The sequence below is a fragment of the Nitrosospira lacus genome (assembly GCF_000355765.4).
In the GTDB taxonomy this organism is placed as follows: domain Bacteria; phylum Pseudomonadota; class Gammaproteobacteria; order Burkholderiales; family Nitrosomonadaceae; genus Nitrosospira; species Nitrosospira lacus.
Window position 1 is genome coordinate 3,110,595 of record NZ_CP021106.3, and the last position, 57,671, is coordinate 3,168,265.

The window sequence follows — 57,671 nt, forward strand, 5'->3', positions numbered from 1 at the left end:
GCCAGTTTTTCTTTTTCTTGCTCATACCGGAAACTACGCGTTGGACTTTTCTATTAGCGCGCGAATGTCTTCAACGCGCCAAGCCGTAACTCGCTTACCGAGGGTGCGAACTGGCTGTGGGTATCGGCCTGATTTTACGCCAGCCCACCAATGAGATTTTGATACTGGAATTATTGCCGGAACCGGCGGGACAGCCTTAAGGTTGCCGATGATTTGCGAGAGCCGGATATAGCCGGTTGATGGGAGCTGCATTTTTGATCCTCCAAAATCGTCCGCCGCGATACGCATTGGTACGAGAGGCGAATTTTGAAGAAATCACTTGAATTACATAAGTTGGGAAATATTAAAATTAACTATCCCTTGTAAATCCCCTGTTCATAAGGGTTTTGAACCAGTGTTCATTTTTTTGTGCGACTCTGCTTACCTTTAGCAAGAGCACGCAATAAACTCTCACTCTTATGATTTTTCATAACCTCACGGCTATCTAAAAAGGCTCGTTGCCTTTTCGGATCAGCTTCAGATGTCACTTTCCCATCTTCATCCACATGTTGGAATAGAAGGGGCTCACCTGAATCTAGCATTTCTTTTAATGCGCCAGCCAATTCTTCTGACACCTCTTGGCTGGACTTAATCCAGCTACGCATACCTATTCCTGACTTATTTTGCGCTTCACTAAACCCCTTTTGTAACAGGCGTTCTTGGGTCTTCGGACCCAGTGGTTTTCTTCCGGGATGCGCTTTGGAGTGTAAAATGCGGGGAATAGGACATATTTTTAGATTGTCAATCGCATAAGAAGTCGTTAATCCATTTAATCTATCTAGTATCGATTGGAGCCAAAGTGAACTAGCTGTTATTTGTTGAAGTCTTCCTTGAAACTCATTCGCAGATACAGGTCTTCCAGTATGCGAGATCGACTTAGGAATGTCCATTGGCATGTATCCACATTCTTTTCTTCTCTTTGCATCAAAAGAAAGCACTTTCTTCTTTAATGCTTGCAAATCTTTACGCATCCGGTTGTAATACTCTCGCTCGCTCATAACGTACCTTCTAAAAAGCTTTCAATTCGGAGTTTCTTAAGGCGGGGAAAGTGTCGACGTTTAGCCACGGGAATGAGCCTCGAACTCGCCACCCAAACCGTCATGCAGCGGCCCACTTGATCGACGTTACCTTGTTTTCACCCTTCGCCATTTGGTCAATCAGGTCTGCCCAAGCCTGCATCATGCGCTTGCGCTCAGATAGATACTCAGCGCGGTTGTAAGCACCTCGCACTTCGTTGCGTTCGCAATGAGCAAGCTGGCGTTCGATCACGTCTGGATTGAAGCCGGTCTCGTTGAGGATGGTGGAAGCGACCGCACGGAAGCCATGGCCGGTCATCTTGCCTTTGTAGCCCAAGCGGTACAGGGCAAACAGCATGGTATTGTTGCTGATGGGCTTATCCCGGTTGCGGCCAGGGAACACGAGGCGGCTGCCGCCCGATATTTCCTTGAGTTCCACCAGCATGGCGAGTGCCTGCCCTGACAGCGGGACGATATGCTCGGCTTTCATCTTCATGCGCCCGGCAGGGATAATCCACAAGGCGTTATTCAGATCAAATTCTGCCCATTCTGCACCTATCAATTCATTGGTACGTACGAAGGTTTGCGCCAGCAGTTGCAAGGCAAGGCGGGTTTGTTTGTCGCCGGTTTCGTCATACCTGGCAATCGCCCGTAATAGTTCCGGCAATTCCTCGGGACGGACCGCGGCTTGATGCTGTTTCTTGTGTGGGGTCAGTGCGCCGCGTAGATCGGTAGAGAGATTGCGGGTACAGCGTCCGGTGGCAATGCCATAACGAAACACCTGCCCGCATACTTGCAGGACACGGTGGGCCAGATCGTAGGCCCCACGGGCTTCTATCTTGCGGATGGTTTGAAGCAGCTCGGGGGCTTCGATCTGGTCGATGGGGCGTTTGCCAATGGTCGGGAAAATATTGCTCTCAAGGCGGCGTTTTACATCGCTGGCATGATGCGGCACCCAGGTATGCAGTTGCTTGTTGTACCACTCCATTGCCACCGCCTCGAAGGAATTTGCATGGGCGAGCTTCTTACGCAGGTTGGCGGCCTTGCGCTCGGCTGAGGGGTCGAGGTCGGCATCCAGTACTTTACGCTGCTCATCGCGCTTAGCACGCGCTTCCTTGAGGGAAACTTGAGGATAGGAGCCGAAGGATAATGATTTCTCCTTACCACCTAACCGGTAACGCAAACGCCAGAACTTACCACCCTCCGCATAGACCCAGAGATACAGACCGCCTCCATCGTGCAGCTTTCGGATTGCCTTACCCTCGCTTGTGGCGTTGTTGCACTTGGATGCAGACAGCAAATTGGTTTTCGCGGCCATGATTACTCCTGGTCAACAGCCAACAAAAAGGCCCTCAAGGCATCCGTCTGAGGAAGTGTAAGCTTTACAGTGCGTGCTGGCGTTTCGATAGTCAAAGCGCCGGCATCCGAAAGCGCTAGTCTGAACTGGTTATGATAGTGGGCTGACTTGTTAGCCTCCCTTTGCACAATTTTGCGTTGCTCTGAAGGGTCTAGGCCACTCTTTAGTTGCTCACGGATGTTGTCACACGATGCGCGCGCTTCTCCGATCGATATATCAGGATAAGCTCCTAGAGAAAGAGACTTTTCTTTACCACTTAACCAATATCTGAAGCGCCAGAACTTTCGGCTATCCTCGTAAACCCACAGGTAGAGTCCACCGCCATCATGGAGCTTACGCAGTTTCCTTCCGCCGCTTTCAGCGCCATCACAGGCAGATTCAGAGAGCAGATTCAGCTTTTTGGGCATGAGGTGGTAAGTGGAGGCAATTAAAAATATTTAATACCACACAATCTACCACCTATCATGGCCGGATGCAATCGGATGTTACCACACCACCTTGGACTATCAGATTATGCCATGATGGCGTATTTACTTGACTTTCTGGATACTACTGGACGAATTAGGATGTTATATTGGCGGAGGCGGTGAGATTCGAACTCACGGTAGAGTTGCCCCTACGGCAGTTTTCAAGACTGCTGCCTTAAACCGCTCGGCCACGCCTCCCAAATTTGTCGCACGAATCATACCGTTTTGGGACTCATTTTGCCAGTAAGACCCCTGCAACCATAATGATATTGCAACTTTCCATAAACATGCGTAGTCTTATGCATGTATAAGTTCGTCAACCAAGGAGACGTCATGCAATCTGAACTGAGATATTCCGGCTCGACCGCGCAAACCGGGCTTGCTGTTGTCCGCAACAAGGTCCTGCGCAACACTTACTGGATGCTCGGCTTGACCATGATTCCGACGATGTTCGGCGCAATGATCGGGATGAGCACCAATTTCTCATTCCTCGCGCAAGCGCCAATCATGGGTCCGCTGGTGATGCTGGCTGTGATGATGGGCCTGCTGTTTGGCGTGAGCGCAACGCGTAATAGCATGATGGGAATCGTGTTGTTGTTCCTGTTTACATTTGTTGCCGGCTGGTGGCTGGGGCCGATGCTGCAATATGCGCTTCATTTCAAGAATGGCGCGCAACTGGTGGGAACCGCCGCCGCTGGAACGGGGATGATTTTCTTCACCCTGGCAGGGATTGCGACAGTGACCAAAAAGGATTTCGGCTTCATGCAGAACTTCCTGTTCGTGGGACTGGTGTTGCTGATCATCGCATCCATCGCCAACCTGTTTTTCGCCATGCCGGCGGCTTCACTCGCCATCTCGGCTGTTGCGGTGCTGCTGTTTTCCGGCTTCATTCTGTTTGATGTAAGCCGTATCGTTAACGGTGGAGAAACCAACTACGTGATGGCGACGATGGGTATTTACCTTAGCCTCTATAATCTGTTCACCAGCCTGCTGCATCTGTTGTTGGCATTCTCGGGTGAACGAGATTGACGGTCTGAGTAATCTCTAATGAAAAAGGGCGGCTTTTAACAGCCGCCCTTTTTTTGGGCCCTGCCATCTCTCCCATCATCTTTCTAAACGGCGGCTTTCTCAAACAATGCAATGGATTCGACATGTGCGGTGTGCGGAAACATATTCACCACGCCTGCAGCCTTCAACAGGTATCCCTTCCCCTGCACCAGCACGCCCGCATCACGGGCCAGCGTAGCTGGATTGCAGGATACATACACGATGCGCGGGGGCGCTGTTCGTCCTTCTCCCAAGGAATTAACTACGGCAATTGCACCCTCGCGCGGTGGATCGATCAGCATTTTGTCGAAATACCCCTGCCCTTGCATCCAGGCTTCGTTGATTTCAAACAGGTTGGCTTCAACGAATTGCGTATTACGCGCAAGCCCATTGCGTTTCGCATTCTCCCCCGCTCGCCTCACCATGGCCGCGCTGCCTTCGTAACCCGCCACATACGCGCCACGCCGCGCGATTGGCAGGGTGAAATTTCCCAATCCACAGAATAAATCCGCAATACGCTCCCCTGGCTGCGGGTCGAGCAAATTCAGCGCACGCCTTACTAGTATCCGGTTCATGGCGGGATTGACCTGGGTAAATTCAGTCGGGTGAAACGGCATGACGATATCGAATTCCGGCAGAGTGTAATTCAACTCCGGCGCGTCCTTGGGGTAAAACGGATAAGCCGTCTGCGGGCTGCCTTCAGGTTGCAGGAAAAACTGGATGTGATGCCGATCGGCGAAGGCCGTGAGTAATACTTCGTCCTGCGAGGTAAGTGGTTCCAGGATGCGCAATACCAGCACATCCACCTCCTCGCCCAACGATACTTCGATCTGCGGGATACGGTCTAGGATCGATAGACTTCCCACCAGTTCCCGCAACGGCAGGATGAGCCTGGAAATGTGCAAGGGCATGACCTCGCAAGCCTGCATGTCGGCGACAAAGCTGCTGCGCTTCTCGTGAAAGCCGACCAGAACTCCGCCCTTCTTGGCAACATAGCGTACTGACAGCCGGGCGCGATAGCGATAACCCCAGGCTGCCCCGTATACCGCAGGCAGGATTAATTCAGACTCGACCTTTCCGATATGCTTGAGGTTGTCTTCCAGAATGCGCTGTTTCGCCGCCACCTGGGCGCGCGCATCCATATGTTGCAGACTGCATCCGCCGCATGTTCCGAAGTGTCTGCATTGCGGTGTTACTCGCGCATATGCAGGCTTGAGAACCTGCCCCACCTGCGCCATCTCGAAATTTGACTTCTTGCGATAGGGATTGTAGGTAACCACTTCACCGGGCAGCGCACCTTCAATGAAGATGACTTTACCTTGCGCGTGCGCGACTCCCCGGCCTTCCTGATCCAGGGATTCGATGGTAACGGGAGCAATCATCCTGAATCCGGCAGTTGGACAGGGCAAGGTAACGGAATAAGCGCCGTCGTTGCCGCTACGGCCACTGACCGAGAAATTCCTGCCAGTGGAGCTCGGCAGACTTGCCCAGGGTGAGACGCACCAGCTCGCATTCGCGTTGATACTGTTCATCGTCGAAAATACCGCGCATGAGCTGGAAACGTAAAAAGACCAGATAGGTATTCACCACATCGGTCTCACAGTAGTTGCGGATTGCGGCGATCTCCCCATTCTGGAAGGCGGTCCAGACTTGGGAGCCATCCATGCCGAACTTTCCGGGAAACCCCATCAGCTTGGCGAGTTCGTCCAGCGGCGCATTGGCGCGCGGCTGGTACAACGCCAGCAAGTCCATTAAATCGAGATGGCGCGTATGGTAGCGGCTGAGATAGTTGTTCCATTTGAATTCGCGGTCGTCATCACCCATCTCCCAGTAACGGCGTGCCTGTAGCCCATGAATCAGGCTACGGTAGTGCAGTACCGGGAGGTCGAAACCACCCCCATTCCAGGAAACCAGTTGCGGGCTGTATTTATCGATGCCTTCGAAGAATCGGCGGATGAGTTCCGCTTCGGAGTCTGCCGCATTTCCTAGCGACCATATGCGGAAATCATTCTTGTCGCGCAGTGCGCACGAGATTGCGACTATCTTCTGTATGTGCAGTTGCAGGAAATCACTGCCCACAGCCTGGCGGCGCGACTGAAACGCCATCTCGGCAATATCGGCGGCCGCGAGTTGCGGGCCAAGATCATGAAGCTTGCGCAATCCCTCTATATCAGGAACCGTCTCGATATCGAAAACCAGTACCGGTGTCACGTCAAGGGGATCTCAGTCGAATAGTGAATTTGAGGATCTACAAGGTGATGAGTTTGAGGCTTTATTTTCTAACCCAGGAACCGCTCGCCGCCTGATACCACCATCCCGCTCTGGCCAGTTCGATCCAGCGTTGACCAAAAGTGGAACGAATGTCCCCTTCCCATTCGGGATGCCCATTGGCACGGGCTATTTCGCGATAAAGCGCATTTCTGTCCTGATTCTCGGACGCAATCAAGGCATTGACCGGCTGGCGTGCCGACAATGGCAACGCATTCGCGTCGCGCATGGCAATAAACCCGTCGCGCGTAAGCCCCACCGCACCCCTGGCGTAGTATGGCTCCAGTTGGCTATGCCGTTGCTGCATGCTTTGCTTGAGGCTCGCAATCGCCGGCGTATTGATCTCGATGTCCGCCGCCGTGTAGCCGGCGAACGATGCCGAGAGTAGTATCATCAGCAATATCAAACGGGAAACTGGATTGCGCATGGTATTCACCTTTAATGTTCCGGTTGCAGCGATTGCTATGGTTGCACGGGAGGCTCGGAAGGAGCGGGTTTATCCGCACCCTGTCCGCCCTCTTCGGGCTTCTTGAGCTGCCACACTTCTTCGATGATCTTGTCCGCCGCTTTTTCAGCCGCGGCGGCAGGGAAATAAATATTAATGGTGACACATCCTGACAGAAATGTACCCGTTAATGTCATCAAGCCTGCGCGAAAGAAAAAGTTTTTCATATCGTCCCTACTGAAAAATAGGTTTAACATTTGCTTGAGTGATCCGCTGCAGGCGGTTAATCAGCTCCCACCAATCCACGTTGCGATTATAGCCTATCACCGTGATCGCCGGAATTCCGCCACCCTTGACGATGACATAACCTTTCGCTGGATGCTCGGACGCTATCCCGCCCATATGGCAAACACCGTTGCGCAATGAACAGCTCCAGCCGATCTTTGAATAGCCGAATTCCTCAAAAATATGCAGGAAACTACGCTGAATCGCGGCTGCCGCCCCCGACCCCCCCAGAGAGGAAATATTCTGCACAGCGGCCTGGCTGATACGGCGCGGATAGTTTCCAGGGCTACTCATGATGCTGGCGTCAAACTTTATCGGTTTCCAGTCAAAAAGTTCAAGGCCATGCACCGCCACATCAATGCGACCTTGCATATTACCGAATGAAAACACGCCGGTCAGCAGATTGAGATCCAGATTGCGCATATCCAGATCCGCCACCAGCGACGGTGCCCGGCCCATGGGGTCCAGCACCATCATGTTTCTCAATTCCACCCTACCGTCGAATACCTTGAAAAGCAGGGCACCATCCATTTCCAGAGTATGGCCCGTGTAGCTCACTTTGGGGATCGTGCCGGACAGCGTACCGTACATTGGGCGGCTTCCCAGCGCTTCCGTCAGCCTTCGCATGGATACGGGCGAAAGCCCGCCGCTGAATTGCCAGTGCCAGTCCTGGGCCTGCCGCGATGCACGGAATTTCTCCAGCGTAAACTCGCCGTCCAGTACCGGTATGGTCATCCGCGGGATGGCGAGATCTTGTCCGTTAATTTCCAGCGGGACACGAAATTCTCCCAGCGGTATCCGCGATAACTGGCTGCTCTGGATGCTTATATCGGCTATCGACACCCCTTGCGCCTGCCAGGGAATGTTGGCGTTCACACCGCGAAATGCAAAGCGCTCATGTTCGTCTTCCACCGAGACGTCACGCAAATTGAGGTTAAGCAACTCGCTGGCACCATTGCGGTAGCGCAATCGAATTCCGGCATGCCCTGCAGCTTTTAACCCCGTAAAGGAGGTATCCGCCAGAAAAGGTTTGAGCACTTGACTGAACAACGCGGACAATTCCAGATTGCCGGCATGCAAATCAAGATCGCGCAGCGTGTTGGTGGACCGGTCAGCCACACCTGATAAATCCGCCTCGCCGATACCTGCGAGCACGAGATTTCCCTTGAGCAGCCGAATGATATCGTCATCCAGGTTGCCGCTGACATGCAAACGATGACCCTGGCCCGTAAAATAAAGCGGCTGCCAAAACACTTCTCCCTGCGGCCAAGTTACATCGGCCTGCCATTCCCAGGCATTCCTGCGCTGACTCGCCTGGCGGCCATCCTGGCGCTCAGCTTTAGCGATGATTTCCCCACTGATATTCTCACCCGCATGCAAACCGCTGACATCGCTGAACGCCAACCCATCCACCGCGAGATTCGCCTCTACATTAGCTAGCCCGCCGGCATTACCGCGCAATCTGGCCGTCCCATTGAGTTTCCCCTTGGCGGGCGCGAGCATTTCTTTTTCTCTATCAGGCAGCAATTCGGCAATGCGTGCTACCTGTCCGTTGGTAACTGTCAGCACGCCTTCCCATGCCGCGCTTCCCCAACGGGCGGAAAGCCGCCAGCCTTCGCTGGCTTTATCGGAAGTCATCTGGATTTTTACATCCAGCATCTTATCGCGAGAAGAGTAATGAAAGGTTGCGGGTATCGGCGCTGACTTGGATAGCCGCAATACTCCATCATCACAGCTGATCAGATCCTGGGAAAACCGAAATGTATGGCAGGAAAAACGTAAATTACGCCAGATTTTTCCCTGCACCGCGACTTCACCCAGCTTTATTTCCAGCGATGATGCCTGCGAGCCGGTTAGACTGGCTTGTATCCCCCTTGCGCTTAAAAGGGGGCTGTGAATATCATCGACGGAAAGGGTAATGAGAGGCGCAGCGCAGGCAGAGAAAACAATAGCAAACCACGCCGGCAATATTGTAACGAGTAGCTTAACCATTGTTGACTCGCCCAAACACAATTCGCGGACTCTTAAAGCACTCCTGTATAACGCCATATAAATGACGTCATGCTACCTATGGTCATTACTTATCCGGCAGGAAAATACAATGAATTCGTCATTCTGCACTTGACCCGGATCCAGCCCAAACCGCAACGATGCGCTCTGAACGCCACTGGATACCGGTTTCCGCCGGTATGACGCTTATCCGCTTACTCGCTGAATATATGATATTGACACATAGGCTTTACCCACTCAGGCCGGGAAAACCCCCGTGGAAAGGTAGCGATCCCCGCGATCGCAAACGATGGAAACGATCACCGCGTTGTGCAATTCCGCGGAAATCTTGAGTGCCGCCGCCAAAGCACCTCCCGACGAAATTCCGGCAAAAATCCCTTCCTCGCGCGCCAGCCGCCGAGTCATATCCTCGGCTTCGGCCTGGGAAACCAGGATAATGCAATCCACCCGGCTGGCATCATAGATTCTTGGCAAGTAGGCTTCCGGCCATTTGCGGATACCCGGAATCTGCGCACCGTCTTCCGGCTGTACGCCGATGATCTGAATCTCCGGATTCTTTTCCTTGAAATATTCGGAGCAACCCATAATCGTACCGGTGGTCCCCATGCTGCTCACCAGATGAGTAATTTGCCCTCCGGTATCGCGCCAGATCTCGGGAGCGGTCCCTTCGTAGTGTGCTCTTGGATTATCGGGATTGGCAAACTGATCCAGGATGATTCCGCGCCCCTCGTCACGCATTCGCTCAGCCACATCCCGTGCTTCTTCCATGCTGCCCTCTTTCGAGGTCAATATGATTTCCGCCCCGAATGCCTTCATGGATTGCCGCCGCTCCACGCTCAGGTGCTCCGGCATCACCAGTATCAGGGGATAACCCATGATCGCCGCCGCCATCGCCAAAGCAATGCCGGTGTTGCCGCTGGTGGCTTCTATCAGCGTATCTCCGGGCCTGATCTCCCCACGCGCCTGCGCATGCCTGATCATCGATAACGCTGGACGATCTTTCACCGAGCCTGCGGGATTGTTGCCTTCCAGCTTGGCGAGAATGACGTTACTGGTTTTCCCGGGCAAACGTTTAAGTTTTACCAGGGGCGTGTTACCGATAAAATCTTCTATGGTTTTGTACATATCCAATTCGCAGAGAATTCGTAAAGATCGTGCCGGATTATCGCATACGCGCCGCTAGAAGACCCATTACAAAACGCACAAGGGTGGCTGCCAAGAACATCGTCGAATTACTCGTTTGTGACGGGATGGGTGGAGAAAGCACAACCCATTGGCAATTGACGGGTTATGGCGTACCACCTCCCCCATCCTGACAATGCCAGGTTTTTATTGCCTGACAGCTGGTTTATTTTCCGTCTTGGCCGTGGTGCCGCCGCCCACCGTAATATCCTTACGTAGTTTCTTCATGGTGGCGGGACCAATGCCATTGACCTTTTCCAGATCGCCCGGCAATTTGAAGGGACCATTCTTCTTACGATAATCGACGATAGCCTTGGCTTTGGCCGGACCGATTCCCTGAAGGGTTTCCAGCTCCCCCTGAGTAGCGGTATTGATGTTGACAGCCGCGTAGACCGGACCGGCAAGCGCGAACAACATGACAATAAGAAACAACAGTTTTTTCATAACCCTATTACACTGCGCGCGATTGCAGCCATCAAAACGGAATATCGTCATCCATGTCATCGAACCCCGTGCTGCTTCTTGGGGCAGGTTTATTGCTGCCGGAGGTACTCGGCGCGAAACTGCTCTCGTCCCTATCACCCCCCTCGTAGCTGCCGCTTCCCGGTTTGCTGCCCAGCATTTTCATGTCGCTGGCGATGATCTCGGTGGTATAGCGTTCGGCACCTGACTTGTCGGTCCATTTCCGGGTTTCCAGCCGTCCTTCGACATATACCGGACGACCCTTCTTCAGGTATTCACCGGCGATTTCGGCCAGTTTGCGGTAAAACGTGACGCGATGCCATTCGGTTTTCTCCTGCTTTTCACCGTTTTTGTCTTTCCATGTTTCCGTGGTTGCCAAAGTGATGTTGGTCACCGCGTCGCCATTTGGCATGTAGCGGGTCTCGGGGTCTTTACCGAGATTGCCGATGAGTATGACTTTGTTGACTGATGCCATTTACGCTTCTCCCCCAAGTAGTTGAACAACTCCTTCTTCGTCAAAGCCTCGCATATCCACTTTCAGGTAAGCCACGCCTTCACTTGCCAGCACCAGTGCTTCATGCACACCGGGTAGCGCCGCCAATTGACGCGATAGCCCGCTGGCCTTGCCCGTATCCATTTCCTCCACATGGTACATTCTGGTACGCACCGCGGCAGGCGCTTTCATGGTGGCGGCAAACAGCAGCCATAATGCCAGCAGGATGCCGCAAAATGCAAACAGCGCGGAGCTGCCATGATGTTCAAATAAATAGCCGCCAGCGGTGGCGCCGGTAAATGCGCCGAGAAATTGAACGCTGCTATAGACGCCTATGGCTGTGCCCTTTGCGCCGACCGGCGCTATCTTGGAAATAAGCGAGGGCAAGGTTGCTTCCAGCAGATTGAACGCGGCAAAGAAAACCAGCAGCGCCGCCGTCGTCCCCCATAGGGATTCGAACGTATACGCCAGCAATACCTGGCTTGCCAGCAATACAGCCACTGCAATGACAAAAACCGGTTTGAGTTTTGCTTTCTTTTCCGCATAGATGATCGCGGGAACAATCAGAACCATGGAAAAGAGCAATACCGGAAGATATACCTGCCAGTGGGAATCTACCGCCAGACCCGACTTGCGCAATGACAACGGCACCACCAGCCATAGCGCCATCAGAACTGCATGTAACGCAAACACACCGAAATCCAGGCGTAGCAATTCGGGATTATGCAACACGTTACCAAAGCGTCCTGATGATGCCTCGGTATCGGAATGGAAACGGCTGATCAATGGATTGGGAATAATCTTATAAACTACCGCCATCGCCAACAGGGCCAGTACTCCGGTCATGGCGAAAATTCCAGGGACGCCAATCAAGCGATTGAGTGCCGGCGCGACAATCAGTGAGAGCGCAAAGGTGGCACCGATGGTCATGCCAATCGTGGCCATCGCTTTGGTGCGATGCTCTTCACGGGTGAGATCGGCGGCAAGCGCCATTACCGCGGCGGAAATCGCCCCCGCGCCTTGAATGATGCGGCCAAAGATTACCCAATAAATATCCGTGGCGGACGCGGCCACGAAACTGCCCGCGGCGAACAGAATCAAGCCTATGTAGATAACGGGCTTGCGCCCGATCCGGTCGGACAACCAGCCGAAAGGTATTTGCAGTATCGCCTGGGTCAGCCCATAGGCGCCAAGGGCAATGCCGACCAGCGTATAGTTGCTTCCGCCCGGCAAATGCTCGGCATAAAACGCGAACACGGGCAGAATGATAAACATGCCAAACATGCGCAACCCATAGATACCGGCCAAACCCGCGGTAGCGCGCAACTCAATCGGCGACATTTTCTCGGGGGGTGATGAGACGGACATGAATCAGATTGGGAAAATGCGGAGAAGTTGAGTATATTAACAGGTTTGACCGGCACTCAGATAGCCCAAGGTTGTCATGGGTGACCAATGGAAGCGTCGATGGAACTCATAAAAATTCGCGGTGCGCGCACGCACAACCTCAAAAACATCAATCTTGATCTGCCGCGAAACAAGCTGATCGTCATCACCGGTTTGTCCGGTTCCGGCAAATCCTCGCTCGCGTTTGACACGCTTTATGCGGAAGGTCAGCGGCGCTATGTGGAATCGCTCTCGGCGTATGCGCGGCAATTTCTGCAATTGATGGAAAAGCCCGATGTCGATCTGATCGAAGGCCTTTCTCCCGCTATCGCCATAGAGCAGAAAGCGACATCGCATAATCCGCGTTCGACCGTCGGCACCGTCACGGAAATACACGATTACATGCGCCTGCTATTTGCGCGCGTGGGCGATCCGCAGTGCCCCGACCACGGCATCACGCTGATCGCGCAAAGCGTTTCGCAAATGGTCGATCATGTATTGAAGCTGCCGCCCGATACCCGGCTGATGATACTGGCGCCGCTGGTGGTGGGGCGCAAAGGCGAGCAGCTGGATTTGATCGATGAACTGCGTGCACAGGGTTTCGTGCGGCTGCGGGTAGACAGCAAGGTGCATGAAATCGACGTGCTGCCAAAACTGCATAAGAATAAAAAGCACACGATTGAAGTGGTGGTGGATAGACTCAAAGTTATGCCCGATGCCAAGCAGCGGCTGGCGGAGTCATTTGAAACCGCGCTGCGCCATGCTGACGGACGCGCTTTGGCGGTGGAAATGGATTCCGGCCACGAGCATCTTTTTTCCGCCAAGTTCAGCTGCCCGGTGTGCAGCTATTCGTTGCCCGAACTTGAGCCGCGCTTGTTCTCCTTCAATAACCCGATGGGCGCCTGTCCCAAGTGTGACGGTCTGGGGAAAATTACATTCTTCGATCCCAAGCGTATTGTCGCTTTTCCTCATTTGTCATTGGCTTCCGGCACAATCAAGGGCTGGGATCGGCGCAATCAGTTTTATTACCAGTTGCTGGCGAGCCTGGCCAAGCATTATGATTTTGACCTGGAGATTCCTTTCGAACAACTGCCTGAAAACATTCAGGACATCATTCTCAAAGGATCAGGCAAGGAAAAAATAGCGTTTTCGTACTTGAATGAAACTGGCGCCCGAACCCAGCGGACACATACCTTCGAGGGTATTATTCCCAACCTGGAGCGACGCTATAAGGAGACAGAGTCGCAGGCCGTGCGCGAGGAGCTGGCAAAATACCTGAATTCGCAGACCTGCCCCGAATGCGCGGGCACCCGCCTACGGCGCGAGGCCCGCCATGTGCGGGTGGGAGGGCGGGCCATTTTCGAAATCAACGCGCTACCCCTGAAACAGGCCATGGTTTTTTTCGATCAGATGGAACTGACGGGGCAAAAGCATGCCATTGCGGAAAGAATCGTCAGGGAAATTTCCAGCCGCATGTTATTCCTCAACAACGTGGGCCTGGATTACTTGTCGCTGGATCGCTCCGCCGACACCTTGTCCGGCGGGGAGTCCCAGCGTATTCGGCTCGCCAGCCAGATCGGTTCCGGGCTGACCGGCGTGATGTATGTGCTGGATGAGCCTTCCATTGGTCTGCACCAGCGCGATAATAGCCGGTTGTTGGAAACACTCAAGAATCTGCGCGATCTCGGCAATAGCGTAATCGTGGTGGAACACGACCAGGATGCCATACTGTCCGCCGATCATGTGGTGGACATGGGTCCCGGCGCAGGCGAACATGGGGGAGCGATCATCGCGCAAGGAACCCCGGAAGCCATTCGGAAAAGCGCCAGCTCCTTGACCGGCAAATATCTTTCTGGCCAATTGGTCATCGCGCTGCCGGAAAAGCGCACCCAACCAAAAAGTGATCGCTGGCTCCGGATCGAAGGCGCTTCCGGCAATAATCTGAAAAACGTCAACCTCAACCTGCCGGTGGGATTGTTCGTTTGTATCACCGGCGTCTCCGGCTCAGGGAAGTCCACCCTTATCAATGAAACGCTTTATCTTGCAACGGCGCGCTACCTCTACGGCAGCAGCACGGAGCCTGCGCCGCATCAGAGCCTGGATGGCCTGGCGTTCTTCGACAAGGTCATCAACATGGACCAGAGCCCCATCGGGCGCACGCCGCGCTCCAACCCGGCCACATATACCGGCTTGTTCACACCCATCCGCGAACTGTTCGCGGGCGTACCCCAGGCGCGCGAACGCGGCTATGGTCCCGGACGATTTTCGTTTAACGTCAAGGGCGGACGCTGCGAAGCCTGTCAGGGCGACGGCATGATCAAGGTTGAGATGCATTTCCTCCCCGATATATACGTGTCGTGCGACGTCTGCCACGGCAAGCGTTATAACCGCGAGACCCTGGAGATTCAATACAAGGGAAAAAATATCAACGAAATCCTGCAGCTGACAGTGGAGCAGGCACACGAATTTTTTAGCGCCGTGCCGGTTGTAGCGCGAAAGCTCCAGACGCTGCTGGATGTGGGTCTGGGCTACATCACCTTGGGACAATCCGCCACTACGCTTTCCGGCGGAGAAGCCCAGCGGGTGAAACTTTCGCTGGAGCTCTCCAAGCGCGATACCGGCCGCACGCTCTACATCCTGGACGAACCCACCACCGGCCTTCATTTCCAGGATATCGACATGCTGCTGAAAGTATTGCATCGGCTACGTGACCATGGCAACACCGTGGTGGTGATCGAGCACAACCTGGACGTGATCAAGACCGCTGACTGGATCGTCGACCTCGGCCCCGAGGGCGGCGAGGGCGGCGGACAAATTATCGCTGAAGGCTCACCGGAGGAGATAGCGGCGAGCGAGAACAGCTTTACCGGTCATTATTTGCGAAGCGTGCTCGGTCCCTGATCGAGGACGCAAGCTGCGAATGGATCACCGTAAGTCTTTATGCAACAGCTTCAATGCCGCGATCGCCGCAGCCGATCCCCTGTGTATCGTACCGCGGCACTTACCTATACCACCCAGGCTACCCAAGGGACGCACTCTGGTGATCGGTGCGGGTAAGGCTGCGGCGGCAATGGCACTGGCAGTGGAAAACCATTGGCAAAAAGATGCGCTACTGAATGGTATTGTCCTCACTCGCTATGGCCACGGCTTGCCACTGGAACGCATCACGGTGATTGAAGCCGGGCATCCCCTTCCGGACAAACGGGGTGAGCAGGCAGCGCAAGACATTCTGGCGGAAGTTAAAAAACTCGGTGCGGACGATTTACTGCTCTGCCTGGTGAGCGGCGGCGGTTCAAGCTTGCTTTCGTTACCGGTGGCGGGCCTATCGCTGAATGACCTCAGAAACGTCACCCGGGAATTGCTGCTGTGCGGTGCGGCAATTCAGGAAATCAATACCGTGCGCAAGCATCTCTCCGCCATTCAAGGAGGGAAGCTTGCCGCGTCATGCCGTGCCCCGGTATTGGCATTGATCATATCGGATGTAACCGGGGATGCCCCCACTCATGTCGCCTCCGGCCCGTGCGCGCCAGACCCGTCAACCTATCTGGACGCGCTGGAGATACTCGAACGCTACCGGATCGATGCACCCGCTGCGGTGCTGGAAATATTGCTGGCGGGTGCCGAAGGAAAGCGCGACGAAACCCCCAAGCCGGGTGACGCCGTCTTCAGGAACGTGGACAACCGCGTGATCGCCACCGCCCGGGATTCGCTGCTGGCGGCGGCAAAATATTTTCATGATCAAGGTATTCCCGCCGCTATACTGGGTGACGGCATAACCGGTGAATCACGCGATGTAGCCAAGGTCTTCGCCGCGCTGGCACGGCAAATCCGTCAATATGGCCAGCCATGGAAGCCGCCGGTGGCGCTGATCTCAGGAGGAGAGACAACAGTTTCGTTACGTGAAAATGGCTGCGGCGAACAGCGCGGCACCAGTGGAACGAAATCTGGTGGACGAGGCGGACGCAACACGGAATTCCTTCTGTCGCTTGCCATTGAACTCAACGATGTAACGGGAATCCACGCTCTGGCCTGCGATACTGACGGCATAGACGGTTCGGAAAACAACGCCGGCGCAATCATGGCGCCAGACTCGATCCACCGTGCAAAGCAAATGGGCATCGACGCCCGCGCCTTGCTTGCCAGTCACGACTCGTATACTTTCTTTGGGCAACTTGACGATCTGATACTTACCGGCCCAACCCGAACCAATGTCAATGATTACCGGGTAATTCTGGTGCTATAGAACTAACGTCCCGAAAATGAGCCATAAGGCCGCACGGACTATTATGATGGGAAGAATCGCCCATTGATCTGGAGATATGTCACGAAACCGCAATATTGCTTACATATCATCGCAATATCGAAGAGAATATTACCGACAGGGGAAAACATATGGCAGCAACCATACTGGTGGTGGAAGATGAACCCGCGATTCAGGAGTTGATCTCGTATAGCCTGAGGCAGGCCCGCCATGTCGTTTTTGGTGCAAGAAGCGCGGAACAGGCCATGGAGATAGTGAATGATGCATTACCGGACCTGGTGCTGCTTGACTGGATGCTGCCGGGAATGAGCGGCGTAGAATTTGCACGCATGTTGCGTCGCGTAACGCGTACCAAGACCATCCCCATCATCATGCTTACCGCTCGTGCCGAAGAAAGCGACAAGGTAGCGGGATTGGAGATTGGCGCCGATGACTACATCACCAAGCCCTTTTCGCCACGTGAATTGCTCGCGCGGATTAAAGCAGTGCTCCGACGGCGTTCACCGGAGGCGGCTGATGATCTGGTGGAAATCGGCGGACTGCGCCTTGACTCCGCAACACATCGCGTAACCGCGGGTGATAAGGAAGTGGTGCTCGGGCCCACCGAGTTTCGTTTGTTGCATTTCCTTATGACGCACTCCGAACGGGTGCATACACGCTCGCAACTGCTCGATCAGGTATGGGGAGACCATGTATTTGTGGAGGACCGTACCGTGGACGTGCATATTCGCAGATTGCGCAAAGCGCTGGAAAATGTCAGCAAGGATGGTTTGGTGCAGACCGTGAGAGGATCGGGCTATCGCCTGTCAGCGGGACCGGCGGCAAGCATTGGTATCGTATGAGTATAATGGGTCATCTTCACTCTTCGAAATAACATACGTGCCTGCTTTCTGGGAGCGCCTTACTCTCATCCTGACAATTGTTGTGGCCGGCATACTCTGGACTACGCTCGGCGCGCTCGTAACATTGGTCTTTTGCAGCATTGCCCTGCTGCTGCTGGTCATCCACCACTGGCGTCATCTGATAATGCTGGACAGATGGCTTCACGCCGAAGAATTGACATCTGTCGCATTGCCTGATGCCCCCGGAAAATGGGGAGATGTATTTGCCCGCCTGGCGCGACTCATGCGCGAACAGCGCAGAAATCATCAGCAACTCAGTTCCGCGCTGGAGCGCCTGCGGCGCGCCACTTCCGCCATGCCGGAAGGCGTGGTAATTCTGGATGACGTCGACCGTATCGAATGGTGCAATCCGGTAGCCGAAAAGCATTTGGGCATAGATATCAGCCTCGATGCCGGTCAGCATCTTACTCATTTGGTGCGCCAGACCCAATTCACCGACTACCTGAACGCTCACAATTACAGTGAGCCGCTGATAATCAAACCCTCCCGAAACCAGAGCCTGACCCTTTCGCTACAGTTCGTGCCTTATGGCGACAAGCAGAAACTGCTTGTCAGCCGTGATATTACCCGCCTTGAGAGAGTCCATACCATGCGGCGGGATTTCGTCGCCAATGTCTCGCATGAGTTGCGTACACCGTTGACAGTCATTGGTGGATTCCTTGAAACGCTGGCGGAAGAAGGCGCTCCCGACCCCGAAACCCATAAATGGGCGCTCACGCTGATGACCGATCAGACCCGGCGCATGCAGCGCCTAGTGGAAGACCTGTTGACGCTGTCGCGACTGGAGGATTCAGAAAACCTGGTACGGGAAGATACCGTCAATATCCCGAAAATGTTGCGTGAACTCTGTCATGAAGCGGAATCCTTGAGCGCGGGACGTCACCGTATCCATCTCAAGCTTGATACCAAAGCCAAGCTGCTGGGAAACATGGACGAGTTACGCAGCGCTTTCAGCAATCTCGTCAGCAATGCTATCCGCTACACCCCCGATGGGGGGACTATTACATTGAACTGGGCAATTCGTGACGAGCAAGGCGTATTCTCTGTTCAAGACAGCGGCATTGGCATCGAGCCCGAGCATATCCCTCGCCTGACAGAACGCTTCTATCGGGTGGATCGTGGACGCTCGCGTGAAACCGGGGGCACCGGCCTGGGGCTAGCCATTGTCAAGCACGTCCTGACCTGCCACCAAGCGAAGCTGGAAATTGTCAGCGAACTGGGCAAAGGCAGTTGCTTCAGCGCATGGCTCCCTGCGGCACGGCTGATAACGCACAAAAGCGAGTGAATCTAATTACTTACAGATTCTTACCAGAAAATATCACGCATCTCGTGCCGGACTGGGTCCGGAATCCATTCCAAATTTGCAATAGTGCCGCTGGATACCGGCTTTCGCCGATATGAAGTCTGTACTGTTATTCGCCGGCCAGTGGGCGGCTGTATAATCTCGGCTAACAGCGCGATGATAGTGTTTTAGACGAGCCGGCTTCCTCTTTGCATCCCGGCGTAATATGAGTCGCTTATACGATTCATTCTCGGAGTATTCCTTACCTCATGTCCAACCCGCCCCTGGATCTCACTGAAACGCCGGTCAACAGCCGGAAGGTGTTCGATGGCAACCTTTTGCACGTATATCAGGACCAAGCTCGCCTGCCTGACGGCAAGGTGAAAGTACGCGAATACATCATCCATCCCGGCGCGGTAGTAATCATTCCACTGCTCGACAATGGTGAGCTGGTGCTGGAACGTCAGCACCGCTATCCGTTGCATAGGGATTTTTTCGAACTGCCTGCTGGAAAAATTGATCCCGGCGAGGATCCACTGTTATGTGCGCAACGCGAGTTGCTGGAAGAAACGGGCTATACGGCGGCAAGCTGGCGGTATCTCGCCACCTTGCATCCGTGTATTGGCTATTCCAACGAGAAGCTGGTTTATTATCTTGCGAAGGGACTCAACTTCCAAGGTGCAAGCCTTGACGATGGCGAGCATCTGGAAGTGTTTACCCTGACGTTGCCAATGGCATTGGAATGGATTAAAACGGGGAAAATCACGGACAACAAAAGCGTTTCTGGTCTATTCTGGGCAGAGAAAGTATTGCGTGGCGAGTGGTAGCAGTGAACCAAATAACCTGAGTTCTACACTTAATAAGAGAATGCCCCCTAACGAAGCCCCGATAGGTATCTTTGACTCCCGCGTACGAGGCCTCTCCGTTCTTCGGAGCATTCGGCGTGAACTTCCGCCAGAGCATTTGTCGTATGTGGCAGATTCTGGCAATGCGCCATACGGCGCTATGGAGCAGACCTGTGACAGTTCATGCTCTCGTGCCGCCCTCACTTGCATAATGAGGCTGACGAACTCTAATTGGCTGTCGAATTTCCTTCCCGCATAAACATCGCTTACAAGTGGCCGCTGTGGATACGATGTTCATTTTGTTTAGTCTTACTGAGTCATTACATCCACTGAAGCAGATTATTCCGCAAAGAACTCGCGCACCTTGTCCATCCAGGACTTGGCACGGGGACTGTGACGGGAGTCATCTTCCTGGTTAAGCGATTCCAGTTCCTGCAACAGTTCCTTTTGACGGGCGGTAAGCTTGACCGGCGTCTCCACCACCACGTGACACAATAAATCCCCTTGGGTATTGCTGCGCACGCCTTTGATCCCTTTGCCACGCAGACGGAAAATTTTCCCGCTTTGGGTTTCTGCTGGCACCTTGATTTTGGCATGCCCATCGAGGGTAGGAATTTCAATTTCTCCACCCAGTGCAGCTGTGGTAAAGCTTATCGGCATTTCGCAATGCAAGTCGTTATGGTCGCGCTGAAAAACGGAATGCTGCAATAGATGAATAACCACATACAAATCTCCTGCCGGACCATTGTTGACCCCTGCTTCGCCTTCCCCGGATAGACGTATGCGGTCGCCTTCATCCACCCCGGCCGGGATTTTTACCGACAATGTTTTGTGTTGCTTAACGCGTCCTGCGCCGTTGCATGTAGCGCAAGGGCTGGAAATAAATTTGCCGCTGCCATGGCATTTGGGGCATGTTTGCTGGATCGAGAAAAACCCCTGTTGCATTCTTACCTGACCATGCCCATTACAGGTTGGGCATGTGGTGGGAGAAGTGCCAGGCTTGGCACCGTTGCCATGGCAGCTTCCACAAATTTCCATGGTGGGAATGCGGATTTTGGTTTCTGTTCCGCGCGCCGCCTGTTCAAGCGAGACTTCCAGGTTGTAGCGCAGATCGGCACCGCGATAGACGTTGGCATGCCCGCCGCGACCGCCGAAGATATCGCCGAAGATATCGCCGAATGCATCGGCAAATCCTTGAGCCCCGCCACCCGCCATGCTCGGATCTACGCCGGCATGACCATGCTGGTCATATGCCGCACGCTTATGGGGATCGGAAAGGATTTCGTAAGCTTCTTTGGCCTCCTTGAAGTGTTCCTCCGACTTTGGACTATCCGGATTACGGTCCGGATGATACTTCATCGCCAGCTTGCGATAAGCTTTCTTTATCTCATCTTCGCCGGAGTCACGGTTAAGGCCCAGCACTTCATAGTAGTCGCGTTTGCTCATATGGATTTTCTTAAAAATGGAAGCGCAGGAAATTCATTTCTACTGCTTTCTTCCGATGAATGCCAAGCACAGGCGCGCGGAAGAATGACAACTCATCTCTCCGCGACTCCTGCGTCTGGATGTATCAGTATCTCGTTATTTCTTGTTTTTCACTTCCTCAAATTCGGCATCCACCACTTCGCCTTCCACGGGCTTCTCGCCGCCGCCATGGGACGCGGATTCCGCTCCAGGCTGGGCTTGCTGGGCCTGCTCTTGGGAATACATCTTCTCCGCAAGTTTATGCGAGACCTCGGCCAGCGCCTGGGTCTTGGCCTCAATGGCATCCTTGCTGTCGGATTTTAATGCCTCTTCCGCATCTTTCAGCGCATCTTCTATTTTGGATTTCTCCTCGCCATCCAGTTTGTCGCCATGTTCTTTCAATGTCTTTTTCACCGAATGGATCATCGCGTCACACTGGTTGCGGGCGGTAACGAGTTCGAGCACCTTGTGATCCTCCGCGGCGTGCGCTTCGGCATCCTTGACCATGCGCTGTACCTCGTCATCCGACAGACCGGAGCTTGCCTGGATCTTGATCTTGTTTTCCTTGCCGGTGGCCTTGTCCTTGGCCGATACATGGAGTATGCCATTCGAGTCAATATCAAAAGTCACCTCGATTTGCGGCATACCGCGCGGTGCGGGAGGAATGTCGCTCAAATTGAATTGTCCCAGACTCTTATTTCCGGACGCCAGTTCACGCTCACCCTGTAGCACATGGATGGTCACCGCAGTCTGATTTTCGTCGGCGGTGGAAAACACCTGCTGCGCCTTGGTCGGAATAGTGGTATTTTTCTGAATCAGCTTGGTCATTACGCCACCGAGGGTTTCAATCCCCAACGATAATGGCGTAACGTCCAGCAGCAGCACGTCCTTCACCTCGCCCTGCAGCACGCCACCCTGAATGGCTGCGCCCACAGCAACCGCTTCATCCGGATTCACATCCTTGCGCGGTTCCTTGCCGAAAATTTCCCTGACTTTATCCTGCACCTTGGGCATGCGGGTTTGTCCGCCCACCAAGATAATGTCCTCGATGTCGGAAACCTTCACGCCGGCATCCTTGATGGCGATGCGGCAAGGCTCTACGGTGCGCTCGATCAATTCTTCCACCAGGCTTTCCAGCTTGGCCCGGGTGATTCTCACCGCCAGGTGTTTGGGACCGGACGCATCCGCCGTGATATAGGGCAAGTTGACCTCGGTCTGCTGGCTGGACGAAAGCTCAATTTTTGCCTTCTCTGCCGAATCTTTCAGGCGCTGCAGGGCGAGCATATCTTTTTTCAGGTCTATGCCGCTTTCCTTCTTGAACTCATCCACAAGGTATTCGATGATACGCGAGTCGAAATCCTCGCCGCCGAGGAAGGTATCACCATTGGTGGCCAGCACCTCGAACTGGTGCTCGCCCTCCACTTCCGCGATCTCGATAATGGAAATATCGAACGTGCCGCCACCCAGGTCATATACCGCCACCTTGCGATCACCTTCTTTTTTATCCATCCCGAAAGCCAGTGCGGCCGCGGTTGGCTCATTGATGATGCGCTTGACCTCGAGTCCGGCGATGCGCCCGGCGTCCTTGGTCGCTTGGCGCTGCGAGTCGTTGAAATAGGCGGGAACGGTAATGACCGCTTCGCTTACCGTCTCACCCAGATAATCCTCGGCGGTCTTTTTCATTTTCTTCAGCACTTGCGCGGAAATTTCCGGCGGCGCGACCTTCTTGCCGCGCACTTCCACCCAAGCGTCATTGTTGTCGGCCTTGATGATGCTGTAGGGCACCATCTTGATGTCTCGCTGCACCATGTCCTCGTTAAAACGGCGCCCGATCAGCCGCTTGACTGCAAATAATGTATTTTTTGGATTGGTGACCGCCTGACGCTTGGCGGAAGCACCCACCAGAATCTCGCCGTCCTCCGTATAGGCAACAATTGAAGGCGTAGTACGCGCACCTTCCGAGTTCTCTATCACCTTGGGCTTGCCATTCTCCATGACAGCCACACATGAATTGGTGGTGCCGAGATCAATGCCGATAATTTTTGCCATGATTTGATCCTTGTAGTAGTTTGTGCCGAATAATCGCTAATGCGTGAAATGGGGGTTCAGACCGGGATTTCAAGTCTAAAGTCTATTTGGCCTTCGAAACCGATACCAGCGCCGGCCGGATTACCCGGTCATTCAAAATGTAGCCTTTTTGCATCACTTGCACGACGGTATTGGGAGCAAGGCTGGAATCCACCATACACATGGCCTGATGCAAATGCGGATCAAATTTCTCTCCCGCCGGATTGATCAGCTTGATATTAAATCTTTCGAAAACGGTGGTGAGTTGCTTGAGCGTCAATTCCATGCCGCTTTTGAAATTCTCAACCGTTGCATTTTCCACTGCAAGCGCCGCCTCCAGGCTATCCATTACCGGCAGCAGTTCAGTGGAAAAATTTTCAATGGCGTATTTGTGAGCATTGGTAACGTCGACCTGGGCGCGTTTCCGTATATTCTCGGCATCCGCCTTGGCACGCAGCCAAGCATCATGATGTTCCTGCGCGTCAAGCTCGGCTTTCTTCAGTAATTGTTCCAGCCCCGGCATGGTTTCCACCGCCGGTTCCGCTGTTGTGTTTTCATTAACCTCCCCCGCGCTCGCCTGGCCCGTGGTTACAGTCAATTCGGGCTGATCTGGATTGGGCTGTTGTGTATCTGCCATAGTCTCTCCTCCTTTTAATTTAAGCTATATCGGGATGGTTTTTCCGATTTCAAGATCATGCCTGCAGTTCGGCAGCCAACCCTGGTTGTACGGCAATGCTGGCGCAATACGGATAGTGTAAGACACTCGAAGAGAAATGAGCGGGACATGACAATGGCGCAGAAACCCCTAATTCCCGATTCTTCGGGCCAGCACGGCTGCGTTACCGATATAGTTCTGCGGCGTCATTTCCCGCAGGCGGTTTTTTTCGGCTTCAGGAATGTCGAGACCTTCAATGAATTTGTGCAAAGTATTCTTGTTGATGCCATCCTTGCCACGTGTCAATTCTTTCAACTGCTCATAAGAATTGTGCACCCCATGACGGCGCATTACCGTCTGGATCGGCTCCGCCAACACCTCCCAGGCATCCTCCAGATCTTTCATCAAGCGTTCGCGATTGACTTCCAGCTTGCCCAGGCCTTTGCTGCAGGAGTCGTAGGCCAGCAACGCATGTCCCAAGGCCACACCCATGTTGCGAAGCACGGTGGAGTCGGTCAAATCCCGCTGCCAGCGAGACACGGGCAGCTTCTCGCTCAAATGCCGCAGTAGCGCATTGGCGATACCCAGGTTGCCTTCCGAGTTTTCAAAATCGATCGGGTTGACCTTATGCGGCATGGTGGATGAGCCCACTTCGCCATTCCGGGTCTTCTGCTTGAAGTAGCCTAATGAAATATACCCCCACACATCGCGGTTGAAGTCCAGCAATATGGTGTTAATTCGGGCATAGGCGTCGAATAACTCAGCCATTGCGTCATGTGGTTCAATCTGGGTGGTGTAGGGATTGAATTCCAGACCCAGTTTCTCTACAAAATCCTGTGCAAATCTTTCCCAGTCAAAATTCGGGTAAGCGGCCAAGTGGGCGTTGTAATTACCCACCGCACCATTAATTTTTCCAGGAATGGCTACCCTGGCAAGTCGTTCTTGCCCCCGCCGCAGCCGATGAGCAGCATTGGCAAGCTCCTTGCCTGCCGTTGTGGGCGTGGCGGGTTGACCATGCGTACGGGAAAGCATGGGCGTATCAGAGAGTTCATGCGCCATCCGGATAAGTTGGATAATGATTTTTTCCAGTGCTGGAAGCATCACCCGGTCACGGCTGTGGGCCAGCATCAATCCATGGGAGAGGTTGTTGATGTCCTCCGAAGTACAGGCGAAATGGATGAATTCCGCAACCCGCACGACTTCGGCATTCTCGGCCAGGCGCTCCCTGAGCCAGTATTCCACGGCTTTTACGTCGTGATTGGTACGTGCCTCGATAAGCTTGACCGCCTCCCCGTCGGCCTCGCAGAAATTTGCCGCGATACTGTCAAGCTGCGCGATCGTACCGGCAGAAAAAGGCGGCGCCTCCGCAATGGCGGGAGTATGGCTTAATGCTTTGAGCCATTCGATTTCCAACTGAACGCGGTAACGAATCAGGGCAAGTTCACTGAAATAAGGCCGCAGACCGGCAACTTTGCTGTGATAGCGTCCGTCAAGGGGGGAAATTGCGGTAAGAAAAGACGAGTTCATATTATCCTGAGTCCGGCGGCTGACTGCTCATTTCCCGGTTTAGTATTATGATATATAAATACTATCAGTCTCTTGAATTTCACCGGCTGCTGCATTTTAACATAGCGCCGAGGCTACGCCATGCGGGATGGAAAGCCGATATAATACGCACACCTGAATAAAATTGCCGCCAAGGGATGTCATGAAACTTATAGGATCACTTACCAGCCCTTACGTGCGCAAGGTGCGCATCGTTCTGGCGGAAAAACGCATAGGTTATGATTTTGAGGTGGATAGCCCATGGAACGTGGAGAGTCACGTGTCGGATCACAATCCCCTGGGAAAGATACCGGTCCTCATTCTTGACGATGGCTCCTCCTTATTCGATTCACGTGTGATTGTCGAATATCTCGACAGTGTCAATCCCGTATCCCGCCTGATTCCCGAACCCAACCGGCATCGCATTATCGTAAAGCGCTGGGAAGCCCTGGCGGACGGTATCAGCGACGCCGCCGCCACCGTGTTCCTTGAACGCAAACGGCCGCGCACCGAACAAAGCGTGGAATGGATCTCGCGCCAACTGACGAAGGTTACCCACGGACTGGAAGCGGCCGCCCGCGACCTGGGTGAAAAAAAATGGTGTGATGGGAATACCTACACCCTGGCCGACATCGCACTGGGCTGCACACTGGGATATCTGGCTTTTCGCTTTCCGGAAATCGAATGGCGCAACACGTCGCCCAATCTTGCGGAACTCTCCGGCAGGCTGGAAAAACGGACTCCATTCATGGAAACTGCGCCAATAGGATGAGAAGCAGGATCGAAAACGTATTATTCAGCCGTAATCACCCCTCCTCCAAGACATACCCTGCTCTCGTAAACGACGACTGATTGCCCCGGCGTCACCGCCCACTGAGGCTGGGCAAATTCGATTTTGCATCGGTCCTGCCCGATATGCGCAATAGCACAGGGTGCATCAGGTTGACGATAACGGGTCTTGGCGGCATAAACCCAGTTGCAGTGTGGCTCGCGGCCGCTTATCCATGTCAGGTCAATAGCATCGAGCACGGGCAGGAATAAATCAGGGTGATCGTGGCCCTGTACCACCGTCAGGATATTCCGTGCCATATCCTTGGCTGAAACAAACCAGGGCTCGCCATCACCGTTCCTTATCCCGCCGATGCCCAATCCCTGGCGCTGGCCGATAGTGTAGTACATCAGCCCGACATGTTTCCCCATGACCGTACCGTCCGGCGCCTGTATTTCTCCCGGCTCATGCGGCACGTAACGGTTGAGGAATTCCCGGAACGGCCTTTCCCCGATAAAACAGATCCCGGTGCTGTCTTTCTTGGAAAAATTCGGTAATCCATAATTCCTGGCGATTTTACGTACATCGCGTTTATAAAGATGCCCAATCGGAAATAACGTTCTGGAGAGTTGCCGCTGGTTCAGGCGATAGAGAAAATAGCTCTGATCCTTCGTTCCATCCTCGCCTTTCAGCAACTGGAACAAACCGTCTATTTCGCGTACCTGTGCATAATGGCCGGTAGCGATATGGTCGGCGCCGAGCCCGACCGCGTGGTCGAGAAACGCCTTGAACTTGATTTCGGCGTTACACAGAACATCCGGGTTGGGCGTGCGCCCGGCCTTGTACTCGGCAAGAAACTGATTGAAGACACGTTCCTTGTATTCCGCCGAGAAATTCACCGCTTCCAGGGGAATTCCGATGATATCCGCCACCGAGGCGGCATCGATCAAGTCCTGCCGAGATGAGCAATACTCGCTGGTGTCATCGTCTTCCCAGTTTTTCATGAAAAGACCGATGACGTCGTAGCCTTGCTGTTTTAACAGCAGCGCGGCGACGGATGAATCCACCCCGCCCGACATGCCGACCACCACACGTTGTTTACCCATCGCTTCCAGTGAATTCAGGCTTAATCGTAATGAGTAAGGATATCCAGAGAGTAGCGCTTACCCGCCAAATGATCTTCGACACACCTCATCACCAGCGGACTGCGGTGACGGTTGGTCATTTCGCGAATTTCATCGACGCAAAACCATCCTGCGCGCAAGATTCCCGCATCCAGCGGGCGATCGGGATCATGACCGGTGACGCAACCGGCAAAAGCAAAGCGCAGATAGGTAACGTTGTCGGCACAGGAGTGCCAGCGGTAAATACCCAGCACCCATTGCGGAGCAAAAGTATAACCGGTTTCTTCCAGGGTCTCCCGAACCGCCCCCTGAATGATGGATTCATCTGGTTCAAGATGTCCTGCTGGCTGATTGAACAATACGCCGCTGCTGGTTTGCTCCTCGACCAGCAAGTATTTCCCATCCTGCTCCACGACCGCCGCAACGGTGACATTGGGCTTCCAGATCATAATCTCCTGGTCATCTTCAAATATTGTAAAAAAGAAGAAAGCGTGCTTCCCAACCCGCATTCTATCGTCATCGCCCGGCGGACAGAAATAATGATGAAGCGCAGCCGAAAAAATTTGGGTGCCGCGTCATGCACTTTGCCGTATCCCGGTTATGGATGACATCCATCTTCAAACGGCAGGCTTCAATGTATAACACACGTTGGTGCTTCTCTCCAAAACACGAGTAAAATAGGCAAGTTTGCATGCTTTGCTCGCGCGAGCATGCACCATTCATCATTAATTATCGGGAGATACCATGTACCAGCACATCAGGACGCCGGCCGAAGGCGAAAAAATCCGGGTCAACGCAGATTTTTCCTTGAGTGTGCCGGACAACCCCGTTATTCCGTTCATCGAAGGTGACGGGATTGGTGTAGATATTACACCCGTGATGAAAAAAGTCGTGGATTCAGCAGTAAGCAGGGCTTACAACGGTAAGCGCAAGATTTCGTGGATGGAAATTTATGCCGGCGAGAAATCGAACCGGATATACGGTGAAAACGTGTGGCTGCCCGCAGAGACATTGGAGGCCGCACGGGAGTATGTGGTTTCCATCAAGGGACCGTTGACCACGCCGGTCGGTGGCGGCATTCGTTCCATTAATGTGGCCTTGCGCCAACAACTTGATCTCTATGTGTGCCTGCGTCCGGTGCGGTATTTTCAGGGCGTGCCAAGCCCGCTAAAAAATCCGGAAAAAACCGATATGGTAATTTTCCGCGAGAATTCCGAGGACATTTACGCCGGGATTGAATGGGAAGCCCAATCGGAAGATGCGAAAAAGATCATCAATTTTTTGATAGATGACATGGGCGTCACCAAGATACGCTTTCCACAAACGTCGGGGATCGGCATCAAGCCTGTATCCAGCGAAGGGACTGAACGCCTGGTGCGCAAAGCCATACAGTATGCGATAGATAACCAGCGCCGCTCGGTCACATTGGTGCATAAGGGCAATATCATGAAGTTCACCGAAGGCGCATTCAAGAACTGGGGCTATGCGCTGGCGGAAAGGGAATTCGGAGCGAGCCTGCTAGACGGCGGGCCATGGATGAAGTTGCCCGAAAACAAGGGCGGTATCGTTATCAAGGATGTGATCGCCGATGCTTTTCTGCAACAGATTTTATTGCGCCCTGAGGAATATGACGTGATTGCCACATTGAATCTGAACGGTGACTACGTTTCCGATGCTTTGGCGGCCCAGGTGGGAGGCATCGGCATAGCACCCGGTGCCAATCTCAGCGACTCGATTGCGATATTCGAGGCAACTCATGGCACCGCGCCAAAATATGCCGGAAAGGATCAGGTTAATCCTGGATCACTCGTCCTGTCGGCGGAAATGATGCTGCGGCACATGGGTTGGGGCGAGGCTGCTGATCTGATAGTTCGTGCGATGGAAAAAACCATCCAGGATAAAATTGTGACTTATGACTTTGCACGCCAAATGCCCGATGCTCGGAAAGTCTCATGTTCGGCATTCGGCGAGGCACTGATCGACAGAATGACTTGATATCTTCTTCGTGATTGCATGTTTGAAAAAAACCCCTTGCCGCTTTAACCGGCAAGGGGCTTGATAATCCTGTAATTACAAGCTGATCGCCATTTTACGGCGTCAGCAGTGGGATCACTAGGCAGACTGAATATTTGAGGCTTGTTTGCCCTTCGGACCCTGTGTGACTTCAAAGCTCACTTTCTGGCCTTCCTTGAGAGTTTTGAACCCGGACATATTGATTGCGGAGAAATGAGCAAATAAATCTTCGCTGCCATCATCCGGGGTGATAAAGCCAAAACCCTTGGAGTCGTTGAACCATTTCACTGTACCTGTTGCCATTATTGCTTCCTATAAAAAAACCGGGCCGGAAACCCGAACACTGTTTGAGTTTCAAGACCGCAAAACGGCTGTAACCGGTACTGCAGAGAGCTTGAAGCCAAACGCCAAGAGCCGTTTTACGCAAATCCGTTGTTCAAGTCAAGTAGTCCATGCACTTATTTTATAGAATTGCAATAGAATAATTTTATCAAGGTACTTGAATATTTCAGTGTAATCATCAAATATATGAATGAAAGCTCATCCAGTTGTGGCTACGTTCCGACTGGCGAGCAAACAAGATAGGAATCATGTATGGCAATGAGAGATCATGGGGATGTTGTACTGGAGGTTGAAAAGAGTAAACTCAAGCCACCACCAATGTTTAAAGTGATATTGCTGAATGATGATTTCACACCGATGGATTTTGTGGTGACCGTGTTGCAGACATTTTTTTCCATGAACCGAGAACAGGCAACGCAAATTATGCTCAAAGTTCATATAGACGGTGCGGGAGTCTGCGGAGTTTATCCCAATGATGTCGCTATTACCAAGGTTGAGCAGGTGGTCACATTTGCAAGGCAGCATCAACATCCGCTTAGATGCGTGATGGAGGAGACATGAAATGATTGCTCAAGAGCTGGAAGTCAGTTTACATATGGCATTTGTCGAGTCGCGGCAGAAGCGCCACGAATTCATCACGGTGGAGCATCTGTTGCTGGCTATGCTTGACAATCCTACCGCCGCCGAGGTGCTGCGTGCTTGTTCGGTTGACATAGACGATTTGCGCAGACTGCTGGCGGAACATGTTACCGAGAATACGCCGACAGTGGGCGGCAGTGGTGAAGTTGACACCCAGCCTACGCTCGGTTTTCAGCGCGTCATCCAGCGTGCGATTCTGCATGTCCAGTCTTCTGGAAAGAAAGAAGTCACCGGCGCCAATGTACTGGTGGCCATATTCGGCGAAAAGGATTCTCACGCGGTTTATTTTCTGCACCAGAAGGGAGTAACGCGGCTCGACGTGGTGAATTATATTTCGCATGGCATTAGCAAGGTGCCGCAAGGTAGTAGCGCCAAAACCGAAAGTGAAGGCGATACCGAGCAGGAATTGGGCGCAGGCGGCGCACTCGAAAGCTACGCTGTGAATTTGAATACCCAGGCTCTCGCGGGAAAGATCGATCCCTTGATCGGACGTGAGAAAGAATTGGAACGTCTGATACAGACGCTATGCCGTCGTCGCAAGAACAATCCCCTGTTGGTGGGTGAAGCGGGAGTGGGCAAAACGGCCATTGCCGAGGGGCTGGCGCGCCGGATCATAGAGAATGACGTTCCCGATGTACTTGCGCACCACCAAGTGTACGCCCTGGATATGGGCGCCCTGCTGGCCGGCACCAAATACCGCGGCGATTTCGAGCAGCGTTTGAAGGCAGTGTTGAAACAGTTGCTCGACAGCTCCAATGCCATTCTTTTCATTGATGAAATTCACACGCTGATCGGCGCGGGCGCGGCTTCTGGAGGAACGCTCGACGCCTCCAATCTCCTCAAGCCGATACTGAATACGGGCCAGCTGAAATGCATCGGCGCCACCACTTACAGTGAATACCGAGGAATTTTTGAAAAGGATCACGCTTTGTCACGCCGTTTTCAGAAAATCGACGTGCCTGAGCCGAGCGTGGAAGAGACGGTGGCCATCCTGCGGGGCCTGAAAGCCCGCTACGAGGCCCATCACGGCGTCAAATACACTGCGATCGCGCTCACCACAGCCGCGGAACTGGCAGCACGCTTCATCAATGACCGCCATTTGCCGGATAAGGCAATAGATGTCATCGATGAAGCCGGCGCGGCACAACGTATCCTGCCCAAATCAAAACAACGCAAGGTGATCAGCAAGCACGAGATCGAAGATATTATTGCCAAGATCGCGCGCATTCCGGCACAAAATGTCTCCAGCGACGACCGCACGACCCTGAAGACGCTGGATCGCGACTTGAAAGCTGTCGTGTTTGGCCAGGACAAGGCCATTAATGCATTGACGACGGCAATCAAAATGGCGAGGAGTGGTTTGGGCAACCCGCAAAAACCGGTCGGCTCGTTCCTTTTCTCCGGCCCCACCGGCGTCGGCAAGACCGAGGTGGCGCGGCAGCTGGCCTACGCATTAGGTATTCACCTGCATCGTTTCGACATGTCTGAGTACATGGAGCGGCATGCGGTGTCACGCCTGATTGGTGCGCCACCAGGATACGTCGGGTTTGACCAGGGTGGTCTGCTGACCGAGGCCATCATCAAGCAACCCTATTCGGTATTGCTGCTGGATGAAATTGAAAAGGCTCACCCGGATATTTTTAATATCCTGCTGCAAGTGATGGATCACGGCACCTTGACGGATAACAACGGCCGCAAGGCGGATTTCCGCAACGTAGTCATTGTCATGACCACCAACGCGGGGGCCGAATCGCTTAGTAAAGCCTCTATAGGCTTCACCAAGTCGGCGCAGGCGGGTGACGAAATGGCGGATATCAAACGCATGTTTACACCTGAGTTCCGCAACCGGCTGGATGCGATCATTTCCTTCGCTGCTCTGGACCGGGATGTGATTCTGCGCGTAGTAGACAAGTTCCTAATGCAGCTTGAAACGCAGTTGCATGAAAAGAAGGTGGAGGCGATATTCACTGATGCGCTAAGAGAATATCTCGCCAGGAATGGTGTTGATCCTCTCATGGGCGCCCGCCCCATGGCACGGCTCATTCAGGACACCATACGCAGCGCCCTGGCGGATGAATTGCTGTTTGGACGTCTCGCCAATGGCGGCAGGGTGACGGTGGATATAGACACAGATAATAAGGTGAAACTTCAGTTTGAGGAAGAAACCGCTGCTGCTGTGTAAAGACAGGAGTGAAGTAGGGACAAAAAAGGCGCGGATTTCGCGCCTTTTTTACTGAACCTGACTATTTGTCAGACTTTTTGGTACTGGTTTCATACTTGAAAGACAGATTCACTCGCGCGCGATATGCGGTCACCTTGCCATTCTCGATGACCATATCAAGCTTGATTATTTCGGCAACCCGCAAATCTCTCAAGGTTTTTGACGCCACCTTGACAGCATTCTTGGCGGCATCCTCCCAGGATATCTTGCTGGTTCCGACGATCTCTGTTATTCGATAAATGCTATCTCCGGCCATGACCTTTCTCCTTTTTCCGTTAGCCCATCACGCCAGGCACGACGACATATGCTCGGCACACCAACCCGCCTACTTACGTAAGTTTATGTTTAACCCTGGTAAATTGCAATCAAGATTACCGTTAGATTTGTGGGGTCGAGAGGGCGCGGTGCGGGGAGTGGCAACAGCAGTGTCTAACCTGCGAAAACCCGCTTGGTAATGTACCCAAGCGCTTCCTCCACCTGATCAACAAGAATGAGGCATAGCTCGCCCGCTTTCAGGCTGGCAAAGGCGGTATCGATGGCCATGAACTCGCCGCGAATTTCCTTGACGTCCCGCGTGCGCTTCGCATTCTCCAGACCTTGCCGCAACAGGCCAAGCACTTCTCCATCGGCGCGGCCACGCTGGCATTGATCCTGATAAAGCACCACCTCGTCGAAGGCGTCGCCAAGAATCTCGGTTTGCTGACGGATATCTTCGTCGCGACGGTCTCCCGCGCCGCTAATGACGACCGAGCGTCGCTTGGCTGGCATGCTATCGATGGCATGCACAAGTGCCCGGATGGCATCGGCATTGTGGCCATAGTCGGCAATGAGTGTGGCACCACGGTGACTGAAGAGATTGAAACGGCCTGGTGCGGTTTGCATGTTGCTGACAAAAGCGGCCAAACCGGCACGGATAACCTCCCAATCCAGCCCAAGCGCCCAACCTGCCCCCGCGGCAGCCATCGCATTATCGATCTGGAATGCAATAGTGCCATTCTGCGTGACAGGAACCCCACCCAGCGGGATCCGGTGTTCGGCATCGGCGTCCGAAGCAACAATCGAATCACCCTCGAGATAGATGACACGCTTGCCTTGTGCCCGGTGTTTGATAATTACCGGATTTTCGGGATTGCGGGCAAAAAACGTCACTGAGCCAGGGCAATGGGCTGCCATGCCAGCCACCAGAGGATCGGCTGCGTTGAGTACGGCGATGCCTGTACCCGGTGTCACGTTTTGCACAATGACTCTTTTGACAGCGGTCAAATCCTCCACCGTATTGATATACGAGAGACCCAGGTGATCGCCCATGCCGATGTTGGTCACCACTGCCACATTGCAGCGATCGAACCCCAGTCCCTCGCGCAATAGACCACCACGCGCTGTCTCGAATACTGCAGCATCAACGTCAGGATGGAGCAGCACTTTTTTTGCGCTCTTCGGGCCGCTGCAATCGCCGGTATCGATACGCTGACCATCGATGTAAACACCGTCGGTACTGGTCATGCCAACACGCAGGCCTTGATAATCCAGGATATTGGCGATCATGCGAACGGTGGTGGTCTTTCCGTTGGTACCACTCACGGCAACAACCGGGATGCGTGCATCATCGCCATCCTTGAACATGTTGGCGATGATTGCTTCTCCCACCGCGCGTGCCTTGCCGTACGAAGGCTGCAAATGCATACGAAGACCCGGGGCAGCATTAATCTCGATGACGGCGCCTTGTTCTTCCAGCGGATTCGACACACTATTGCAAACAACATCGATGCCGCAGATGTCCAGACCGATCATTTGCGCGGCGGCTTCCACGCGCGCGGCAAGCTCGGGATGAACATCATCCGTCACATCGGTAGCCGTTCCGCCAGTCGAAAGATTGGCGTTATTCCGGAGGAAAACGCGAGTGCCCTCAGGCGGCACGGATTCCGCCGACAGGCCCTTGGTGGCAAGGTGGGCAAGCGCAATTTCATCGAGGTGGATTTTTGTCAGCAAGTTCGCGTGACCCTCGCCGCGTCGCGGATCACTATTGAGCTGTTCCACCAACTGTCCAATACTGTGCGTGCCATCACCCATAACTTCGGGCGGGTCGCGCCGCGCAGCCGCTATCAGTTTATTGCCGACAACGAGCATCCGATAGTCGTGACCCGGAATATAACGCTCCACCAGTACCTCGCCGCTAATTTCCGCCGCTATCGCGTAGGCCGCTTGCACCTGCTCCCGGCTGGTAAGATTCACACCTACGCCCTTTCCCTGATTGCCATCCTGCGGCTTGACGACCACCGCCCCCCCGATCTCGCAAGCGGCGCTCCAGGCATCCTCCGCATTCCTTACAGGCCGGCCAGAGGGAACAGGAATACCGGCGGCGCTGAGCAGCGTCCGGGTCAACTCCTTATCCTGCGCAACCGACTCGGCCACGGCCCCCGTCAGACCGGTTTCAGCGGCTTGGATACGCCGCTGCTTACTGCCCCAGCCAAATTGCACCATACTCCCGTCGGTCAAACGGCGAAAGGGGATGCCGCGTGCGACAGCGGCGCTGACAATTGCGCCCGTGCTCGGCCCGAGGCGTATTTCTTCGTTCAGTGCGCGCAAACGGCCCACCGCATCGCCCAAGTCGAAGGCAGTATCCTCGGCCGCCGCACGGCACAGGATTTGTGAGAGTTCGGCGGCGAGTCTGCCTACCGCCTCTTCGCTGTACTCGACAACTACCTGATAAATGCCGGTTTCCAGCGTCTCCATGGTGTGGCTAAAAGTCACCGGGCACCCGGCTTGCACTTGCAGGCCAAGCATGCCGCGTTCGAATGCATGCGCCATGGTCAAAGTGCCATGATAGGCTGGCCGGAGCAGATCGACTTCCGGAAATCGCTCCCGCAGCCGATCCAGAAATCCCGGTAGTCCGCCAGGATGGCACCCGGTTTCGCTGCAGGAAACAATGGCTTCTATCGCCGTATGGCGGCTCCACAAATTGGGCCCGCGCAATGCGCGGATGCGTGATACTTTCATTAACAGCTCTCCTGTTTTATTCATTCGGAAGTATTGATTCTGCAGCAAGTATTTTTCTGTCTTGAATGCCAGAAAAATTTTCAATTCCGCTACGTATGAGAGCAGGCGGGATTCCCAGCGCCCAGGCGGCGCCTACTGCAGCCAGTACATTCTCGATCTCGGGCGTTGCCTGTCCCCCTTGCGTAACGGGTATGTCAGCCAGCTTGGCCAGCGTTATTTCACTGGACCCGGTAACGAGCAGAATGTTGCCGTCACGAGTGATCACAGCCCGGTTGCTCTGTACATGCCCCACACTTTCCGTGCCACTTGTGCGATGCGTGGCGATGACTGGCAGCTCAGCGTCAAGGCTGAAGTAAATCACCTCACCGTTACACAGCGCAGCCATCTCGACAAGCATCGGCTCCCTGGCATTCAGTATCGCCGCACCGGACGGCAGCACTACGTCCACCTGAGTGCGCAGCACATCGAAAACTTGTTTGGGTGTCGCGATATCGTGGCGGCCATAATGGCGGCTTACATCAACATTGGTAATGATGCCGACTCGACACCAATCATAAGCCAGACCCTCACCCAGAATACTGTCGCCGCCGTTCTCAAAAACCGCCGCTTCGATTGAACGATTCATCAGAATATTGTTGACCGACTTCCAATTGGCGTGATCGCCCTTATGAACCTGCCTCGAGCCGAAATAAAATCCGTCGCCGCAAGCAAGCCCCGTATGCTGCCCTGTAAGCGCAAGCAACTGTGCGACAAGATGCGCTACGGTAGTTTTACCGTAACTGCCGGTGATTCCTACAACCGGAATACGGCCATCGTTATCATCTGGAAAGAGATGATTGACGATGGCTTTGCCCACCGGGCGAGGGGTACCCACGGCGGGTTTAATGTGCATCAGCAGGCCGGGGCCGGCGTTGACTTCGACAATGGCCCCACCTTGGCCGGCGAGTGGCTGCGAGATATCCCTGGCAACAAGATCAATGCCGGCAATATCCAGTCCAACAATACGGGCTGCGAGTGAGGCGGCGGCGGCAATACTCGAATGCACCTCGTCAGTGACGTCGAAAGCATGATTGCCGTTACGCTGAATCAGGATTTCGAGTCCGGCGGGCGGTATCGAGTCAATGGTAAAGCCTTGACGGGCGATCTCCATTATGGTTACGCCATCTATGCTGATCAGGTTGAGCGGATGATCCTCGGTTGCTCCACGGCGCGGATCGGAATTGATCTGGTGAGCGATCAACTCGCGGATGGTTGACTTGCCATCGCCGGTAACCGACACCGAGTCGCCCCGGTTCGCGGCGACAAGCCGGCCACCAACGACCAGCAAGCGATGTTCGGTGCCCGGAACAAAGCGTTCAACCAGAACACCGCTACCTTGCGCCAAGGCTGCATGATAGGCCGGCTCGATCTCTTCGCGCGTAGTCAGTTCAATAAAGACTCCGCGCCCGTGGTTTCCGTCACAGGGTTTGATGACGACCGGCAAACCGATGTCCTGCGCCGCCTCCCAGGCATCTTCGGCGCCATTGACGAGGCGGCCTTCAGGAACGGGAACCCCGCAGGAGCGGAGCAACGACTTGGTCAGATCCTTATCGCGCGAGATGCTTTCCGCAATCGCCGGGGTACGGTCGGTTTCGGCTGTCCAGATGCGCTGGCTGCGCGCACCATAGCCGAGCTGCACCAGATTGCCCTTGGCGAGGAGGCGGATGAAAGGAATGTTGCGGTTGGTGGCGGCCTCCACGATACATGCGGTTGATGGCCCAAGCCAGAGCGAATCGACCATATCGCGCAAGCGCTCGATGGTCTCCTTGACATCATAGGTAGGCTCGTTGCCGGCCGGCTGGTGCTCCATGGCAGCCAGCACCAGCTCACGAGCCGCGAATAAGGCATTGCGCGCAATACCCTCATGCCAGGCGCTTACGGTAACCTTGTAAACACCGCGCCGCGAAGTTTCACGAGCCCTGCCGAAACCGCCGGACATACCCGCCAAGTTTTGCAATTCGAGCGTCACGTGTTCGAGAATGTGGCCTGGCCAAGTACCTTCCTTGAGCCGGCGGAGGAAGCCACCTCGTTCTCCATAGCTGCAGCGGTGTTCGATCAGCGAGGGAAGCCAGGAAGACAAACGTTCATAAAACCCTGGAATGGTATCGGATGGAAAATCTTCGAGCTTACCGATATCGACGATTGCCTCAAGGGCCGGACGGCAGGTCCAGATATTGGGCCCATTCAAATGCCGTATCTCGAGAAATTTAATATCCCATTTATCAACATGGTCAGTATGCGTACGCTTCTTATTCGGTTGGACCAGCATAGAATTGCGCAAGACGTGGATGGAAACTGGATTAAACGCGGTTCGCATGAAATGGTTTACAGCTTCAGTAAATTAATCCTGCGATACATCGATGGGTCCTGAAAAAATTCCGGATGATCATTCATATTGAATTCTTCCAGCCGTGCTTGGGACAGGCTGTCATTCGACAGCCTGTCCGGTTTGCAGAATTGATTTATTGTTGGCTAATGCGACCCTCGTGCCGCATATCGTTTTGACAAGCTCAACTTCACCATCTTGCTGGCCCAAATGCTGTCGAGAAAATTTGAATATTCCCTGGTGATATGGTTGCTTGCAGTTTATAAAGACTCAGGGATGACTTGGATGCAGTACGCAAGCCAGCAGGTAAACAACGATCTAAGCATGCGTCATGCCAGCTCACTTTACTCTTATAAAACAATCGACTGACTAAAATGGCTTTATGAGATCAGGGTAAGAGTGTCGTCATTTATTGACACGGAATTATCAAGCCAATATCAACTAATTGAATTTTAAAGAATATTTTTTGTCTCCGGATGGAGACAGAGCGATAATCGATCAAACAGGCGTTAGCAAAAGGACCAGATCGTGGTTCTTTCAAGCAATCCGGCCACCATCAATTATCGCCAGTTATGAGATTGGAATGCGACGGGCTGCTAGAGGAACCGATCCAGAAGCTTGCGGCTGTGAGAATCGAGTGCAAAACGATCTCGTATGAGGAACTGAATGCCGTGACTGTCCGCAATCAACAATGCCGGTGGGGTGAGGCGGCGAATATCTTCCTCGCCTTTGAGAACAAAGGATGTGCTGCCCCGATCCGTTTCCACCCGCCAGGTACTCGGCGTGACGAAACTCGATACGTCATTAATACACTTGATTTCGGGAATGAACTCGCGGCTGGCCAGGTCGGCCTCGACCAGCATACGCAGTCCATCCGGCAAATCGCTCAACCGGTCGATCCACGCCACCTCATGACCATGCTGACCGATCAGTGCAATGCCATAATCCGGGGCAGTGATCGGGAATGCGCGCACGGGAATGATCCCCTCGTGCGTCTCGCCATCCATTTCGGTAAGCACCAGCCGCCCGAAGGCATTCCGGCTTAGCTGGTAGTCAGGCTTATCGATCATTCGCGTCCATCCTCGGTTTTGCGATCAACATCCGGTCTGCGCAGGTCGTCCTCGGTATCGACGTTGCGTGCCTGCGCCTGGTAAAGGCTGTAATAATGACCTTCCTGCGCCATCAGCTGGGCATGATTGCCAGTCTCGATGACGCTGCCACGGTCCAGCACGATCAGCCGGTTGGCATCGCGCAAGGTGGAAAGACGATGAGCGATGGCGATAGTTGTACGTCCACGCACGAGATTTTCGAGTGCTCTCTGGATTTCTTTTTCGGTGGTGGTATCGACTGAGGAAGTGGCCTCATCAAGAATCAGAATACGGGGATCAATAAGTAGCGCACGGGCGATGGATATGCGCTGCCGTTCACCTCCGGAAAGAGCCTGTCCGCGCTCACCGACCAGAGAGTCGTAGCCATGTGGCAGACGCAGGATGAACTCATGGGCATGGGCGGCACGAGCCGCGGCAACAACTTCCTCCCGCTTCGCATCCGGTTTACCGTAAGCAATGTTCTCGGCGATCGTTCCAAAAAACAGGAAAGGTTCCTGAAGCACCAGGCCGATGTGCTTTCGGTATTCGGCGACCGGCAGCGAACGGATGTCCACTCCATCCAGCAAAATTGCGCCTTCGGTGACATCATAGAAACGGCAGATCAGGTTGACAAGTGTGCTCTTGCCCGAGCCGCTGTGCCCCACAAGGCCGATCATTTCGCCTGGCTCGATGGTGATGCTGATGTCTTGCGTCACGCTACGGGTACCATAACGGAATCCGACGCCACATAGCTCGATACGTCCGTTGACGACAGGCAGATGCAGGGGGTGTGCAGGCTCAGGAACACTGGAAACGTGATCGAGGATTTCGAAGATGCGTTTGGTGCCGGCCGCCGCTTTCTGCGTGAATGAGACAATGCGGCTCATCGAATCGAGGCGCAGATAGAAACGGCTGATATAAGCAAGAAAGGCCGTCAGCACGCCAACCGTAATCTCGTCTTTCGATACCTGCCAGATACCAAATACCCACACCACGAGCAACCCGACTTCGGTCAGCAGGGTCACGGTGGGCGTGAACAACGACCACACTTTGTTCACCCGATCATTGATCTCCCGATTACGGTCGTTCGCTGCGCGAAAACGCGCCGCCTCGCGCTTCTCCTGCGCAAATGCCTTGACTACGCGTATGCCGGGGATGGTGTCGGCAAGCACGCTGGTGACTTCGGCCCAGACACGGTCAACCTTTTCAAATCCGTTGCGTAATCTATCGCGTACCAGATGGATCAGCCAGGCGATGATTGGCAGCGGCATCAGGGTTACCAGTGCGAGCCAGGGGTCGATCGAAACCAGGATGATAATCGTCATTCCGATCATCAGCACGTCGGTAGCAAAATCCAGCAAATGCAGCGACAGAAAGATGTTGAGGCGATCGGTCTCCGAGCCAATGCGCGCCATCAGATCGCCAGTGCGCTTTCCGCCGAAATAGGCGTGCGAGAGTTTGAGGAGGTGTTCGTAGGTGGCCGTGCGCAGATCGGCGCCGATGCGTTCGGAAACCCGCGCCAGCATGTAGGTTCGCGCCCAGCCCAGCCCCCACGCCATAATTGCGGCGCCGAGAAGACCGGTGAGATAAAACACGACAAGACCGGTATCGATCGGCTTGCCGTTCTGATAGGGAATCAGCACGTTATCCATCAGCGGCATGGTCATGTAGGGAGGTACCAGCGTCGCCGCCGTACTGCCCAGTGTCAGCAAAAAACCCGTAAGCAACTGCCATTTATAGGGTTTGGCAAAACGCCACAAACGAAACAGGGTCCAGGTCGAGGGCGGCCTATGTATTTCCGTTCTGCACGCCATGCACGCTTCGTCCCCTGGCAAGAGCGGAGCATCGAGTATCCGCTGGCATTTGGGGCATACACTATCCACGGATGGCTGCGGCGGCTCCCCGGTAAGCTGGTAATCCAGTTGCTCCGTAAAGTGTTCGATCAGGCGCCCGGCCAGAGTGTCGCCACCGAGGGTGTAGCGCCAGCAGGCAAATCGTGAATCCGCGTCGACAAGTTCGAGGCTACCAACGCCGGAATAATCATGATGAATCAGCTTCAGCCCAGGCTGGTAAACCCACTTCTGCCAAGCCGCACCTTCCTGATTCGTGCCTGGACTCGCCAATAGGCGCCGATTGGTCACAACCACCAACCCGGAAGCAAAATGAAGTTGCGCATCAAGATCGGTTTCCAGCCAGGCAAGCACCTTTTCTTCAGCGAAAAGCTGCGACTCAACCTGCGCAGCCCAGGCGGAAGGCAGCGTTGGCGACACAACGCGGGACAAGGCGCTGACGGAGGAAATAGAAGGAGACTCAAGGTCTGTCATCGTTGAAATTGACTGCTCATTTCAAAATCACGCTTGCGAACCGGTAAACAATTGCGCTGCATGCATTCATCGCACGCTCAAGCCGTTAAGAGTGATCTTCATGCAACTAAATACCGGGCATGGTATACCTTTGTCGGAGCATGTGAGTGTATTTGCATTCACATCCTCAAGCTTTACTTGACGGTGGCGTTCTTGTTCCCAGGATAGCGCCAGCCGTCACGGCCCCCAACCCTGCCAACGCGAGTAAGGAGAGCGGTTCGCCGAGAAGAGGTACGGCGGCGAGCGCCGATATGACAGGTACAAAGGCCATCAGCAACGCGACCGTTTGGGAGCCAAGGCGATGCACCGCAAAAGTGTAGAACAGCATCGCGATGAAGACCACCAGCACGCCCTGATATATTGCCTGAAGGGCGATTTCACCAGCGGGCGCCTGCCCAAGTGTACTGGGAAGAAACAACCACCAGACTGGCAGGTAAACGACGGCGCTACCCAATGTGGTGGCTACCGTCGCGGCAAGCGGCTGTATCGGATAGCGACCCAGCAGCAGGGTAAATATCGCCCACGAGGATGAGCCACAGAGAAAAAGGAGATCACCAAGAATCTGCGGACGAGTGAGTTGCGGACCGCGCGTGAATGAATCGGCTGCTGTCAATACGATACCGGCAAAAACAATGGCAAGCGCAATGCGTTGCCGCCCTAATGGTTTTTGCCCAAGCCATAGCCATGCAATGATGGCTGTCTCGAAAGGCAATGCGCCGGGCAACAGCACCGAAGCATGTGCAGCGGGCGTCATGCGAAAGGCCGCGTAAACGACAATCGCATATCCAATGCCGCCAAACAACGTAAACAGCATGATCACCTTGAGTGGCGGCAGTATTATTCGTGGTAGAAAGAAGACCGCGATCAGCGCGCCAACCCCAAAACGCAGCGACGTGATATCCCAGCTGGTAAGGGTGCCGATACCGCCATGACGCGTGACAAGAATGAAGCCAGTCCAGATGCATATAGTGACGAAAACCGCCATCCAGCCGCTTTGGGAATGTAACGCCGTATTCATGTATGCCGGCACGCAAGGACCTGAAATTTAAAAACCATGACGGGGATGAGGTTCCGGGATCACGGTGCTTTTGCAGGACTTTATCGAGAATAACAATCTATGCCGCTGGGGCAAACCCAAATCCGGATAAGTCCGCAAGACGAAGCGCAAGCAAAAAAAAGTCATCACGACATGTATTGCACACTCCGCTCCACTCAACTGCCGGACTTAGGATGACAGGTAAGGAATATTTGCTGAAAATGGGATAAAGGGGACGTGGCGGCTTGGCAATAAATATAGACTTGCAGGAATATCCCCTTAAGCCGGTATCATCCCTTGTCCGGCTCCCCGCTCCGCTTGCCTGATATTTTCGAGGGCTGCCTCGATGATATGGCGCGGTACGCCAATATTCATGCGCATGAAGCCACTGCCTGTTTCGCCGAACAGTGTTCCGGGACTCATGCCCACGCCGGCTTCATGCACGAAGAAATGCCTCAATTGCGCATCATTTATTCCCAATCGGGCAGTCAGCGCACGGCAATCAAGCCATAGCAGGTAGGTGCCCTCCGATTCGATAAGCCGGATGTCCGGGAGATGGATGGCCAGATACTCCGCTACGAAATCCCGCGTTTGCCGGATATAGATCAGCAACTCATCCAGCCATGCCTCGCCGTCCCGGTAGGCGGCCTCGAACGCGACAATACTGAATGGATTGGATGCGCTGACGTGCATGGTATCGAACACTTGGGCAAGTGCATTGCGATTCTCTGCATCAGGCACGATCAGAGCGGAAAGATTCAAGCCGGGGATATTGAACGTCTTGCTGGGTGCGACGGCGGTTACAATATTCACGCTGTTTTCGGCCGATGCCTCTGCCAGCACGGAAAGTACATGGTGTTTATTTCCCGAATAGATCAGATCAGCATGGATCTCATCCGAGAATATCACCAGATCGTGCTTCTTCGCTATCCGCAGAATGTGTTCCAGCTCCCGCTTATTCCACACCCTGCCGACCGGATTATGCGGCGAACATAGCAATAGCAGGCTTGCTTCCGCCGCACATTGCTCCAGATGGTCAAAATCCATGGTGTAACGGTTGTTCCCCAGGCGCAATGGATTATGTACCAGTCGTCTGCCGGTACCGGTGACGGCCCAGAAAAAGGGAAAATACACGGGTGGTTGCACGATGACCGGCTCGCCCGCCTCGGCAAAAGCCATAACAGCGGCATACAGCGATGGGACCACACCTGGACACATCACGATCCACTCGCGCCGCACGTCCCAGCCATGGCGGCGCCTCAACCAGTCCATCAACGATTCGTACAGACTCTCCGGATAAACGGTATAGCCATACACCGGATGCGCAGCGCGTTTCGCAAGCGCCTGGGTCACAGCCGGCGGCGCGGCAAAGTCCATATCCGCTACCCATAGCGGAATGACCTCCGCTGCGCCAAACATGCTTTGCCGACCGTCATATTTGAGACTGGCGGTACCGGTGCGATCAATGTCGCGGTTGAAATCATGGCGGGAAACATCATTGCCACTCAAGCAATTCTCTCCCACATCGTCATTTCCGAGAGCGTGTGCTGGAATTTCCGCCGGGTTTCACGGATAACAAATGGCACTTCCTGCGGGCCTTGAATCAGCTTGAAATGATTGCCGAGAATTTCTTTCAGGCCATCCAGAGTACTGAAGCTTTCGCCGTCCCGCTTGAATCCGCCAATCCATGCTTCCTTTTTTGTATGCTCCTCCAGCCACGTATAAGGCGAGGCAATCATCAGCAATCCCCCCAGGTTAAGCCTTGTATGAATAGTCGAGAGGAGTTTGGCCGGATCATAAAGACGATCGATCAGATTGGCCGCGAGGATCAAGTCAAAGCCGCTGAAAAGGGTTTTGAGATTACAGGCATCGCCCTGGTAAAACCTTACTTTATGCTTGACAGCATCCAGGCCAAGACCCGTCAGGGTACGCTCCTTATAAAAAACGAGATCACCCTCATCCGTCAGCGTATAGCGCAGCACGCCCTGCCCCGCAAGCTGGACGCCCTGGCCGATGAAACGGGCAGAGAAGTCGATGCCGGTCACATCGTCGAAATGCCGCGCCAGTTCGAAAGTGGCCCGTCCGGAAGCACACCCAAGATCGAGCGCCTTATGAGCCGGCTTGTCCCCCATGGCGGCGATCGCCAGTTCAGCCAACGCCTTCGGAAAGTTGGGAACCCCAAAATATTCATCCCCATAATGAAACTCGGCATACTCCGAAAGCAGTTTATCGGTTTCGTAGTGAGAGTCCTGCTGAACGGCGGGCGCGTCGGCCACCACGTAGCGAAACCCGGTATGCTGAAAGAAATGACGGCGAAAGGCATAACGCGCACTCTTGAGCGACTCGTTGCCACATGAGATCCATGAGCCTCCCTTCATGAGGTTATGCCGCCCATCGAATGTGGGTGTGGTGAAATCGTCGTAATGCGGATGAATGTCAAAGCCCTCGAAGGGATAAATCGGCGTTTCGGTCCATTGCCAGACGTTGCCGGCCACATCATAGAATTCTCCTTGCGGAAATTCATTGACGGGATGGCTGGAGGCAGAGTAGTCGAGATGAATATTGGCGGCTGCCGGCTCCGTGTGCGGGATCTCCGACAACCCGGCTACGTCATAAAGCCGATACCATTCATCTTCTGTCGGCAATCTGAACGGCTGACCGGTTGCGGCGGCTTTCCAGTTGCAAAAGGCCTTGGCCTCATGATAGTTCACCTCCACCGGCCAGTCCCAGGGCATGGGTATTTCTTCGGTCATCAAGCGCAGCCGCCACTCGCTGCCATGTCTGATCCAGAAAGTAGGGTAGCCCGCGCAAGTATGCCGTTGCCACGCACGGCCTTCTTCTTCCCAGCAACTTTCCATGCCATAGCCATTGGCCTCGACGAAAGCCAGAAACTCCTGATTGCTCACCAGGTATTTTCCAGCCTGGAATGCCGCAACTTCCGCTATATGACGGCCATATTCATTGTCCCATCCGTAGACAGGATCGGCCTTGCTTTTGCCCAGCGAAACCACACCCGCCGGCACATGGATCAACTGATTTTGTGGTGCTGGGCCGGATTTGCGGCAAGGTTCCCATGCGGGATGTGGCTTGACGTATTCAAGTGCGTGCTGCCGGATGAGGACCGAAGAAGTTTCCAGATGAATACGCTCGTGCTCGATCCCCATCAGAATGGTCCACCAGGGATTATCCCAGCCAATCGGCAAAGTCAGCGGCACTTCGCTGATGAGCCGGTCGACGGTGCTGCGAATGGTGTTGCGATAGATACGCACTTCATCAACAGACGGCCAGTCGTAATGAGCAGTGTTCAGATCATCCCAGCTCATCTCATCGACCCCGACCGCGAACATCGATTCCAGTCTGGGGTTGATTCTCTCCGTAATCAGGCCCGCGAGCAGCAATTTATTGGCAAAGAAGGTTGCCGTGTGACCGAGGTAGAAAATCAGCGGATGCCGCAACGATATCGGTTTCCTGAAATAGGCTTCATCGCCATGCAGCATTTCGAAAAGCTGCTCGTAACGATCCAGTGTGGCATGAAAATAGGCACGTATCTCCTCACGCTTTGCGGCGACATCCCCACCGGATAGCATGGGACTTCGTTGGAAAAGCAATTTTGGCATAGAGCGCATAGGACTAATTTTCAGACTTTTTGAAAGCAGGTTGGACAGGCATTATAACTTTTCGTGCGTTCAAATTCACATTCAATCCAAGTACAAGCTGTCTCAATAAAAAAAGTAACCGGCGGAGTCTGACCGGAGAACATATTGCCTCAAATTATGGGTAACTAGATTTGGAGGCCATAGCTACCGGAATCATGGACTTATGCGGTGTATTAGACCAGCCCGAAGCGACTAAGCAGGCATTGTCTGTCAGATTCGATTGCGGTGACGGAAGTGAGCTCCATAATTTCCTTCGCACCGCATTCTATCGCCCCCGCAACCAAAACCGCCTTCACCCGTTCTGAGCCATGATGGCGCGCTCATTGGCTAGTTTCTAGCGCACCGGCGCGCGAGATAATCAACTGCGCTGTTCAATGTCAGGAGTTCTACATAATCTTTCTCGGGAATATCGACGCCGAGTATTTCATGCAGTCGTATGATGACATTCAGAAAATCGAAAGAATCGATATCGATCTGCTCGCGCAGCGGCCGATCTGGCGCGATCGTGGCCGGCTCCACCTCTGGCGCAATAGCGCCCAGGACATCGAAGATAACGGCTCTGATTTCCTCATGAGTGCGCGCGGTCATTGCAATTGCTCCGGTTTCTGCAACAGCCTGTCGAGCGCGGCAAGAAACAGTCCGCCGCGGTGGCCATCGCTGGCGCGATGATCAGCCGAAAGTGTGGCAGTGGCAATTTTTCGCACAACGACCGCGCCATTTTCGATCCAAGGCCGCTCGGTCACCTTACCCAAGCCAATAATTGCGACCTGCGGCGGATAAATTACGCCGAACACGCCTTTGACGCCCTGTTCGCCCAGGCTGGTAAAGGTTATGGTAGGATCGCTCAATTCGGAACTGCGTAGCCGGCCGCTACGCACGCGGGTTATCAGATCGCGCAGATCGGACATCAATTCATCCAGCCTCTTTTTGTCCGCATCGTGAATCGCGGGTGCAACCAGACCGCCTCCCCGCATTGCAATTGCCATGCCGAGATGCACCGTCGAGGATGACTGGAACTTACCGTCAACCCAGAACCCGTTCAGCTCCGGCACTTCATGCAAAGCGAGCGCAACCGCTTTCATGAATGGAACAACGGGCAGCAGGCGCTCTGTCACGCTGCGTTTGAGATTTTCTGCATCAAGCCAGCCCGTGACGGCAGTCACATCGATATCGGTCGCGAGATAATAGTGAGGAATCTCGCGCTTCGAGCGCGACATTGCCGCAGCGATGGCACTCCTCATTTTAGCCTGCCAACCTGCTCCCTTCTCCTTGGGAGCGGGCTTCCTTACCTGAGCCGCAAGCTCCACGTCCTCGCGGGAGACCACTCCGCCGGGCTCCGCCGGTCGTACCGATGCGATATCGACACCCAGTTCTTCGGCGAGCTTGCGTGCCGACGGCGAGACCCGGACACGGGTTTCACCTTCGGCTGAAGCAGCGGCAGAAACGGGCGCCATTCGACTTGTTGGCAGTTCGACAGTGGGGTGGCCAGGTCCCGCCTCAACATGAGGAATTTCGGGTTTCCCAAATGTCTGTGCAGTTTTGGCTACACTCTCATCCGGGGCGCGAACGAATGCGAGAATTTCCCCTACAGGTACTTTGCTGCCTGTTTCCACCACAAGTTTGTCAACAATCCCCGACTCCCAGATCTCGACGTCGACCGCGCCCTTCTGGGTTTCGACCACTGCGGCAACCTGTCCGCGCTTCACTGGATCACCGGGCTTTATAAGCCAATCGACAAGTATGCCTGCCTCCATATCGGCGCCGAGCGAGGGCATACGAAATTCATACATGGCGGTTTACCGTGCGTAACGCCGCTTCAAAAATCGTATCAACCTGCGGAATGGCGGCTTGTTCAAGATGCCGTGCATAGGGAATTGGCACTTCCGCACTGCACACGCGCGCGACGGGTGCATCAAGTTCATAGAATGCTTCCTCCATCACCCGTGCCATGATTTCAGCCGCCAAACTGCCGCTCTTCCATCCTTCGTCGACGATTACCATGCGATGCGTCTTCTTAAGCGATGCAAGCACCGTCACCATGTCCAGCGGACGCAACGTGCGCAAATCGATCACTTCAGCGGCCACGCCGTTCGCCATAAGCCGTTCCGCCGCCTGTAGAGTCTTGTAAAGGCATCCACCATAAGTGACAAGCGTGAGATCGCCGCCTGGGCGGCGCACGGCCGCATGATCAATATCGACAGGCCCGGCATCCGGCGCGAGCTCACCCTCGAGATTATATAGCAGCGTATTTTCAAACATTACAACGGGATCCGGGTCCATGAGCGCCGTCCATAACATGCCGCGCGCGTCCGCCAGCGTCGCCGGCGCCACAACCCGGACGCCAGGAATGTGCGCATAAAGTCCTTCAAAACTGTGCGAATGTTGCGCCGCGAGCTGCCTGCCAGCACCGGTGGTCATGCGTATTACCAGCGGAATGCTGAACTGTCCACCCGACATATGGCGGAGGGTAGCCGCATTATTGAGAATCTGATCGAGCGCCAGCAGACTGAAGTTGCATGTCATGATTTCAACGATCGGCAGCATGCCGTTCAGGGCAGCGCCGATGCCGGCGCCAACGAATGCCGACTCCGACAGCGGCGCATCGCGTATGCGCTCCTCACCGAACTCCTGAAGCAAGCCTTTGCTCACCGCATACGTGCCGCCGTAGCGGCCGACATCCTCGCCCATCAGAAATACACGCGGATCGCGCTGCATCGCATCGCGCAGCGCCATTCGCAGCGCTTCACGATAAGTGATGCCACTTACGGCAGTGGCAGTCGCGTTGCTCGTCATGACGACCGGGGTACCGTGTACACGTCGCGTGCAAGCACCTCGACCGGCTCCCATGTGCCCGCCTCGGCAAATTCAACCGCCTGTGCGATTTCCTGCGTGACTTCTTCCTCGATCAATTCCACGTCAGCCGGCGACAACCATTTCTCGTGCATTGCGCGAACGGTAAATCCCGCAATCGGACAGCGCTGCTTCCAGCGATCGACTTCGTCCTTGCTACGGTAAAGCTCGGGGTCGAACATCGAATGCGCTCGAAAACGATAGGTGCGAAATTCGATAAAATAGGGGCCGTTGCCGCCGCGCACAAACTGCGCCGCTTCATCCGTTGCTTCCAATACCGCGAGTACGTCCATGCCATCGACACTTTTTCCCGGCACCCGATAGCTCGCTGCTTTTTCCACGAGATTGGTATTAGCCTCGGACCGCTCAAGCGCGGTGCCCATTGCGTAATAATTATTTTCGCACAGGAACAGTACCGGAACTTTCCACAAGGAAGCCAGATTCATCGATTCATGAAACTCACCCTCGGCGATGGAGCCCTCGCCGAAGAAACAGGCGGCGAGCCCTGTATGATGCTGCATTTTTTGCGCAAGCGCATAGCCGGTTGCCAGCGGAAATTCGCCTCCGACAATCGCATTGCCACCATAAAATTTTCTCGCGGCAGCGAATAAATGCATGGATCCGCCCCGTCCGTGCGAGCAGCCTTCGACTTTTCCGTACATCTCCGCCATGATCTCCCGGGCGGGAATGCCGCGTGCCAGCGCATGCCCGTGTTCCCGGTACGTGGCAAATATGGCGTCTTCCGGCCGCAATGCCCGCATGGCCCCCGTAGCGACGGCCTCTTCGCCGATATACAGATGCAAAAAACCGCGGATTTTTCCTGCGCTGTATAATACTGCCGACTTTTCCTCAAAGCGGCGGATCCGCACCATTCCATGAAGTAGCGCACGGGCGAGCTTTGCATCAGGCATCACGCACCGCTCTCCAGTGTCGAGATGTCACCTTCGGGCAGCCCGAGTTCGCGCGCCTTGAGTAGCCTGCGCATGATCTTGCCGCTGCGCGTTTTAGGAAGGCTTTCAACAAAATCGATTTCCTTGGGAGCGACTGCCGCGCCAAGTCGCTTGCGCGCGAAGCCGAGCAGTTCGCGCCGTAATGCCTCACTTGCCACATAGCAGGGTTTAAGCGCAATAAATGCTTTGACTGTTTCAAGCTGCATCGGATCCGGCTTGCCGATGACACCCGCTTCGGCCACCGCCGGATGCTCCATCAACGCGCTTTCGACTTCGAACGGACCAATCAGATGGCCCGAGGATTTGATCACGTCATCGGCGCGTCCGACGAACCAATAGTAGCCATCTTGGTCACACTTCGCGAGATCTCCGGTCAGGTACCACCCGTCAGCAAAACACTTGCGGTAGCGCTCATCATCGTTGAGATAGCCGCGAAACATTGACGGCCAGCCGCGCTTCAGCGCGAGTTCGCCTTGGACATCCGGCGCCGTGATGATCTCAATGGCCTCTCCTCCGCAGCGTTTGACAATCGCAGCCTTGATGCCCGGAAGCGGCTTACCCATGGAACCTGGCTTGATATTCATCGCCGCATAGTTGGCGATCATGATGCCACCTGTTTCCGTTTGCCACCAGTTGTCATGGATTGGAAGTCCGAATGCATCCAGTCCCCACTGAACAGCTTGCGGATTCAATGGCTCGCCCACGCTTGCGATAAAGCGGAGTTGGGGAAATTCATGTTGGCGCACAGACTCTGCACCCCCCTTCATCATCATGCGTACGGCGGTCGGCGCCGTATACCACACGCTGATCTTTTGTTCCGCCAGAATGGAATACCAGCGCTCCGCATCGAAATCTCCCTCGTCCACGATGCTGGTGATACCGTTGGTGAGCGGCGAAATGATCCCATACGAGGTGCCGGTGACCCAGCCCGGATCGGCCGTGCACCAGAAAATGTCCTCGGCATGAAAATCGAGCGCGAGCCTGCCGGTCATGTCATGCGCAACCACAGCGCCGTGTACGTGAACGGCCCCCTTGGGCTTGCCCGTGGTACCGCTCGTGAAATGCAACAGCGCCGGGTCTCCGGGCGAGGTAGGCCCGATTACAAAGGCTGTACTCGCGTCTCGCAGCAACCCGGCAAGATCGAGTGTGCCAGGTATGCTATCCGGGATTTCGCTGTCATGCACCAGCAGTACATGCTTCAACTGCGGCAACCGCTCACGCAAGCCGGCAATCTTTTTCTGGTACAGGCTTGCTGTCGTCACTAGTACGCTGCCGGCGCCCAGCGTCAGCCGTGTTTGTATCGGCTCGGGCCCGAATGCCGAAAACAAAGGGCTCGCTACGCAACGCTGCTTGAGCGTCCCCAGCACAGCAATATAGAGTTCCGGAATGCGTCCAGCCAGCACGAATACACGTTCACCCGGCTGAACCCCAATCCCGGCGAGCACATTCGCAAAGCGGTTGGTTTGTTCTTCAAGCTCTTGGTAGCTGAAATCCTGCCTGGCACCGTTCCTGCCCAACCAGCGGAGCGCCAGATGTTGCCCCTGTGACCCCTTCGCGTGACGCGTGACCGCTTCATGAGCAATATTGATGCTATGGCCATCGGCCAGCCCAGCCAGTGTCTGTGCCGCAGCTTCCCAGGTAAATTCGCGATAGGTCCGCGCGTAATCGCTCATATTCGGCGCCACGCGGAAGCTGGTCAACGGCTTGGTAATGATGTTTGCTGTCATACGAGGCGGTTTTCCATTGGATGGCAGCGGCAGAAGGCCAAGGGGCCTGATGGAAATTTCAGGCTGTTTGATTCAGTCTAATCACAGACTGCCTGAACGTCAACCTGACTCGCGACTGCTTTTTATGTCGATTCCTGAAGTTCCTATACTGGTCGAGGTGGAGCCATAGTCCTATTCTGCATGGATGTATGTCGATTTCCGCCAATCACAATACAAATGATTCAAACGTGTCACGAGGAGACAGTCGAGTTTCAGCTCCAAAGCTGTCATTCACGCATATGTGACAGACCGAATCCTGGCTGACAAAAACTTCCTCTTCCGCATGCTATGTCAATCAGCGCGGAATTTTGATCAGTTTCAGCTGCAATCTGCTGATGTAACAATTTTTTATACGATTTGAGCATGGTCAGAATTCAACGCTGTTATGGAGTGGTCAAATTTGCTGCTCATTTACACGTCTGTGAATAAAAACTTGAACTTATTGAGATAATGCGTATCCTAATTAAGTCTTTTGGATTCAAGCTGTAGAATATGATACCTCTGGTTGACTCTTTTTCCTTGATATTCGATGGCCGCATACGGATCACCGTAAGCGTAAATTCATTTTTAAGGAAATAGCATGGCAACAGGTATTGTAAAGTGGTTCAACGACGCCAAAGGTTTTGGCTTTATTACACCGGATGGCGGTGGGGAAGATTTGTTTGCACACTTCTCTGCGATCAACAGTGACGGTTTCAAGTCGTTGCGCGAAACCCAGCGTGTCACTTTCGACGTGACGACCGGGCCCAAGGGTCTGCAGGCATCGAATATCAAGCCTGAATAAAATCGAGCAGAAGCAATCCGAGAACCCCGGCCAGTCCGGGGTTTTTTATGCGCGGAGAAATCAATCTAAATCCGGCAGTTAAACGGGGCGGAGTGTGCGGTCTTTGAAATGCAAGACAAGGTGCACGACGCGGAAGGGTGCGACCGCGCGGGATGTCAACACCGATTTTTTTCAAATCCGACAGACTGCCAGTGTAGTTGGACTCATTGAAGCCATTCCGAGTCTCATTGTTTATCACCCCCTCTAATTGAAACAATGTCCATGAATCACACAGCTGATAGATTAGCAACCAATTACCGCATACCTGTTGCTGCTACAACGGCTTGCTCACTTTCATGATTCCCTGATTTTCCTCGCTGGTTTTGATGGTGAATCCAAGGCGATTCATAAGTTTGAGCATTTTGTGATTGCTGTTCAATACCTCGCCCTCAATCATCTTGAGTCCCTGTGTACGAGCAGCTTCCATCAGCGAAACCATGAGCTTTTGCCCCAACCCTTTTCCTGTAACGTTGTCGGCCACCACCAGTGCAAATCTGCAGGAAACCCCATCCGGATTAATGGCGTAACGGGCGACCCCCAATGCGACTTCCGTGTCTTGTTCCCGAGTCACGGCAATCAAGGCCATCTCTCTGCTGTAATCAATTTGTGTGAGCGATGCCAGCATGGTTTCAGGGAGTTCCTGCATGACGTTCATGAAGCGGAAGTATTTTGATTCCTCGGATAGCTCGCGCAAGAATCTTTGATCCAGCTCTGCATCTTCCGGACGTATCGGGCGGATAGTGATATTGGTGCCATTGGCAAGTTGCCACTGCCTGACCAGATGGGCAGGGTAGGGACAGATGGCCATGTGCGCATAGCGGTCAATACTCGGCGGACGATATTCCACGATTACGCGCGCATCAGCAGCCAATGCGCCGTTCTCATCAAGAATGAGCGGATTGATATCCATCTCTTTAAGCAGTGAAAGTTCGCAGGCCATCTCCGAGACGCGCAGCAATACATCCTCCAACGCCTCGATGTTTGCCGGAGCCATTTGACGGAATGCACCCAGCATCCTGAAAACAGGGGCCTCCCCAATCAGCTCTCTTGCGAGGAATCTGTTCAACGGTGGCAAGGCGACTGCGCGAAGGCCCATGATTTCGACTGCGGTCCCGCCCGAGCCGAAAGTAATCACTGGCCCGAATGCCGGATCACTAGTCACGCCTATCATCAGCTCACGCCCATTCGGCTTGACGATCATCGCTTCCACAGAAATACCGTCCAGATGCGCATCAGGATAATTGCGCCGTACGGTATCCTGAATGTGCTGGTAGGCGGCGCGAACTTCATGCGCATCATTTAAATTGAGCATTACCCCCCCCACATCGCTCTTGTGGGTAATATCATGCGAATTGACCTTCATTGCTACAGGAAACCCCAACTGCTGTGCAATCAGGAGCGCCTCGTTGGGCGAGCGGGCGATCATGGTTTTAGCGACAGGAATATGGAAAGCCGACAACAAGGCCTTGGATTCCATTTCCGTCAACACCTTGCGGTGTTCCTGCATGGCTCCCTCGATGATCAGCCGCGCACCTTCCACATCCGGCGCGACATGGTGGGAGAATGAGCCGGGCATTTGACGCAGTAATCGTTGATTACGGTAGTAGGTGGAAAGATGGGAGAATACCTCCACCGCCGGCTCAGGGGTACGGAAGCAGGGAATCCGGGCTTTGGCGAAGGCATCCCGCGCTGCCGCGACCTGCGTTTCACCCATCCAGCAGGCCAATAGCGGTTTGCAGCCATTGCCGGAAAGCGCGATCAGAACCTGCGCGGACTCCAGCGGCCGGGACATTGCCTGCGGCGTGAGTATGGCCAGCACCCCATCCACATTTTCATCTTCCAGACAAGCTTTGACAGCGTGATGGTAGCGATCTGCCTGAGCATCGCCAATAATATCCACCGGATTGTCGTGCGGCCAATTCGGCGGCAGATATTGATTGAGATACTCAACCGTGACATCCGACAACGCCGCCATGGGAAGCCCCAGGTCAGCGGCACGGTCAGTCGCCATTACACCTGGGCCGCCGCCATTCGTGACAATAGCAAGCCGGTTGCCGACGGGACAGAATCCGCATGATAGTGCCTTGGCCGCAGTGAAGAGCTGTGTGATGGTCTGTACACGCACCGCGCCTACCCGGCTGACTGCTGCGTTGAACACATCATCCGCACCCACCAGCGATGCGGTATGTGATAGCGCCGCCTTGGCGGCCGCCGCATGGCGGCCGACCTTGACCAGAATCACCGGTTTGCTGCGTGCAGCGGCCCGCAGCGCACTCATAAAACTGCGTGCGTTGCGAATGCCCTCAATGTACATCAAGATGCTGTGAGTGCGGGCGTCGGACACCAGATAATCAAGAATCTCGCCAAAATCCACATCCGTCGATGACCCCATCGACACGATGCTGGAAAACCCCACGCCATTGCTTTGCGCCCAATCCAGAATCGCGGTACACAACGCGCCGGATTGGGAGACAAACGCGATGTTGCCGCTATTCGCGCCACCCCGGTTGAACGTGGCATTTAGCCCGATAGGGGGGCGCATGATACCCAGGCAGTTCGGACCAATTAAACGAACCCCATAAGAGCGGGCGGTTGCCAGCAATTCCTCCTCCAACACCGCACCGCCATAACCGCCTGCACCCAAGCCGGCAGTAATAATAATCGCCGCTTTCACACCCTGGATGCCGCAACTTTCGATAATGCCCAGCACCGTCTGTGGCGGCGTTGCAATGACTACCAGCTCAACCGGCTCGCTAATTTCCGCAATCGAAGCGTAGGCGCGCTTGCCCTGTACTTCGGGGTGTTTCGGGTTGATCGGGTAAAGTGTGCCCTGAAAACCACTTCTCAACATATTTTCAAACACAACCTGGCCGACCGAATCGGGTCTGTCACTTGCACCGAATACGGCAACAGACTTGGGGGTAAAAAGGGAATTAAGGTAGTGTTTACTCATGATTTATAAACTGTTCCCATTCAGGCAGATGAGTCTCCGAATAAAGTTTTCTCAACAAATCCAGGGATGCCTCCAGATTGGAGGCCGCTTCTGAACTGAGCGGTTCCCCCAGTTCGAAACGCTCGCCCCGAACCTCGAGAAGATAAGCGGGAGGCGGATTGCCGTAAAGCTCCCGGTAAGTATGCAACACCGCCATAGGGGTCATGGCGTGGGAGGTGTAATTCGTATCCTTTCGCGCATGCAGGCGCGTAAAGGCGTAAGGTGCCGTACATGAGACGCTGGCATCAATGAACAATACCTTCTCGCGGTTTTTCAGATCGAGCGCATGCTCCACCTGGAGCTGGAAGTCGGTGAGAAATTCGACATGCGGGAGCTTAAGCGTCTCCAGATACTCCAGCAGCAGGGGTCCAAGCGCATCGTCGCCCCGGCTGGGGTTGCCGTAGCCGAAGATCAGCAGCGGCAGCGGAGCCGTCAAGTTCGATACCGTCCGTCGGAATCCTTGACCAGGCGCTGTATCATTGCGCCTTCCACATCCATCAGTTCCACCTCCAGCGGCATTTTGCCGACGGCATGGGTAGCGCAGGAAAGACAGGGATCGAATGCACGGATCGCCACTTCGATGTAATTGAGCAGGCCCTCGGTGAGTTGCTCGCCATCCAGATATTGCAGCGCCACCTGGCGTATCGCTTCGTTCATGGCCTGGTTATTGTGAGTGGTAGCAACGATCAGATTGGCGCGTACGATTTGCTCGTCCTCGTTGATGCGGTAGTGGTGGATCAGTGTGCCGCGCGGCGCCTCGATCACGCCTACGCCCCGCAACTGTCGCTCCCCGATGTTCACCAGATCATCGCTCAGCAGATCGTCGTCATGCAGCAACTCCTGTATGACTTCAGCGGCATGCAGCATCTCGATCATGCGCGCCCAATGAAAGGCCAGGGTAGCTTGGGTCGCGCTGCCCCCGCCAAATTCCTTGAAAACCTTGCGCTCCGCATCTGCCAGAGACGTCGGAATGAAGTCGCAATTATTGACCCGCGCCAGCGGCCCCACGCGGTACCAGCCTTTTTCCCTGCCATGCGAACGTATGAAGGGGAATTTCATGTAAGACCAGGATTTCACTTCTTCGTGAATGTAGTCCCAATAGTGGCTGTATTCCACATGATCAAAAATTGTCTCGCCATGTTCGTCCCTGGCACGCAAGCCGCCATGGTATAGATCCATGGCCCCATCCTCCCGCACCAGGCTCATGAAACTGGAGCGGTAGGAACCAAAGCCGTTATGAAAATCCGCGCGCGCGCTGTAGATAGTCTTGATCAGTTCCACGGCGTCCAGGCTTGACCGGATGACCTGATCTATCTCCTTCAACAGGTAATCGCGGTCATCCGGCGACAGATTCCTGCTCATTCCTCCGGGAATCACGCCCGTGCCATGTACCCGTTTGCCGCTGGTAAGCCGGATAACCTCCTGGCCATACCTGCGCAGTGCTACACCCTGCCTGGCGATATCGGGAAAATTCGCCGCGAGACCCGCGATGTTGCGCTTTGAGGCATTTGCATCAAAACCGAACAACAGATCTGGCGAAGAGAGATGAAAGAAATGCAGGGCATGGGATTGCAGTATCTGGCCCATATGCATAAGACGGCGAAGCTTGTCAGCAGCGGGAGGCGGCGTTCCACCCACAATCATGTCCATGGCTTTGGAAGCCGCCAGGTTATGACTCACCGGACAAATGCCGCAAAGGCGCTGGACAAGTACCGGTACTTCGGTAAAGGGGCGTCCCTGAATGAATTTTTCGAAGCCGCGGAATTCGACAATATGGAAGCGCGCCTGATGCACGCGATTATCGGCATCAAGCAGCAGCGTGACCTTACCGTGGCCCTCCACCCTGGTAACCGGCTCGATCACGACCCGCTTCAGCTTTTCAGGATGAGCGGCAGTTTCCAGTTCAAACGGCATGGGATGGCTCCGAAAGATGGAAAGATGTCTTAATCATAGCGCAACATTTCGTAACTGAGCTTGGGTTCCCTGCCCTCGATCAGATCAGTGAGAAACTTCCAGATCGTGTCCGCGGATGGTGGGCAACCCGGCAGGAAGTAATCCACTTTGACCACTTCGTAGACGGGATAAACCTTGTCGAACGGCAGCGGCAGTTCAGGATCGTTGGGTATCTGGTTTCCTTCCAGCCCACCCTCGTACAGGTACACTTCCTGAAAGCAATCCCATAAATCGATGTTATTGCGC

General features: G+C 54.3%; 48 protein-coding genes and 1 tRNA gene (2 of these 49 cut by a window edge). 11 read left to right on the top strand and 38 right to left on the bottom strand.

Going from position 1 to position 57,671, the window contains the following annotated elements; all coding sequences use genetic code 11:
• The 5 genes from EBAPG3_RS14205 to EBAPG3_RS14230 all read right to left on the bottom strand — a co-directional run.
• Nucleotides 1–25, bottom strand: the 5' portion of a protein-coding gene (locus EBAPG3_RS14205) for a hypothetical protein (RefSeq protein WP_004180123.1). It extends 527 nt beyond the left edge of the window; only the first 25 of its 552 coding nucleotides appear in the window; it begins with the start codon at nt 23–25; the stop codon falls past the left edge of the window.
• Between the two features lie 373 nt (nt 26–398).
• Entirely contained in the window at nt 399–1,037 is a 639-nt protein-coding gene (locus tag EBAPG3_RS15100; protein ID WP_151898966.1) for a hypothetical protein, read from the bottom strand.
• 100 nt (nt 1,038–1,137) lie between these two features.
• The gene (locus tag EBAPG3_RS14220; protein WP_004180120.1) at nt 1,138–2,373 is read right to left on the bottom strand and encodes a tyrosine-type recombinase/integrase; all 1,236 of its coding nucleotides are present in this window, start codon (nt 2,371–2,373) and stop codon (nt 1,138–1,140) included.
• Between the two features lie 2 nt (nt 2,374–2,375).
• Nucleotides 2,376–2,819 (bottom strand): Arm DNA-binding domain-containing protein, encoded by a 444-nt coding sequence (locus EBAPG3_RS14225; RefSeq protein ID WP_081607293.1) that lies wholly within the window; start codon nt 2,817–2,819, stop codon nt 2,376–2,378.
• Nucleotides 2,820–2,987: 168 nt separating this feature from the next.
• A tRNA-Ser gene (locus EBAPG3_RS14230) sits at nt 2,988–3,077 on the bottom strand.
• A gap of 135 nt (nt 3,078–3,212) precedes the next feature.
• Between EBAPG3_RS14230 and EBAPG3_RS14235 the strand changes: the two genes are divergently transcribed.
• Nucleotides 3,213–3,908, top strand: coding sequence for a Bax inhibitor-1/YccA family protein (locus tag EBAPG3_RS14235; RefSeq protein WP_004180103.1), 696 nt, complete (start codon nt 3,213–3,215; stop codon nt 3,906–3,908).
• A gap of 83 nt (nt 3,909–3,991) precedes the next feature.
• On the opposite strand, the gene rlmD is transcribed toward EBAPG3_RS14235, so the two are convergent.
• From rlmD to EBAPG3_RS14280, 9 genes are all read right to left on the bottom strand, one after another.
• Nucleotides 3,992–5,308 carry a 23S rRNA (uracil(1939)-C(5))-methyltransferase RlmD gene (gene rlmD, locus EBAPG3_RS14240; protein ID WP_004180101.1) on the bottom strand — a complete coding sequence of 439 codons (1,317 nt, stop codon included), beginning with the start codon at nt 5,306–5,308 and terminating at the stop codon, nt 3,992–3,994.
• Nucleotides 5,309–5,363: 55 nt separating this feature from the next.
• Nucleotides 5,364–6,137 carry a 3'-5' exonuclease gene (locus EBAPG3_RS14245; RefSeq protein WP_004180099.1) on the bottom strand — a complete coding sequence of 258 codons (774 nt, stop codon included), beginning with the start codon at nt 6,135–6,137 and terminating at the stop codon, nt 5,364–5,366.
• A gap of 61 nt (nt 6,138–6,198) precedes the next feature.
• Complete coding sequence (locus tag EBAPG3_RS14250; protein WP_040853036.1) at nt 6,199–6,621, bottom strand: YdbL family probable chaperone protein; 423 nt, start codon at nt 6,619–6,621, stop codon at nt 6,199–6,201.
• Between the two features lie 35 nt (nt 6,622–6,656).
• Entirely contained in the window at nt 6,657–6,866 is a 210-nt protein-coding gene (locus EBAPG3_RS14255; protein WP_040853024.1) for a hypothetical protein, read from the bottom strand.
• 7 nt (nt 6,867–6,873) lie between these two features.
• Nucleotides 6,874–8,916, bottom strand: coding sequence for a translocation/assembly module TamB domain-containing protein (locus EBAPG3_RS14260; protein ID WP_004180093.1), 2,043 nt, complete (start codon nt 8,914–8,916; stop codon nt 6,874–6,876).
• A gap of 255 nt (nt 8,917–9,171) precedes the next feature.
• Nucleotides 9,172–10,059 (bottom strand): cysteine synthase CysM, encoded by an 888-nt coding sequence (cysM, locus tag EBAPG3_RS14265; protein ID WP_004180085.1) that lies wholly within the window; start codon nt 10,057–10,059, stop codon nt 9,172–9,174.
• A 204-nt stretch (nt 10,060–10,263) separates the two neighbouring features.
• Nucleotides 10,264–10,560, bottom strand: a complete 297-nt coding sequence (locus EBAPG3_RS14270; protein ID WP_004180083.1) for a ComEA family DNA-binding protein — start codon at nt 10,558–10,560, stop codon at nt 10,264–10,266.
• A gap of 31 nt (nt 10,561–10,591) precedes the next feature.
• A complete protein-coding gene (gene ssb, locus EBAPG3_RS14275) occupies nt 10,592–11,053 on the bottom strand; it encodes a single-stranded DNA-binding protein (protein ID WP_004180081.1) in 462 nt (153 codons plus the stop codon).
• Nucleotides 11,054–12,412 carry an MFS transporter gene (locus tag EBAPG3_RS14280; protein ID WP_004180079.1) on the bottom strand — a complete coding sequence of 453 codons (1,359 nt, stop codon included), beginning with the start codon at nt 12,410–12,412 and terminating at the stop codon, nt 11,054–11,056.
• Nucleotides 12,413–12,538: 126 nt separating this feature from the next.
• Here EBAPG3_RS14280 and uvrA point away from each other — a divergent pair, with 126 nt between their 5' ends.
• The 5 genes from uvrA to EBAPG3_RS14305 all read left to right on the top strand — a co-directional run bounded on the left by uvrA (nt 12,539) and on the right by EBAPG3_RS14305 (nt 19,729).
• On the top strand, nt 12,539–15,358 hold the full coding sequence (uvrA, locus tag EBAPG3_RS14285) for an excinuclease ABC subunit UvrA (RefSeq protein WP_085922070.1): 2,820 nt from the start codon (nt 12,539–12,541) through the stop codon (nt 15,356–15,358).
• A gap of 19 nt (nt 15,359–15,377) precedes the next feature.
• On the top strand, nt 15,378–16,700 hold the full coding sequence (locus EBAPG3_RS14290; protein ID WP_004174359.1) for a glycerate kinase type-2 family protein: 1,323 nt from the start codon (nt 15,378–15,380) through the stop codon (nt 16,698–16,700).
• Nucleotides 16,701–16,849: 149 nt separating this feature from the next.
• A complete protein-coding gene (phoB, locus tag EBAPG3_RS14295; protein WP_040851103.1) occupies nt 16,850–17,560 on the top strand; it encodes a phosphate regulon transcriptional regulator PhoB in 711 nt (236 codons plus the stop codon).
• A 37-nt stretch (nt 17,561–17,597) separates the two neighbouring features.
• The gene (gene phoR, locus EBAPG3_RS14300; RefSeq protein WP_004174361.1) at nt 17,598–18,905 is read left to right on the top strand and encodes a phosphate regulon sensor histidine kinase PhoR; all 1,308 of its coding nucleotides are present in this window, start codon (nt 17,598–17,600) and stop codon (nt 18,903–18,905) included.
• Between the two features lie 266 nt (nt 18,906–19,171).
• Nucleotides 19,172–19,729, top strand: coding sequence for an NUDIX domain-containing protein (locus EBAPG3_RS14305; protein WP_004174362.1), 558 nt, complete (start codon nt 19,172–19,174; stop codon nt 19,727–19,729).
• A gap of 357 nt (nt 19,730–20,086) precedes the next feature.
• Here the strand turns inward: EBAPG3_RS14305 and dnaJ are convergent, their stop codons facing one another.
• The 4 genes from dnaJ to purB form a co-directional block, all read right to left on the bottom strand.
• Nucleotides 20,087–21,193, bottom strand: coding sequence for a molecular chaperone DnaJ (dnaJ, locus tag EBAPG3_RS14315; RefSeq protein WP_004174364.1), 1,107 nt, complete (start codon nt 21,191–21,193; stop codon nt 20,087–20,089).
• A 135-nt stretch (nt 21,194–21,328) separates the two neighbouring features.
• Entirely contained in the window at nt 21,329–23,260 is a 1,932-nt protein-coding gene (dnaK, locus tag EBAPG3_RS14320) for a molecular chaperone DnaK (RefSeq protein ID WP_004174365.1), read from the bottom strand.
• Between the two features lie 82 nt (nt 23,261–23,342).
• On the bottom strand, nt 23,343–23,915 hold the full coding sequence (gene grpE / locus EBAPG3_RS14325) for a nucleotide exchange factor GrpE (RefSeq protein ID WP_004174367.1): 573 nt from the start codon (nt 23,913–23,915) through the stop codon (nt 23,343–23,345).
• 168 nt (nt 23,916–24,083) lie between these two features.
• Complete coding sequence (gene purB, locus EBAPG3_RS14330; RefSeq protein ID WP_004174369.1) at nt 24,084–25,460, bottom strand: adenylosuccinate lyase; 1,377 nt, start codon at nt 25,458–25,460, stop codon at nt 24,084–24,086.
• Between the two features lie 181 nt (nt 25,461–25,641).
• Between purB and EBAPG3_RS14335 the strand changes: the two genes are divergently transcribed.
• Nucleotides 25,642–26,250, top strand: a complete 609-nt coding sequence (locus EBAPG3_RS14335; protein WP_004174371.1) for a glutathione S-transferase — start codon at nt 25,642–25,644, stop codon at nt 26,248–26,250.
• 20 nt (nt 26,251–26,270) lie between these two features.
• On the opposite strand, the gene mnmA is transcribed toward EBAPG3_RS14335, so the two are convergent.
• Nucleotides 26,271–27,353 carry a tRNA 2-thiouridine(34) synthase MnmA gene (gene mnmA, locus EBAPG3_RS14340; RefSeq protein ID WP_004174372.1) on the bottom strand — a complete coding sequence of 361 codons (1,083 nt, stop codon included), beginning with the start codon at nt 27,351–27,353 and terminating at the stop codon, nt 26,271–26,273.
• A 20-nt stretch (nt 27,354–27,373) separates the two neighbouring features.
• Nucleotides 27,374–27,820 carry an NUDIX hydrolase gene (locus tag EBAPG3_RS14345; protein ID WP_040851121.1) on the bottom strand — a complete coding sequence of 149 codons (447 nt, stop codon included), beginning with the start codon at nt 27,818–27,820 and terminating at the stop codon, nt 27,374–27,376.
• Between the two features lie 295 nt (nt 27,821–28,115).
• Between EBAPG3_RS14345 and icd the strand changes: the two genes are divergently transcribed.
• A complete protein-coding gene (gene icd, locus EBAPG3_RS14350; RefSeq protein WP_004174374.1) occupies nt 28,116–29,366 on the top strand; it encodes an NADP-dependent isocitrate dehydrogenase in 1,251 nt (416 codons plus the stop codon).
• Nucleotides 29,367–29,483: 117 nt separating this feature from the next.
• Here the strand turns inward: icd and EBAPG3_RS14355 are convergent, their stop codons facing one another.
• The gene (locus EBAPG3_RS14355) at nt 29,484–29,687 is read right to left on the bottom strand and encodes a cold-shock protein (RefSeq protein WP_004174375.1); all 204 of its coding nucleotides are present in this window, start codon (nt 29,685–29,687) and stop codon (nt 29,484–29,486) included.
• Between the two features lie 291 nt (nt 29,688–29,978).
• On the opposite strand from EBAPG3_RS14355, the gene clpS reads away from it, so the two are divergent.
• Both clpS and clpA read left to right on the top strand, forming a co-directional pair.
• Entirely contained in the window at nt 29,979–30,287 is a 309-nt protein-coding gene (gene clpS / locus EBAPG3_RS14360) for an ATP-dependent Clp protease adapter ClpS (RefSeq protein ID WP_004174377.1), read from the top strand.
• Between the two features lies 1 nt (nt 30,288).
• Nucleotides 30,289–32,547, top strand: coding sequence for an ATP-dependent Clp protease ATP-binding subunit ClpA (gene clpA, locus EBAPG3_RS14365; RefSeq protein WP_004174379.1), 2,259 nt, complete (start codon nt 30,289–30,291; stop codon nt 32,545–32,547).
• Between the two features lie 61 nt (nt 32,548–32,608).
• On the opposite strand, the gene EBAPG3_RS14370 is transcribed toward clpA, so the two are convergent.
• The 13 genes from EBAPG3_RS14370 to acsA form a co-directional block, all read right to left on the bottom strand.
• Nucleotides 32,609–32,842 (bottom strand): dodecin family protein, encoded by a 234-nt coding sequence (locus EBAPG3_RS14370; RefSeq protein WP_004174381.1) that lies wholly within the window; start codon nt 32,840–32,842, stop codon nt 32,609–32,611.
• Nucleotides 32,843–33,015: 173 nt separating this feature from the next.
• On the bottom strand, nt 33,016–35,583 hold the full coding sequence (gene cphA, locus EBAPG3_RS14375; protein WP_004174382.1) for a cyanophycin synthetase: 2,568 nt from the start codon (nt 35,581–35,583) through the stop codon (nt 33,016–33,018).
• A gap of 16 nt (nt 35,584–35,599) precedes the next feature.
• Complete coding sequence (locus EBAPG3_RS14380; protein WP_004174384.1) at nt 35,600–37,891, bottom strand: cyanophycin synthetase; 2,292 nt, start codon at nt 37,889–37,891, stop codon at nt 35,600–35,602.
• A 653-nt stretch (nt 37,892–38,544) separates the two neighbouring features.
• A complete protein-coding gene (locus EBAPG3_RS14385; protein ID WP_004174388.1) occupies nt 38,545–39,018 on the bottom strand; it encodes a cyanophycin metabolism-associated DUF1854 family protein in 474 nt (157 codons plus the stop codon).
• On the bottom strand, nt 39,015–41,360 hold the full coding sequence (locus tag EBAPG3_RS14390; RefSeq protein WP_081607215.1) for a cyanophycin metabolism-associated ABC transporter: 2,346 nt from the start codon (nt 41,358–41,360) through the stop codon (nt 39,015–39,017). Before EBAPG3_RS14390 ends, EBAPG3_RS14385 begins: the two co-directional genes overlap by 4 nt.
• Nucleotides 41,361–41,526: 166 nt before the next feature.
• Nucleotides 41,527–42,417, bottom strand: a complete 891-nt coding sequence (locus EBAPG3_RS14395; protein WP_004174390.1) for a DMT family transporter — start codon at nt 42,415–42,417, stop codon at nt 41,527–41,529.
• A gap of 297 nt (nt 42,418–42,714) precedes the next feature.
• Nucleotides 42,715–43,944, bottom strand: coding sequence for a MalY/PatB family protein (locus EBAPG3_RS14400; protein WP_040851105.1), 1,230 nt, complete (start codon nt 43,942–43,944; stop codon nt 42,715–42,717).
• Nucleotides 43,941–46,022 carry a 5-histidylcysteine sulfoxide synthase gene (ovoA, locus tag EBAPG3_RS14405; protein WP_004174393.1) on the bottom strand — a complete coding sequence of 694 codons (2,082 nt, stop codon included), beginning with the start codon at nt 46,020–46,022 and terminating at the stop codon, nt 43,941–43,943. The genes EBAPG3_RS14400 and ovoA overlap by 4 nt, the downstream gene beginning before the upstream one ends.
• 396 nt (nt 46,023–46,418) lie before the next feature.
• A complete protein-coding gene (locus EBAPG3_RS14410; protein ID WP_004174396.1) occupies nt 46,419–46,679 on the bottom strand; it encodes an acyl carrier protein in 261 nt (86 codons plus the stop codon).
• Nucleotides 46,676–47,881: a dihydrolipoamide acetyltransferase family protein gene (locus EBAPG3_RS14415; protein ID WP_004174398.1), complete on the bottom strand. Its 1,206-nt coding sequence runs from the start codon at nt 47,879–47,881 to the stop codon at nt 46,676–46,678. The genes EBAPG3_RS14410 and EBAPG3_RS14415 overlap by 4 nt, the downstream gene beginning before the upstream one ends.
• Nucleotides 47,874–48,884 carry an alpha-ketoacid dehydrogenase subunit beta gene (locus EBAPG3_RS14420; RefSeq protein ID WP_004174400.1) on the bottom strand — a complete coding sequence of 337 codons (1,011 nt, stop codon included), beginning with the start codon at nt 48,882–48,884 and terminating at the stop codon, nt 47,874–47,876. The genes EBAPG3_RS14415 and EBAPG3_RS14420 overlap by 8 nt, the downstream gene beginning before the upstream one ends.
• Nucleotides 48,881–49,852, bottom strand: a complete 972-nt coding sequence (pdhA, locus tag EBAPG3_RS14425) for a pyruvate dehydrogenase (acetyl-transferring) E1 component subunit alpha (protein WP_004174401.1) — start codon at nt 49,850–49,852, stop codon at nt 48,881–48,883. Before pdhA ends, EBAPG3_RS14420 begins: the two co-directional genes overlap by 4 nt.
• The gene (acsA, locus tag EBAPG3_RS14430; protein ID WP_004174402.1) at nt 49,852–51,618 is read right to left on the bottom strand and encodes an acetate--CoA ligase; all 1,767 of its coding nucleotides are present in this window, start codon (nt 51,616–51,618) and stop codon (nt 49,852–49,854) included. Before acsA ends, pdhA begins: the two co-directional genes overlap by 1 nt.
• A 619-nt stretch (nt 51,619–52,237) precedes the next feature.
• Here acsA and EBAPG3_RS14435 point away from each other — a divergent pair.
• Nucleotides 52,238–52,441: a cold-shock protein gene (locus EBAPG3_RS14435; protein WP_004174403.1), complete on the top strand. Its 204-nt coding sequence runs from the start codon at nt 52,238–52,240 to the stop codon at nt 52,439–52,441.
• Between the two features lie 313 nt (nt 52,442–52,754).
• On the opposite strand, the gene EBAPG3_RS14440 is transcribed toward EBAPG3_RS14435, so the two are convergent.
• The 4 genes in view from EBAPG3_RS14440 to EBAPG3_RS14455 are tightly spaced (at most 29 nt apart) and all read right to left on the bottom strand, a layout consistent with a single transcriptional unit that may run on beyond the window.
• Nucleotides 52,755–55,433 carry a bifunctional acetate--CoA ligase family protein/GNAT family N-acetyltransferase gene (locus tag EBAPG3_RS14440; RefSeq protein ID WP_004174404.1) on the bottom strand — a complete coding sequence of 893 codons (2,679 nt, stop codon included), beginning with the start codon at nt 55,431–55,433 and terminating at the stop codon, nt 52,755–52,757.
• On the bottom strand, nt 55,426–55,908 hold the full coding sequence (locus EBAPG3_RS14445) for a hydrogenase maturation protease (protein ID WP_040851109.1): 483 nt from the start codon (nt 55,906–55,908) through the stop codon (nt 55,426–55,428). The genes EBAPG3_RS14440 and EBAPG3_RS14445 overlap by 8 nt, the downstream gene beginning before the upstream one ends.
• Nucleotides 55,905–57,386 carry a Ni/Fe hydrogenase subunit alpha gene (locus EBAPG3_RS14450; protein ID WP_004174406.1) on the bottom strand — a complete coding sequence of 494 codons (1,482 nt, stop codon included), beginning with the start codon at nt 57,384–57,386 and terminating at the stop codon, nt 55,905–55,907. Before EBAPG3_RS14450 ends, EBAPG3_RS14445 begins: the two co-directional genes overlap by 4 nt.
• A gap of 29 nt (nt 57,387–57,415) precedes the next feature.
• Nucleotides 57,416–57,671: the end of an NADH-quinone oxidoreductase subunit B family protein gene (locus tag EBAPG3_RS14455; protein WP_004174412.1), read on the bottom strand. Its footprint extends 290 nt past the window's final position; the window shows 256 of its 546 coding nt (coding positions 291–546); its start codon lies beyond the right edge, outside the window; the stop codon is at nt 57,416–57,418.

Excerpts from the sequence above, each read along its gene's own strand:
- EBAPG3_RS15100 (WP_151898966.1), bottom strand. The coding sequence starts at position 1,037 with ATGAGCGAGCGAGAGTATTACAACCGGATGCGTAAAGATTTGCAAGCA.
- EBAPG3_RS14220 (WP_004180120.1), bottom strand. The coding sequence starts at position 2,373 with ATGGCCGCGAAAACCAATTTGCTGTCTGCATCCAAGTGCAACAACGCC.
- EBAPG3_RS14225 (WP_081607293.1), bottom strand. The coding sequence starts at position 2,819 with ATGCCCAAAAAGCTGAATCTGCTCTCTGAATCTGCCTGTGATGGCGCT.
- EBAPG3_RS14235 (WP_004180103.1), top strand. The coding sequence starts at position 3,213 with ATGCAATCTGAACTGAGATATTCCGGCTCGACCGCGCAAACCGGGCTT.
- rlmD (WP_004180101.1), bottom strand. The coding sequence starts at position 5,308 with ATGATTGCTCCCGTTACCATCGAATCCCTGGATCAGGAAGGCCGGGGA.
- EBAPG3_RS14250 (WP_040853036.1), bottom strand. The coding sequence starts at position 6,621 with ATGCGCAATCCAGTTTCCCGTTTGATATTGCTGATGATACTACTCTCG.
- EBAPG3_RS14255 (WP_040853024.1), bottom strand. The coding sequence starts at position 6,866 with ATGAAAAACTTTTTCTTTCGCGCAGGCTTGATGACATTAACGGGTACA.
- EBAPG3_RS14260 (WP_004180093.1), bottom strand. The coding sequence starts at position 8,916 with ATGGTTAAGCTACTCGTTACAATATTGCCGGCGTGGTTTGCTATTGTT.
- cysM (WP_004180085.1), bottom strand. The coding sequence starts at position 10,059 with ATGTACAAAACCATAGAAGATTTTATCGGTAACACGCCCCTGGTAAAA.
- EBAPG3_RS14270 (WP_004180083.1), bottom strand. The coding sequence starts at position 10,560 with ATGAAAAAACTGTTGTTTCTTATTGTCATGTTGTTCGCGCTTGCCGGT.
- ssb (WP_004180081.1), bottom strand. The coding sequence starts at position 11,053 with ATGGCATCAGTCAACAAAGTCATACTCATCGGCAATCTCGGTAAAGAC.
- EBAPG3_RS14280 (WP_004180079.1), bottom strand. The coding sequence starts at position 12,412 with ATGTCGCCGATTGAGTTGCGCGCTACCGCGGGTTTGGCCGGTATCTAT.
- uvrA (WP_085922070.1), top strand. The coding sequence starts at position 12,539 with ATGGAACTCATAAAAATTCGCGGTGCGCGCACGCACAACCTCAAAAAC.
- EBAPG3_RS14290 (WP_004174359.1), top strand. The coding sequence starts at position 15,378 with ATGGATCACCGTAAGTCTTTATGCAACAGCTTCAATGCCGCGATCGCC.
- phoB (WP_040851103.1), top strand. The coding sequence starts at position 16,850 with ATGGCAGCAACCATACTGGTGGTGGAAGATGAACCCGCGATTCAGGAG.
- EBAPG3_RS14305 (WP_004174362.1), top strand. The coding sequence starts at position 19,172 with ATGTCCAACCCGCCCCTGGATCTCACTGAAACGCCGGTCAACAGCCGG.
- dnaJ (WP_004174364.1), bottom strand. The coding sequence starts at position 21,193 with ATGAGCAAACGCGACTACTATGAAGTGCTGGGCCTTAACCGTGACTCC.
- dnaK (WP_004174365.1), bottom strand. The coding sequence starts at position 23,260 with ATGGCAAAAATTATCGGCATTGATCTCGGCACCACCAATTCATGTGTG.
- grpE (WP_004174367.1), bottom strand. The coding sequence starts at position 23,915 with ATGGCAGATACACAACAGCCCAATCCAGATCAGCCCGAATTGACTGTA.
- purB (WP_004174369.1), bottom strand. The coding sequence starts at position 25,460 with ATGAACTCGTCTTTTCTTACCGCAATTTCCCCCCTTGACGGACGCTAT.
- EBAPG3_RS14335 (WP_004174371.1), top strand. The coding sequence starts at position 25,642 with ATGAAACTTATAGGATCACTTACCAGCCCTTACGTGCGCAAGGTGCGC.
- mnmA (WP_004174372.1), bottom strand. The coding sequence starts at position 27,353 with ATGGGTAAACAACGTGTGGTGGTCGGCATGTCGGGCGGGGTGGATTCA.
- EBAPG3_RS14345 (WP_040851121.1), bottom strand. The coding sequence starts at position 27,820 with ATGATCTGGAAGCCCAATGTCACCGTTGCGGCGGTCGTGGAGCAGGAT.
- icd (WP_004174374.1), top strand. The coding sequence starts at position 28,116 with ATGTACCAGCACATCAGGACGCCGGCCGAAGGCGAAAAAATCCGGGTC.
- EBAPG3_RS14355 (WP_004174375.1), bottom strand. The coding sequence starts at position 29,687 with ATGGCAACAGGTACAGTGAAATGGTTCAACGACTCCAAGGGTTTTGGC.
- clpS (WP_004174377.1), top strand. The coding sequence starts at position 29,979 with ATGGCAATGAGAGATCATGGGGATGTTGTACTGGAGGTTGAAAAGAGT.
- clpA (WP_004174379.1), top strand. The coding sequence starts at position 30,289 with ATGATTGCTCAAGAGCTGGAAGTCAGTTTACATATGGCATTTGTCGAG.
- EBAPG3_RS14370 (WP_004174381.1), bottom strand. The coding sequence starts at position 32,842 with ATGGCCGGAGATAGCATTTATCGAATAACAGAGATCGTCGGAACCAGC.
- cphA (WP_004174382.1), bottom strand. The coding sequence starts at position 35,583 with ATGAAAGTATCACGCATCCGCGCATTGCGCGGGCCCAATTTGTGGAGC.
- EBAPG3_RS14380 (WP_004174384.1), bottom strand. The coding sequence starts at position 37,891 with ATGCTGGTCCAACCGAATAAGAAGCGTACGCATACTGACCATGTTGAT.
- EBAPG3_RS14385 (WP_004174388.1), bottom strand. The coding sequence starts at position 39,018 with ATGATCGATAAGCCTGACTACCAGCTAAGCCGGAATGCCTTCGGGCGG.
- EBAPG3_RS14390 (WP_081607215.1), bottom strand. The coding sequence starts at position 41,360 with ATGACAGACCTTGAGTCTCCTTCTATTTCCTCCGTCAGCGCCTTGTCC.
- EBAPG3_RS14395 (WP_004174390.1), bottom strand. The coding sequence starts at position 42,417 with ATGAATACGGCGTTACATTCCCAAAGCGGCTGGATGGCGGTTTTCGTC.
- ovoA (WP_004174393.1), bottom strand. The coding sequence starts at position 46,022 with ATGCTATCCGGTGGGGATGTCGCCGCAAAGCGTGAGGAGATACGTGCC.
- EBAPG3_RS14410 (WP_004174396.1), bottom strand. The coding sequence starts at position 46,679 with ATGACCGCGCGCACTCATGAGGAAATCAGAGCCGTTATCTTCGATGTC.
- EBAPG3_RS14415 (WP_004174398.1), bottom strand. The coding sequence starts at position 47,881 with ATGTATGAATTTCGTATGCCCTCGCTCGGCGCCGATATGGAGGCAGGC.
- EBAPG3_RS14420 (WP_004174400.1), bottom strand. The coding sequence starts at position 48,884 with ATGACGAGCAACGCGACTGCCACTGCCGTAAGTGGCATCACTTATCGT.
- pdhA (WP_004174401.1), bottom strand. The coding sequence starts at position 49,852 with ATGCCTGATGCAAAGCTCGCCCGTGCGCTACTTCATGGAATGGTGCGG.
- acsA (WP_004174402.1), bottom strand. The coding sequence starts at position 51,618 with ATGACAGCAAACATCATTACCAAGCCGTTGACCAGCTTCCGCGTGGCG.
- EBAPG3_RS14435 (WP_004174403.1), top strand. The coding sequence starts at position 52,238 with ATGGCAACAGGTATTGTAAAGTGGTTCAACGACGCCAAAGGTTTTGGC.
- EBAPG3_RS14440 (WP_004174404.1), bottom strand. The coding sequence starts at position 55,433 with ATGAGTAAACACTACCTTAATTCCCTTTTTACCCCCAAGTCTGTTGCC.
- EBAPG3_RS14450 (WP_004174406.1), bottom strand. The coding sequence starts at position 57,386 with ATGCCGTTTGAACTGGAAACTGCCGCTCATCCTGAAAAGCTGAAGCGG.